Origin of the sequence: Ruegeria sp. HKCCA5839 (assembly GCF_013035585.1) — a bacterium.
In the GTDB taxonomy this organism is placed as follows: domain Bacteria; phylum Pseudomonadota; class Alphaproteobacteria; order Rhodobacterales; family Rhodobacteraceae; genus Ruegeria.
The window spans coordinates 171,418-229,088 of sequence record NZ_WQIE01000007.1; the positions used below are offsets into that span (position 1 = coordinate 171,418).

At 55.2% G+C, this 57,671-nt stretch carries 55 protein-coding genes, 1 tRNA gene and 1 pseudogene (2 of these 57 only partly in view); 30 read left to right on the forward strand and 27 right to left on the reverse strand.

The window, feature by feature from the left end; translation table 11 throughout:
• The 6 genes in view from GOV38_RS17845 to GOV38_RS17870 are tightly spaced (at most 5 nt apart) and all read left to right on the forward strand, a layout consistent with a single transcriptional unit that may run on beyond the window.
• On the forward strand, window positions 1–931 hold the 3' portion of the coding sequence (locus GOV38_RS17845; RefSeq protein ID WP_171208063.1) for a lipopolysaccharide biosynthesis protein. It extends 245 nt beyond the left edge of the window; the window shows 931 of its 1,176 coding nt (coding positions 246–1,176); its start codon lies off the left edge, out of view; its stop codon occupies window positions 929–931.
• Window positions 932–936: 5 nt separating this feature from the next.
• Window positions 937–2,166 carry a hypothetical protein gene (locus tag GOV38_RS17850; protein ID WP_171208064.1) on the forward strand — a complete coding sequence of 410 codons (1,230 nt, stop codon included), beginning with the start codon at window positions 937–939 and terminating at the stop codon, window positions 2,164–2,166.
• Window positions 2,160–2,900, forward strand: coding sequence for a hypothetical protein (locus GOV38_RS17855; protein WP_171208065.1), 741 nt, complete (start codon window positions 2,160–2,162; stop codon window positions 2,898–2,900). Before GOV38_RS17850 ends, GOV38_RS17855 begins: the two co-directional genes overlap by 7 nt.
• Complete coding sequence (locus GOV38_RS17860) at window positions 2,897–4,033, forward strand: glycosyltransferase (RefSeq protein WP_171208066.1); 1,137 nt, start codon at window positions 2,897–2,899, stop codon at window positions 4,031–4,033. Before GOV38_RS17855 ends, GOV38_RS17860 begins: the two co-directional genes overlap by 4 nt.
• Window positions 4,030–4,563: an acetyltransferase gene (locus GOV38_RS17865; protein WP_171208067.1), complete on the forward strand. Its 534-nt coding sequence runs from the start codon at window positions 4,030–4,032 to the stop codon at window positions 4,561–4,563. The genes GOV38_RS17860 and GOV38_RS17865 overlap by 4 nt, the downstream gene beginning before the upstream one ends.
• 2 nt (window positions 4,564–4,565) lie before the next feature.
• Window positions 4,566–5,450: a glycosyltransferase family 2 protein gene (locus GOV38_RS17870; protein WP_371808496.1), complete on the forward strand. Its 885-nt coding sequence runs from the start codon at window positions 4,566–4,568 to the stop codon at window positions 5,448–5,450.
• 6 nt (window positions 5,451–5,456) lie between these two features.
• On the opposite strand, the gene GOV38_RS17875 is transcribed toward GOV38_RS17870, so the two are convergent.
• The 8 genes from GOV38_RS17875 to GOV38_RS17910 all read right to left on the reverse strand — a co-directional run bounded on the left by GOV38_RS17875 (window position 5,457) and on the right by GOV38_RS17910 (window position 12,314).
• Window positions 5,457–6,014 (reverse strand): GNAT family N-acetyltransferase, encoded by a 558-nt coding sequence (locus tag GOV38_RS17875; protein ID WP_171208068.1) that lies wholly within the window; start codon window positions 6,012–6,014, stop codon window positions 5,457–5,459.
• Window positions 6,004–6,309: a DUF1778 domain-containing protein gene (locus tag GOV38_RS17880; protein ID WP_171208069.1), complete on the reverse strand. Its 306-nt coding sequence runs from the start codon at window positions 6,307–6,309 to the stop codon at window positions 6,004–6,006. The genes GOV38_RS17875 and GOV38_RS17880 overlap by 11 nt, the downstream gene beginning before the upstream one ends.
• Before the next feature lie 145 nt (window positions 6,310–6,454).
• Window positions 6,455–7,678 (reverse strand): NADH:ubiquinone reductase (Na(+)-transporting) subunit F, encoded by a 1,224-nt coding sequence (gene nqrF, locus GOV38_RS17885; RefSeq protein WP_171101940.1) that lies wholly within the window; start codon window positions 7,676–7,678, stop codon window positions 6,455–6,457.
• Between the two features lie 10 nt (window positions 7,679–7,688).
• Window positions 7,689–8,297, reverse strand: coding sequence for an NADH:ubiquinone reductase (Na(+)-transporting) subunit E (gene nqrE, locus GOV38_RS17890; RefSeq protein WP_050603817.1), 609 nt, complete (start codon window positions 8,295–8,297; stop codon window positions 7,689–7,691).
• Entirely contained in the window at window positions 8,297–8,950 is a 654-nt protein-coding gene (locus tag GOV38_RS17895; RefSeq protein ID WP_170356558.1) for an NADH:ubiquinone reductase (Na(+)-transporting) subunit D, read from the reverse strand. The genes nqrE and GOV38_RS17895 overlap by 1 nt, the downstream gene beginning before the upstream one ends.
• Window positions 8,950–9,765 (reverse strand): Na(+)-translocating NADH-quinone reductase subunit C, encoded by an 816-nt coding sequence (locus tag GOV38_RS17900; protein ID WP_171208070.1) that lies wholly within the window; start codon window positions 9,763–9,765, stop codon window positions 8,950–8,952. Before GOV38_RS17900 ends, GOV38_RS17895 begins: the two co-directional genes overlap by 1 nt.
• Window positions 9,758–10,966, reverse strand: a complete 1,209-nt coding sequence (locus GOV38_RS17905; protein WP_171101938.1) for an NADH:ubiquinone reductase (Na(+)-transporting) subunit B — start codon at window positions 10,964–10,966, stop codon at window positions 9,758–9,760. The genes GOV38_RS17900 and GOV38_RS17905 overlap by 8 nt, the downstream gene beginning before the upstream one ends.
• A 4-nt stretch (window positions 10,967–10,970) precedes the next feature.
• Complete coding sequence (locus GOV38_RS17910) at window positions 10,971–12,314, reverse strand: Na(+)-translocating NADH-quinone reductase subunit A (RefSeq protein WP_171208071.1); 1,344 nt, start codon at window positions 12,312–12,314, stop codon at window positions 10,971–10,973.
• A gap of 296 nt (window positions 12,315–12,610) precedes the next feature.
• On the opposite strand from GOV38_RS17910, the gene GOV38_RS17915 reads away from it, so the two are divergent.
• The 17 genes and pseudogenes from GOV38_RS17915 to GOV38_RS17995 all read left to right on the forward strand — a co-directional run bounded on the left by GOV38_RS17915 (window position 12,611) and on the right by GOV38_RS17995 (window position 31,485).
• Window positions 12,611–13,726 (forward strand): class I SAM-dependent RNA methyltransferase, encoded by a 1,116-nt coding sequence (locus GOV38_RS17915; RefSeq protein ID WP_171208072.1) that lies wholly within the window; start codon window positions 12,611–12,613, stop codon window positions 13,724–13,726.
• Between the two features lie 55 nt (window positions 13,727–13,781).
• Window positions 13,782–13,858, forward strand: a tRNA-Pro gene (locus tag GOV38_RS17920).
• 260 nt (window positions 13,859–14,118) lie between these two features.
• Window positions 14,119–14,424 (forward strand): annotated as a pseudogene (locus tag GOV38_RS17925) (integrase core domain-containing protein); the annotation flags it as partial.
• Window positions 14,425–14,917: 493 nt separating this feature from the next.
• The gene (locus tag GOV38_RS17930; RefSeq protein ID WP_171208073.1) at window positions 14,918–15,826 is read left to right on the forward strand and encodes a DUF6492 family protein; all 909 of its coding nucleotides are present in this window, start codon (window positions 14,918–14,920) and stop codon (window positions 15,824–15,826) included.
• Between the two features lie 39 nt (window positions 15,827–15,865).
• Window positions 15,866–16,834 (forward strand): glycosyltransferase family 2 protein, encoded by a 969-nt coding sequence (locus GOV38_RS17935; RefSeq protein ID WP_171208074.1) that lies wholly within the window; start codon window positions 15,866–15,868, stop codon window positions 16,832–16,834.
• Window positions 16,835–16,836: 2 nt separating this feature from the next.
• On the forward strand, window positions 16,837–17,892 hold the full coding sequence (locus tag GOV38_RS17940; protein ID WP_171208075.1) for a glycosyltransferase family 2 protein: 1,056 nt from the start codon (window positions 16,837–16,839) through the stop codon (window positions 17,890–17,892).
• Window positions 17,893–18,287: 395 nt separating this feature from the next.
• On the forward strand, window positions 18,288–18,965 hold the full coding sequence (locus GOV38_RS17945) for a sugar transferase (RefSeq protein WP_171208076.1): 678 nt from the start codon (window positions 18,288–18,290) through the stop codon (window positions 18,963–18,965).
• A gap of 280 nt (window positions 18,966–19,245) precedes the next feature.
• A complete protein-coding gene (locus tag GOV38_RS17950; protein ID WP_171208077.1) occupies window positions 19,246–20,418 on the forward strand; it encodes a glycosyltransferase in 1,173 nt (390 codons plus the stop codon).
• On the forward strand, window positions 20,411–22,276 hold the full coding sequence (locus GOV38_RS17955) for a Wzz/FepE/Etk N-terminal domain-containing protein (protein WP_171208078.1): 1,866 nt from the start codon (window positions 20,411–20,413) through the stop codon (window positions 22,274–22,276). Before GOV38_RS17950 ends, GOV38_RS17955 begins: the two co-directional genes overlap by 8 nt.
• Window positions 22,273–23,202 (forward strand): family 16 glycosylhydrolase, encoded by a 930-nt coding sequence (locus GOV38_RS17960; protein WP_171208079.1) that lies wholly within the window; start codon window positions 22,273–22,275, stop codon window positions 23,200–23,202. The genes GOV38_RS17955 and GOV38_RS17960 overlap by 4 nt, the downstream gene beginning before the upstream one ends.
• A gap of 24 nt (window positions 23,203–23,226) precedes the next feature.
• The gene (locus GOV38_RS17965; protein ID WP_171208080.1) at window positions 23,227–24,273 is read left to right on the forward strand and encodes a hypothetical protein; all 1,047 of its coding nucleotides are present in this window, start codon (window positions 23,227–23,229) and stop codon (window positions 24,271–24,273) included.
• Between the two features lie 22 nt (window positions 24,274–24,295).
• Window positions 24,296–24,979: a DapH/DapD/GlmU-related protein gene (locus GOV38_RS17970; protein ID WP_171208081.1), complete on the forward strand. Its 684-nt coding sequence runs from the start codon at window positions 24,296–24,298 to the stop codon at window positions 24,977–24,979.
• Between the two features lie 60 nt (window positions 24,980–25,039).
• Entirely contained in the window at window positions 25,040–26,260 is a 1,221-nt protein-coding gene (locus tag GOV38_RS17975) for a lipopolysaccharide biosynthesis protein (protein WP_171208082.1), read from the forward strand.
• A gap of 88 nt (window positions 26,261–26,348) precedes the next feature.
• A complete protein-coding gene (locus GOV38_RS17980) occupies window positions 26,349–27,611 on the forward strand; it encodes an O-antigen ligase (protein ID WP_171208083.1) in 1,263 nt (420 codons plus the stop codon).
• 99 nt (window positions 27,612–27,710) lie between these two features.
• Window positions 27,711–29,066 (forward strand): polysaccharide biosynthesis/export family protein, encoded by a 1,356-nt coding sequence (locus GOV38_RS17985; RefSeq protein ID WP_171208084.1) that lies wholly within the window; start codon window positions 27,711–27,713, stop codon window positions 29,064–29,066.
• Window positions 29,067–29,664: 598 nt separating this feature from the next.
• A complete protein-coding gene (locus tag GOV38_RS17990; protein ID WP_171208085.1) occupies window positions 29,665–30,090 on the forward strand; it encodes a hypothetical protein in 426 nt (141 codons plus the stop codon).
• A 339-nt stretch (window positions 30,091–30,429) separates the two neighbouring features.
• Window positions 30,430–31,485, forward strand: coding sequence for a serine hydrolase (locus GOV38_RS17995; RefSeq protein WP_171208086.1), 1,056 nt, complete (start codon window positions 30,430–30,432; stop codon window positions 31,483–31,485).
• 304 nt (window positions 31,486–31,789) lie between these two features.
• On the opposite strand, the gene GOV38_RS18000 is transcribed toward GOV38_RS17995, so the two are convergent.
• The 7 genes from GOV38_RS18000 to GOV38_RS18030 all read right to left on the reverse strand — a co-directional run bounded on the left by GOV38_RS18000 (window position 31,790) and on the right by GOV38_RS18030 (window position 38,641).
• Window positions 31,790–32,491 (reverse strand): hypothetical protein, encoded by a 702-nt coding sequence (locus tag GOV38_RS18000; protein ID WP_171208087.1) that lies wholly within the window; start codon window positions 32,489–32,491, stop codon window positions 31,790–31,792.
• A 355-nt stretch (window positions 32,492–32,846) separates the two neighbouring features.
• Window positions 32,847–34,154, reverse strand: coding sequence for a TRAP transporter large permease subunit (locus GOV38_RS18005; RefSeq protein WP_171208088.1), 1,308 nt, complete (start codon window positions 34,152–34,154; stop codon window positions 32,847–32,849).
• Complete coding sequence (locus GOV38_RS18010) at window positions 34,154–34,654, reverse strand: TRAP transporter small permease (protein ID WP_170523474.1); 501 nt, start codon at window positions 34,652–34,654, stop codon at window positions 34,154–34,156. Before GOV38_RS18010 ends, GOV38_RS18005 begins: the two co-directional genes overlap by 1 nt.
• Before the next feature lie 62 nt (window positions 34,655–34,716).
• Window positions 34,717–35,730 (reverse strand): TRAP transporter substrate-binding protein DctP, encoded by a 1,014-nt coding sequence (dctP, locus tag GOV38_RS18015; protein ID WP_171208089.1) that lies wholly within the window; start codon window positions 35,728–35,730, stop codon window positions 34,717–34,719.
• A gap of 93 nt (window positions 35,731–35,823) precedes the next feature.
• On the reverse strand, window positions 35,824–36,435 hold the full coding sequence (gene leuD, locus GOV38_RS18020) for a 3-isopropylmalate dehydratase small subunit (protein ID WP_171208090.1): 612 nt from the start codon (window positions 36,433–36,435) through the stop codon (window positions 35,824–35,826).
• Entirely contained in the window at window positions 36,435–37,841 is a 1,407-nt protein-coding gene (gene leuC / locus GOV38_RS18025; protein ID WP_171213026.1) for a 3-isopropylmalate dehydratase large subunit, read from the reverse strand. Before leuC ends, leuD begins: the two co-directional genes overlap by 1 nt.
• A complete protein-coding gene (locus tag GOV38_RS18030; RefSeq protein ID WP_171208092.1) occupies window positions 37,838–38,641 on the reverse strand; it encodes a GntR family transcriptional regulator in 804 nt (267 codons plus the stop codon). Before GOV38_RS18030 ends, leuC begins: the two co-directional genes overlap by 4 nt.
• 146 nt (window positions 38,642–38,787) lie before the next feature.
• On the opposite strand from GOV38_RS18030, the gene GOV38_RS18035 reads away from it, so the two are divergent.
• From GOV38_RS18035 to GOV38_RS18060, 6 genes are read left to right on the forward strand one after another with little or no spacing between them, the layout of a single operon-like run.
• Complete coding sequence (locus GOV38_RS18035; RefSeq protein WP_171208093.1) at window positions 38,788–39,354, forward strand: tautomerase family protein; 567 nt, start codon at window positions 38,788–38,790, stop codon at window positions 39,352–39,354.
• Window positions 39,351–41,045, forward strand: coding sequence for a hydantoinase B/oxoprolinase family protein (locus GOV38_RS18040; protein ID WP_171208094.1), 1,695 nt, complete (start codon window positions 39,351–39,353; stop codon window positions 41,043–41,045). The genes GOV38_RS18035 and GOV38_RS18040 overlap by 4 nt, the downstream gene beginning before the upstream one ends.
• Entirely contained in the window at window positions 41,042–43,102 is a 2,061-nt protein-coding gene (locus GOV38_RS18045) for a hydantoinase/oxoprolinase family protein (RefSeq protein WP_171208095.1), read from the forward strand. Before GOV38_RS18040 ends, GOV38_RS18045 begins: the two co-directional genes overlap by 4 nt.
• Window positions 43,103–43,723: a cysteine hydrolase family protein gene (locus GOV38_RS18050; protein WP_171208096.1), complete on the forward strand. Its 621-nt coding sequence runs from the start codon at window positions 43,103–43,105 to the stop codon at window positions 43,721–43,723. It begins immediately after the preceding gene.
• Complete coding sequence (locus GOV38_RS18055) at window positions 43,720–44,586, forward strand: oxaloacetate decarboxylase (protein ID WP_171208097.1); 867 nt, start codon at window positions 43,720–43,722, stop codon at window positions 44,584–44,586. The genes GOV38_RS18050 and GOV38_RS18055 overlap by 4 nt, the downstream gene beginning before the upstream one ends.
• On the forward strand, window positions 44,567–45,937 hold the full coding sequence (locus GOV38_RS18060) for an FAD-dependent oxidoreductase (protein ID WP_217352103.1): 1,371 nt from the start codon (window positions 44,567–44,569) through the stop codon (window positions 45,935–45,937). Before GOV38_RS18055 ends, GOV38_RS18060 begins: the two co-directional genes overlap by 20 nt.
• A gap of 864 nt (window positions 45,938–46,801) precedes the next feature.
• Here the strand turns inward: GOV38_RS18060 and GOV38_RS18065 are convergent.
• The 12 genes from GOV38_RS18065 to GOV38_RS18120 all read right to left on the reverse strand — a co-directional run bounded on the left by GOV38_RS18065 (window position 46,802) and on the right by GOV38_RS18120 (window position 56,103).
• Window positions 46,802–47,812 (reverse strand): HupE/UreJ family protein, encoded by a 1,011-nt coding sequence (locus GOV38_RS18065; protein ID WP_254430461.1) that lies wholly within the window; start codon window positions 47,810–47,812, stop codon window positions 46,802–46,804.
• On the reverse strand, window positions 47,809–48,654 hold the full coding sequence (locus GOV38_RS18070) for a peptidyl-prolyl cis-trans isomerase (protein WP_171208098.1): 846 nt from the start codon (window positions 48,652–48,654) through the stop codon (window positions 47,809–47,811). The genes GOV38_RS18065 and GOV38_RS18070 overlap by 4 nt, the downstream gene beginning before the upstream one ends.
• Before the next feature lie 347 nt (window positions 48,655–49,001).
• A complete protein-coding gene (locus GOV38_RS18075; protein WP_171208099.1) occupies window positions 49,002–50,417 on the reverse strand; it encodes a uracil-xanthine permease family protein in 1,416 nt (471 codons plus the stop codon).
• A 253-nt stretch (window positions 50,418–50,670) separates the two neighbouring features.
• A complete protein-coding gene (gene ureG / locus GOV38_RS18080) occupies window positions 50,671–51,309 on the reverse strand; it encodes an urease accessory protein UreG (RefSeq protein ID WP_171208100.1) in 639 nt (212 codons plus the stop codon).
• Complete coding sequence (locus GOV38_RS18085; protein WP_254430462.1) at window positions 51,306–51,977, reverse strand: urease accessory protein UreF; 672 nt, start codon at window positions 51,975–51,977, stop codon at window positions 51,306–51,308. The genes ureG and GOV38_RS18085 overlap by 4 nt, the downstream gene beginning before the upstream one ends.
• Window positions 51,943–52,395, reverse strand: coding sequence for an urease accessory protein UreE (locus tag GOV38_RS18090; RefSeq protein ID WP_171103098.1), 453 nt, complete (start codon window positions 52,393–52,395; stop codon window positions 51,943–51,945). Before GOV38_RS18090 ends, GOV38_RS18085 begins: the two co-directional genes overlap by 35 nt.
• A 28-nt stretch (window positions 52,396–52,423) precedes the next feature.
• Window positions 52,424–52,648, reverse strand: a complete 225-nt coding sequence (locus tag GOV38_RS18095; RefSeq protein ID WP_171103096.1) for a hypothetical protein — start codon at window positions 52,646–52,648, stop codon at window positions 52,424–52,426.
• Window positions 52,649–52,778: 130 nt separating this feature from the next.
• Window positions 52,779–54,539, reverse strand: a complete 1,761-nt coding sequence (ureC, locus tag GOV38_RS18100) for an urease subunit alpha (RefSeq protein WP_171208101.1) — start codon at window positions 54,537–54,539, stop codon at window positions 52,779–52,781.
• Window positions 54,539–54,844, reverse strand: a complete 306-nt coding sequence (locus tag GOV38_RS18105) for an urease subunit beta (protein WP_171208102.1) — start codon at window positions 54,842–54,844, stop codon at window positions 54,539–54,541. Before GOV38_RS18105 ends, ureC begins: the two co-directional genes overlap by 1 nt.
• Window positions 54,841–55,002, reverse strand: a complete 162-nt coding sequence (locus tag GOV38_RS18110) for a hypothetical protein (protein ID WP_171208103.1) — start codon at window positions 55,000–55,002, stop codon at window positions 54,841–54,843. Before GOV38_RS18110 ends, GOV38_RS18105 begins: the two co-directional genes overlap by 4 nt.
• Window positions 55,003–55,025: 23 nt before the next feature.
• Window positions 55,026–55,328: an urease subunit gamma gene (locus GOV38_RS18115; RefSeq protein ID WP_171103089.1), complete on the reverse strand. Its 303-nt coding sequence runs from the start codon at window positions 55,326–55,328 to the stop codon at window positions 55,026–55,028.
• 1 nt (window position 55,329) lies between these two features.
• Complete coding sequence (locus GOV38_RS18120; protein ID WP_171208369.1) at window positions 55,330–56,103, reverse strand: urease accessory protein UreD; 774 nt, start codon at window positions 56,101–56,103, stop codon at window positions 55,330–55,332.
• A 564-nt stretch (window positions 56,104–56,667) separates the two neighbouring features.
• On the opposite strand from GOV38_RS18120, the gene GOV38_RS18125 reads away from it, so the two are divergent.
• Window positions 56,668–57,671, forward strand: the 5' portion of a protein-coding gene (locus tag GOV38_RS18125) for a type I secretion system permease/ATPase (protein ID WP_371731820.1). 736 nt of this gene lie beyond the right edge of the window; only the first 1,004 of its 1,740 coding nucleotides appear in the window; its start codon is at window positions 56,668–56,670; its stop codon lies off the right edge, out of view.

Here is a 57,671-nt window from a genome sequence, read left to right on the forward strand (position 1 = left end):
GCAGAGTTTGGGACAGACAGAGGCCGCAATGTTGATCCTGATGGTCCTGCCCTATTCGGTGCTCAATGGCGGCCTCAGCGCCGTGATAGCCTATGGCAATGCGTCCCGTGCGCGTCGGGCCGTTGCGCTGCATCAGGGGCTGGATACCGGGCTCAAGATCACGATGCTTGTGCTACTGACAATGCCATTCACAGCTTCGGTACCCCTGATATTTGCAGCCTATGCGACGGCCAGTCTTCTAACGCTTGGCTCTCTGATCCTCTGGTTGAAACCATGGCGGTTGGATGCGCCGTCAGCGCCGGGTCAGATCGCACCCGTGTTTCGACAGTTTTCCGGGCCCATCTACCTGCTGGCTCCGTTCTCCTGGGGGCTCTTGGTGGCGGATCGCTGGGCCTTGCAGAGCTTTGCTGATCCCGCTGCATTGGCGTTCTATGCCGTTGCTGCGCAAATGACGCTTGGCCCCGCCCGCGTCAGCATGTCAGCCGTTCTGCGGTTTCTGGCCCCGCGCCTGTTCGACCAGATGGAATCCGACAAGTCCGCGGCGTTGCGCGATGTGCACAAGCTGACCCGGCTTGCCTTGCTGCTGACGCTGTTGGGATGGGCAGCAACGATGATCTTGCAAACCCCAATATCGCACCTGCTGCTGGCCCCCGCCTATTGGGACGCCTCGACCCTGCTGCCCTGGCTGGTTCTGGTCGCTGGCCTGAAGGCAAGCGCCGAGTTGGTGGTGCTGCGCCTTTTCGGGACGCTTGACAGCGCAGCCCTAATGCGGCCCCGGATCCTGACGGCTGTCTTGGGCATCACGCTGGTGTTCTGGGGCGCTTGGCAATTCGGGGTTACCGGCGTGATCGCAGCCCAGATCACACAATCCGGTATCTATCTTGTCTGGGCCATGGCCCGCGCCGGGTTTTGGAGCGCACAGCCCGCGTGATCACCATGCCCCTATACCAACTGCCGCTGATCGCTTTGTTGGCGGTCTTCACCCTGCGCAACGGCCTGAAACGCCGATTGGTTTCTTCGGCCATGTTGGGGACGTTGCTGGCCTATGCCAGCTATCTTCTGGCCATCGATGTGACGGGGCAGATCGAACAGGTACGGGTGTTCAACACCCTGCCACCCGAATTTGTCACCGCAAACTGTGCCATACTGGCCGCGTTCGCGACGGCCTTTCTAACGGGTGGTGCTGTGATCAATGCAATCGCGCAAAAGGCCCCCGCAATGCCTGCCCGAGCAAGGGGCGTTCTGGTCCCGCTCTTCACCGGTTTGGCGCTGGTGACGATCTCGGCGGATGGCTGGTGGCTTTTTGCGCCCTACCCACAGAACAAGGGGCAGTTTCAACTCGTCCCTCTGGGCGGAGCTAGCGCCATGGCCAATCTGCTGATCCTGATCGCAGTCAACCGCGCCCACAGTACCGGCCATCAACTGGGCATCGCGCGCGCGGTCTTCTGGTCTGTAATCGCGCATTATGTTCTGGCCGGAGATCGTGGAGCCCTGTTATTTCTGCTGGTCGGTGCCTATGGCTTTCAGCTGTCCAACCTGCCGCGCCTCACCTGGCGCCATCTCGTGAAAACAGGGGTTCTGGCCGCGATGCTGATGATCGGCCTCGAACAGATTTCAGCGCTCAGATCCTGGGGGGCACAGACCCCTTCGGCACAGGGGAGTTTCCTGGCCGAGATCGACCTGCTGCCGCAATCCGTGGCCCATATGTATCACGGCATAGCCCTCCGTCTATCGGGTTATCAGACCTTTGCCGGCAGCACAGTCGAACTGTTGGGCACGCTTTGGCTGCAAATCATCCCGTCGGGCATACTGAGCGCCGTCGGGGTCCAGCTGTACAACGGTCCCTTGATGCTGCATGAGTTTGTCGTGCATGGGGGCGGCTTTTTTGTGCCAGCCGAGCTTTACTTCGCCGCAGGCCCTTCCGCCGTCCTGACCATCGGCGCCTATTTCGGAGCCTTAGCCGCCGTCGCCGACAGGCTGGCAAAACGGCGCAATGACACGCTGATGGTGACGCTGGTTCTGCTGGTGGCGGCGTCCAGTTTTTACACCATGTTCTATGGCGTTCAGGCCGCGCACCGGATGCTGACCCTGCCGCTGGTGCTGCTGGCCACCCGCGCGCTGTTTCGCAATGTGATGCTGCAGATAGGACCACAGCGCGCATGGTGAACCAGTTGGCAGCTGACGCGCGCAAGACACGGTGGCAATGGCTGGCGCGGGGCGTGTCCAGCCATGTGACGCGCATCTATTGCGGATCACTCGCGCGCGATAAATCCGTTGCCATCTGCGGCTATCCCAGATCCGGCACGTCCTGGGTCAGCGCCGTGCTGGCCCGCTATTACTTCCTGCCGGTGCCGCGCCACTACCACCTGCCGCAGCTTTACCCCCAAGTCCTGCATGGCCATGATCTGAGATTGGGTGGTATGCACCGTGTATTCTATATGGCGCGCTCACCCTATCAGCTGTTTCCGTCACTATTCGTGAAACGCTATGGCATCACAAACCCCTCTGATACCGATCGCGCGCGCTTTGCGCGGTTCCTTGAGACCGAGCTTTCATCCCCCCATGAATCGCCGCTTTCATGGGTCAATCACATAGCGGCGGCGTATGAAGCCTTTGGGTCCGAGGCGGTGATGATTTATGACCCTGATCCTCACGCGATGGCCACAGTGCTGTCACGACGCATCGCAGATGTGAACGGAACTTGTGACCATGCGCGCTTGACGCGATGCATCGCCGATCACGCCACCAGCCAGAGCAAGCCAACCACCGTGACCTCGGGTACCGCCCGCGCGTTTGACTGGTTTAACAGCGAAACAGACGCGCTGCTGCAAGCTGAACTTGAAGATCTGCACCATCTTTGCCCACGACTGGACCTTTCACGCCTAAAGGCCCGATTGTGACCCGCGCTTTTCATCCAAACGGCACAGTAACCCGCATGATCTCGGTGCTGCACGCAATTCCCTCAGTCGCCGCGCATCATGGCGGCCCAAGTGTCAGTGTGGCCGGGTTGCTCAATGCACTTTCCGAGACTGGTCTGATCCGAACCTCCTTGATTTGCGGCCCCGATCAGGTTGAGCCTGCGCTGAGCGGGCTTTCCGCGCGCCATGACATGGCCTATGCGTCCTCACGGTTCTGGCTGCCTAAGGCCAAGTCATTGCGCGTGATGGCGCGGGCGATTGACCAAGCGGATCTGATCCATGTGCATTCCTATTGGAATGGGTTTGCAGCGCTTATGGTCGCGCTCGCCCATCGCGCCGGGAAGCCAATTGTTCTATCCCCACGTGGCTGTCTGCACGCTGACGCAATGGCGCAATCCTCGCAGGCGGCAAAACGAGTCTTTGCGGCGCTGGGTGGCAAACGACAGCTGAAACAGATCGCAGGGTTCCACTTTCAAACCGAGGATGAGGCCAAGGCCAGCATTGGACGCGCAGGGCGACCCTCGATCATCCTCGACAATGGTGTTGCACTGCCCGAACCAAACGGCTCGCGGTGCGCGTTGTTTGGCCAGACGCAAACTGACCCGAACCTGGTTTTTCTGGGCCGGATCGCGCGGATCAAAGGGATCGACCTGCAAGTGAAAGCCATCGCCTTGCTGCAGGGTCAGGGCATACGAGCCCATCTTCATCTGGTTGGCCCGGACGGCGGAGACCTGACGCGCCTGATCGCTTTGGCCAAAACCCTTGGCGTCTCGGATCAGCTTCACACCCATGGCCCAGTGTTTTCCGACACGAAATATCAATGGCTGCGCGCCGCAGATGCGGTGTTGATGTCGTCCGAGTTTGAAAACAATTCAAACGCCGCGCTTGAGGCGATGGCCGCGGGCGGTGTGCTGATCGGGACAGAGGGCTGTATCCCGGATGGTCCGGTCCAGGCACAGGCCGCACGGCGCGTGGCTCGCTCGGCCGAGGCTTTGGCAGAGGCCATCCGCCATCGCTCTGACACGCGGGATGCGGCCCGGTACTATGTACGGCTAAACCACGATTGGGCCAGCCGTGCGCACCTGATGCTGGCGTTCTATGAAAAGCTGCTATGACAGATGTAAGCGCAAACCGGCAGAGCCGGAAATACCCGCGCAAAATTCAACTTTGGCGCATCCTTTGGGCGCTGGCACAGCCGCTGTTTCGGCTCAGCCCTAGGCCGTTCTGGGCGTGGCGACGCTGGCTGTTGCGGGGCTTTGGGGCATGTGTTGGGCCTCAGGCGCATGTTTACCCCAGCGTACGCATCACCATGCCCTGGAACCTGTCGCTTGGGGCGCAATCCGCCATCGGTGACCGGGCCATCCTGTATGCATTGGGAGAGATCACCATCGGAGACCGGGCCACGGTTTCGCAAGGGGCCCATCTGTGCGCGGGGTCTCATGACCACCGGAGACCAGACCGCCCGTTGATCACATCCCCGATCCATATAGGCGCAGATGCCTGGGTCGCGGCGGACGCTTTCGTGGGTCCCGGCACCCATATCGGCGCGGGCGCGATTGTTGGTGCGCGCGCGGTTGTCATGCGCTCGGTCCCTGCCGGACGAACCGTTGTGGGCAACCCCGCACAGGTGATTGACCCATCCTGAGTGTGATCATCCTGACGCGGGATGAGGCGCTGCACATCGCACGCGCCATCGCATCGGTGCGCGACATTGCTGACCGTATCATGGTGGTCGACAGCGGCTCGGAAGATGACACCTGCCAGATCGCGCGCGCAGCGGGGGCCGAGGTTCTGCACCACCCCTGGCGCAACTATGCCGATCAGTTCAACTGGGCTCTGGATCAAATAGACGCTGGTTGGGTAATGCGTCTGGATGCAGATGAGGTTGTCAGCGCTGAACTGCGCGATGAGATCGGCCGCAGCTTGCCTAATATCGACCCGGACGTCGCCGGCATCTTTGTCCCGCGTTATATGAACTTCCTGCAGCAACCGGTAAAACGCGGCGGCCTGTTCCCCGTCTATGTTCTGCGCCTGTTTCGCGCGGGCAAGGGCCGGTGCGAGACGCGGTGGATGGACGAACATATCAAGGTTCAAGGCAATAGCCTGCGGTTGAAAGGCACGCTGCTGGATGACAACCTCAAACCCCTAAGCTGGTGGGTGGACAAGCATAATCACTATGCCAGCCGCGAGGTGGTTGACTTGCTGAACCTGAAATACCGGTTCCTGCCGCATGAAACGATTGGGGATGACACCACGTCTCAGGCCGGGCGCAAACGGTGGGTGAAAGAGGCGATCTATGCGCGCCTGCCCACGGGGCTGCGGGCCTTTGCCTATTTCCTGTGGCGCTTTGTGGTTCGGTTTGGGGTCTTTGACACCGTAAACGGGCGCAAATTTCACCTGTTGCAGGGGTTTTGGTACAGGTATCTGGTCGATCTTAAACTGCAAGAGGTTGAGGTCCATATGCGTGCATCAGGCAGCGATGCGCCCGCAGCGATCAAGCGGGTTCTGGGCATCGATGTGAGCCGCAACTAAAGGCCTTTACTCTGCGGCCTTGCGGGTCTCGACAACCCCGCGCACGTCTTTGAGCGTCATGAACATCCGGCATGTCTTGCTTGGCATGCGCCGAAAGCCGAACGCTTCATACCAGCTTATGCGCTTTTGGAACGCAGCCTCGCCATCATCGTCCACAGCGTCCAGAATGATCGCCCAACATCCGGCCTGATCGGCCAGTTGCACCGCTTTTTCAAAGACATGGTGCATAAGGATACCACCCAAACCAACGCCCATGGCTCCTTTGGTCACTGCGATCTGGCCCAAGAACAGCACCGGCAGTTGCATATGCGCCGGCGCCCCGCGAGGCACCTTTTCCAGCGCGCGCGCGTCAAGCTCGCCAAAGTTGATGGCATGATATCCCAATACCTCTGACTGGCCGGGCAAAACCGCCACATAGATGCGGGTAAAGTCACCCTTTTGCAGCTTGGTCGCGCTGGTCTTGAGATAGTTGTTCAGCCGCTCATGACCGCTATCAAACGCGCTGCGGTCATGGGTTTTACCGTCAAATTTCCGAATTTCAATCGGGCTGGCTTCAGTCAGCATGCACCACGCGCGCCGCAAAGGATTTCGCCGATTTCGCCGCGCGGTCAGAGACGACGACCGGTGCATCCAATGCCGCCGCAAAGGCCGACGCATCTTCCTCGGTCAGCCTGTGACGCTGCTGTTCTTCGATCACCTGTGCGCATTGGCGTTCCAGCGCCCAGCGGAGAAAGACAGACTTGTTGACACCGAGCACTGCCGCAGCCGTGTCGATCTTGTCCTTCATACTCTGCCCGTGACGAATTTGCGTCGTCATATCATTGGCTTCGTCTGTGTGTATGTCTCTCATCGAAAGCATGGGTCAACTCCGTTCTGACAGATATGTAGTGCAAATTGCATTACATTGCAAGATTTAACGGAAGCCAACCGCTCCGCCCCGGCACAAGAAAACGCCCCGCCAATCCACGGCAGGGCGTCTGCGGGGCAGTATCCACTGCCGGTTCTTAGCCGCCGAAATCATCCAGCATGATGTCTTCGCGGTCCACGCCCAGTTCCAGCAGCATGTTGATGACCGACTGGTTCATGATCGGCGGGCCACACATGTAATATTCGCAATCTTCGGGAGCGGGGTGGTTCTTGAGGTATTCTTCGAACAACACGTTATGGATAAAGCCGGTATAGCCTTTCCAGTCATCCTCGGGCTGCGCATCGGACAAGGCCACATGCCATTCGAAATTGTCGAACTCTTTCGCCAGAGTGTCGAAATCTTCGACAAAGAACATCTCTTTCTTGGACCGCGCACCGTACCAGAAGCTGATCTTGCGGTTGCGGTTTTCAAGCCGTTTGAGTTGATCAAAGATGTGGCTGCGCATGGGTGCCATACCGGCACCGCCACCGATGAACACCATCTCTTTCTCGGTCTCCCGGGCGAAAAATTCACCAAACGGACCCGAGATCGTAACCTTGTCACCCGGTTTCAGGTTGAAGATATAGGATGACATCTGACCCGGCGGGATGCCTTCGGCCCCCGGAGGTGGAGAGGCCACGCGGACGTTCAGCATGATCATGCCTTTTTCATCCGGGTAGTTTGCCATGGAATAGGCGCGCTCAATCGGTTCGCTCACGACCGATTCATATTGCCACAGATTGAAGCGATCCCAATCTTCGCGATATTCTTCCTCGACGTCGAAATCGGTGTATTTCAGCGCATGCGCGGGGGCTTCGATCTGGATATAGCCACCGGCGCGGAAATTCACGTCCTCGCCCTCGGGCAGATCCAGCGTCAGAGCCTTGATGAAGGTCGCGACGTTCTCGTTCGAACGCACTGTGCATTCCCACTTCTTGACGCCAAAGACCTCTTCCGGGACTTCGATATCCATATCCTGCTTGACCGCCACCTGACAGGACAGTCGGTCACCACAGGCAGCTTCACGCTTGGTGATGTGGCTTTCCTCGGTCGGCAGGATCGAGCCGCCACCGGAATGCACCCGCACCCGGCATTGTGCGCAGGTCCCGCCACCACCGCAAGCGGAGGGCACGAACAGTTTTTCGGCCGCCAGGGTTTGCAACAGCTTGCCACCGGCGGGAACAGAGACCGTTTTCTCACCATTGATGGTGATATTTACATTACCGGTCGACACCAGCCGCGACCGTGCCGCCATGATGATGGCGACAAGGCCCAGAACGATGACGGTGAAAAGGGCTACACCTAAGCCAAAGGTTTCCATTCCGCCCTCCTTACAGTTTCACGCCCGAGAAGGACATGAAGGCCATCGCCATCAGCCCAGCGGTGATGAAAGTGATACCCAAGCCTTGCAGACCGTCTGGAATGTCCGAGTATTTCAGCTTTTCGCGCACACCCGCCATTGCAGTGATCGCCAGCGCCCAGCCAAAGCCCGACGACAGACCATAGGTCGCCGCCTCGGCAAAGTTGTAGTCGCGTTCTACCATGAACAGCGAGCCACCCAAAATGGCGCAGTTTACCGTGATCAGCGGCAGGAAAATCCCCAGCGCGTTGTAAAGCGGCGGGAAGTATTTATCCAAGACCATCTCAAGGATCTGCACCATTGCCGCGATCACACCGATATACGAGATCAGACCAAGGAAAGTCAGATCCACATCCGGGAAACCCGCCCAGGCCAGCGCGCCCGGTTTCAGCAGATAGTTCAGCAGCAGGTTATTGGCAGGCACGGTGATGGCTTGCACCACCATGACCGAGATGCCCAGACCCAGCGCGGTGGAAATCTTTTTGGATACGGCGATGAAAGTACACATCCCCAGAAAGAAGCTGAGCGCGAGGTTTTCGACAAAGATGGCCTTTACGGCCAGTGAAATCAGACCTTCCATCAGTGGGCCTCTACCTGCTGGATTTTGTATTCACGTTCTTCCACTTGGTTCGGCTTCCATGTGCGGAAGGCCCAGATTATCAGACCGATGATAAAGAACGCCGAAGGTGGCAGCAGCAGCATGCCGTTGGGCACATACCAGCCACCATTGTTCACGGTTTGCAGGATGGTGATGCCAAACAGCGATCCTGCGCCGAACAGTTCACGGATGAACCCGACCAGCAGCAGGATCAGGCCATAGCCCATCCCGTTCCCCATGCCGTCGATAAAAGACGCGACCGGTGGGTTCTTCATCGCAAACGCCTCGGCCCGGCCCATCACGATACAGTTGGTGATGATCAGGCCCACAAAGACCGACAGGGTTTTCGAGATCTCGAAGGCATACGCTTTGAGGATCTGATCTACCAGGATCACCAGCGAGGCGATGATCACCATTTGTACGATGATCCGGATCGAGCCGGGGATCTGATTGCGCAGGCATGAGATGAAGAAGGACGAGAACGATGTCACGAAGATCACCGCCAGCGCCATCACCATCGACACTTGCAACGACGAGGTCACCGCCAGCGCCGAGCAGATGCCCAGGACCTGCAAGGTGATCGGGTTGTTGTCGACAAGCGGGTCGACCAGCATCTCTTTCTTGGTCTGGGACATCAGATCTCTCCTGCTTGCAGCTTGGCCAGGAACGGAGCATAGCCCGCGTCACCCATCCAGAATTTCACCAGGTTGTCGACACCGACCGAGGTCAGGGTCGCCCCGGCCAGCGCGTCGATGTAAAAGTCGGGGCCTGCGGCAGGCTGCGATTTCGCCACGGTGATCTGAAGATCACCCGCGTCGTCGCGCAGCTTTTTACCGTTCCACAGCGCTTTCCAGCGCGGGTTGTCCACCTCGGCCCCAAGACCTGGGGTTTCGCCGTGCTGATAGAATTGCAGCCCGAAGATATCGTTGCCGTTGTTTTCCAGCGCGATAAAGCCATAGAGCGTTGACCACAGCCCATAACCATGCAGCGGCAGGATCACCTTATCCAGCCCGCCCGCATCGTCGCGCAGCAGATAGATCACGCGGAATTTGGCCTTGCGGCCGATACCGGCCGGATCATCCTCCAACGCGACGCTGAGGTCAGGGTCGCTGGCGGCAGCGATGTCGTCAAACGTGGCCGGGTCGAACTGATCGTCGACGAAGTTGCCGGTGGCCAGATCCAGCACATGCGGTTCGAACGCTGCGAAAGCGTCGGTTACGTCGATGCCGGGCTCGTAGATACCTGCCACCTGCAGCACGTTGACCTGCTTGTCCTTCAGGGCGTTCGCCTCTTGCACCGGGCGCAGGCTGACGGCGGCGGCAGATACGACCATCGAAGCCACAAGGCAGACGGCCACGGCGATGACGATCGTTTTGCCAACTGAATCCGGCGAAGCCGCCAGAAACTTGGCAAAGGCGCCTTTGGGTTCTTGAGGTTGCGGATCAGACATGGCGACGCGCCCTCCGTTTGATATTGGCCTGAACAACAAAATAGTCGATCAGCGGTGCAAATACGTTCCCGAACAGAATTGCCAGCATCATGCCTTCGGGGAAAGCCGGATTGATCACCCGGATCATCACAACCATGACACCAATCAGTGCGCCATAGATATAGCGGCCCAGATTGGTGTGGCTGGCCGAGACCGGCTCGGTCACCATAAAGGCCAGCCCAAAGGCATAACCGCCGATCACGATATGCCAGTACCACGGCATGGCAAACATCGGGTTCGTGTCGGACCCGATCAGGTTCAACAGCAGGGTAAAGCCGATTGTTCCACCCAAACAGCCCAGGATCAGGCGATAATTCGCAATCCGCGTGGTCAGCAAGAAGGCCAGGCCGATCATGCATGCCAGCGTCGATGTCTCACCAAAGCTGCCCTGAATGGTGCCAAAGAAGGCGTTCCACCAGGTGATGCCATCCGCGGCCAGCGCCTGATAGCCTTGCGAGGCCGACACTGACAGGGCGGTCGCGCCCGAGAAGCCATCCACCGGTGTCCAGACGGTGTCGCCCGACATGCTGGCAGGATAGGCGAAATACAGGAAAGCCCGCCCAACAAGTGCCGGGTTGAGGAAGTTCTTGCCGGTACCACCAAACACTTCTTTGCCGATGACCACACCAAAGATGATCCCCAGCGCCACCTGCCATAGCGGGGCCGAAGCGGGCATAATGAGGGTGTAAAGCATCGAAGTAACAAGAAAGCCCTCGTTCACTTCGTGCCCACGCACGGTGGCAAAGATGACCTCGAATATGCCGCCCGCGACCAAAGTGACGATGTAAATCGGCAGGAAATACATCATCCCGTGCATCACGTTTGCAAAGATGCTGTCGGGGTTCAGTGAAATGCCGAATGCTTGCAGGATGGCGATCCGCCAGCCGGTGGCCGCGTCCGCGCCCAGCATGGCAATGGCCGAGTTCGCCTGATAGCCGGTATTGTACATCCCCCACAAAATACATGGGATCGTCGCGATCACGACATAGGTCATGATGCGTTTCATATCGATATATGACCGCGCATGTGGCGCAACGGTGGTGACGGTTTTCGGCGTGTAGATAAAGCTTTCGACCATCTCGTAGATGGGGAAATACTTCTCGTACTTGCCGCCCTTGGTAAAGTTCGGCTCGATCCGATCAAAGAAGCTGCGCAAACCCATCGGCTCAGCCCTCCTTTTCAATCTTGTTCAGACAGTCGCGCAGCGCCAGCCCGTATTCATATTTCGCCGGGCAGGCAAAGCCTACAAGGCCCAGATCTTCTTCATCCAGCTCCAGCGCACCCAGCGCCTGAGCCGTATCGGTGTCCATCACCAGGAGCGCGCGCAACAGCTGGGTCGGCAGGTAATCCTGCGGCATCAGCTCTTCGAACACGCCAGTCGGAACCATGGCGCGCCGTCCACCGTTCAAATTCGATGTCAAAGCATAGAGCTTTTTCGAAAACGCCGAGCCCAGCACCGGCTGGAATGAAAACTTAGACGGCATCGGACGGATCCAACCCATCGGGATCTGGTCATGATCCTCACGGATGATGGTTACCTGTCGGGCGAACCGACCCAAAAAGGCAGTTGGCCCCTCAGCATGCTGGCCTGACAGGATCGAGCCCGAGATGATCCGGGCGGTGCCGTTGATATTGACCTCATCGCGGGTCAGATCGTCGGTCGAAGCTCCCATAACAGTTCGGATCAGGCGCGGCTGGCGCGCACCGGGCCCGGACAGGGCGATCACGATATTGGGGTCCAGATGGCCCGTCAGCATCAGCCGACCGATGGCGATGACATCCTGGTATCCTATCGTCCAGACCTGCTTGTCACCGATCAGGGGTTCGAGAAAATGAATATGCGTTCCGGCCAGGCCCGAAGGGTGTGGGCCAGAGAATGCCGCAAGCTCTACCCCGGCCACGTCAGCGCCCGGCACGGTATCTCCATCCTTGTGGCAGACATAGGTCACGCCTTCGGTCAGCTTGGCAACCGCCGCAAGACCCGCCGCAAAGGCTTCTGTCACCTCGGAGATGATCAAGCCCGCATCCGGTGCCAGCGGGTCGCTGTCCATGGCGGTAACAAAGATCGCTGCAGGCGCAGTTCCCGGTTGCGGCATTTTGGAATAGGGGCGCGTACGAAACGACGTCCACAGACCCGCCGCGCAGAGTTTGGTTGTCACGCCTTCGGCCGTATCGGCATCACCGACGTCCGAAAAATCTATGCCGGTGTCATTGGCGTCAGACACTTCGATGACCACGCTTTGCAACACACGTCGCGCACCGCGGTTGATGGCAACCACCTTGCCGCCAAGCGGGGCCACCATCATAGCCTCAGGAGCGTCCTTATGACAAAAGAGCGGCGCGCCCCGCTGCACGATGTCACCTTCCTGCACCAGCATCTTGGGCTTCAGACCGATATAGTCGCCCCCAAGAACCGCAACACGGCTGTATTCCGGCCCCGGTTGGATCTTTTGGTCCGGGGCGCCTTCGACCGGCAGGTCCAGCCCCTTTTTCAGATTGAAAGTTTGCATCTTGCTACGGTCTTCCAAGCCTTTTCTCTGCGCCAGCTTAGCCTACACCCAATCGGGGTTTTGCGTCAGCGCGGATACTCTGGGTTCGCTTTGCAATCGCATCGTAAACACTCCAGAATCCGCAGGCGTATTTCTGATCATGGACCCTTTACGCGCGGTTGGTCACAAACGCAAACCCGTTACCGCGAAAAGTCATGGCTCAAACCCGCAATCTCAGGATTTTTGGCGTTTCATTCATCAGATTTTCCTCAAATTAGCCGGTCGCGCCCCTGTTGCATCCAGTGTAAGCAACCAAAATGACAAAACACACGAAATTCGAGATTTTTCTGGTCGCCACCCCAGGGCTTGAATCGCCCCTGTGTGCCGAAGCGCAGAAAAACGGATTCGCAGACGCGAGAAAAGTTCCGGGCGGTGTCGTCTGCCAGGGATCATGGCCCGAGGTCTGGCGCGCCAATCTCTGCCTGCGGGGGGCCAACAAGGTTCTGGCGCGTATCGGCAGTTTCCCGGCAGTGCATCTGGCGCAACTCGACAAACGGTGCCGCAAATTTCCTTGGGCTGACTTTCTGCGCCCGGATATCCCTGTCAGGGTTGAGGCCACCAGCCGCAAGTCGCGCATCTATCACGCAGGTGCCGCGCGGCAGAGGGTCGAACGAGCGATCAACGAAACGCTTGGCGCACCCATCTCGTCCGAGGCCGACTTGCGCGTGCTGCTGCGCATCGAAAAAGACCTCTGCACCTTTTCGATCGACAGTTCCGGAGAGCTTTTGCACAAGCGCGGGCACAAGGAAGCCATCGCCAAGGCCCCGATGCGAGAGACCATGGCCGCGATGTTCCTGCGCGCGTGTGGTTTCGACGGGTCAGAGCCCGTTCTGGACCCGATGTGCGGATCGGGCACATTCGTGATCGAGGCCGCAGAGATCGCTAGGGGCCTGCTGCCCGGTCGGTCGCGATCGTTTGCATTCGAGCAACTGGCTGGTTTTGACGCAGATGCCTGGTCTCAGATGCGGTCTTCGTACACACCGACCCACAGCAAATTGATCCATTTCGGATCTGATCGCAATTCCGGTGCGGTTGAGGCAGCAGGCGCAAATGCCGCGCGCGCAGGCGTGGCGGACAATACCCGGTTCAGCCAGCGCGCCGTCAGCGATATCAAACCCCCGCCGGGTCCGACTGGGTTGGTGATCGTCAATCCCCCCTATGGCGCGCGTATCGGAGACGAAAAACGCCTGCGGTCACTCTACGGAAGCCTGGGCAAAACGCTTATGTCCAGATTTCAAGGCTGGCGCATAGGCATTGTAACGAGCGCACCCGCACTGGCCCGCGCAACGCGCCTGCCTCTGCTGGCCCCCGGCCCGGTCGTGGATCATGGCGGCACCAAGGTGCGCCTCTACCAAACCGACCCGCTGCCTTAGCCTCAGAATCCCCCTTGCGCATCCCGCCCCCCTTCTGTAGATCACCCGCCACGGTCGGAGCGTAGCTCAGCCTGGTAGAGCACTGTCTTCGGGAGGCAGGGGCCGGAGGTTCGAATCCTCTCGCTCCGACCAATTTACACAATAATTACAAATATTTATCCACCCTCTATTGGATTGCTAGCATGGTGTTGTCTATTTGGGCAGCACCTGGGCAGCACCGAAATCTGGGGCTTCTGACTGAGCAAACTAGTATATGTATTCAATCAAACTACCCGAGGCTTGCGCGCCGACTGTAAAATGGCTTCATCTAAACGTAGCTTCCTCACCAAGCCGATTCCACCTATCCCGCTCAGTTTAGCGGCCTCTGGCTATTTAAGCTCGCGAGTGATTACCCGTGCATGGTGGTCTCGGACAACGGCACGGAGCTGACGTCGAACGCCATGCTGAAATCACAGGAGGATCGCCAGGTAGAATGGCACTACATCGCACCAGGCAAGCCCATGCAGAAAGGCTTGGTCGAAAGCTTCAACGGGCGGATGCGGGAGGAGTGCCTGAACGAACACCTGTTCCCGTCTCTGCGCCATGCCTGCCGCATGATTGCGGCATGGTGCGCCGACTACAATCACCACCGCCCGCATTCGAGCCTCGCTGGCCTGACGCCATGCGAATATGCTAACCGGTCAAAGGAAGACCAAAACCTGAACAGAGCTAACCTCAATTCGAGGACTCTCAGGGGAGCAGGTCATTGCCAGCGCAGGGGGGGTAAGTCGATCGTATGCGTCAGCGAAGCAGAACTTGCGGCCATTTGCTTCGCGATCGCGGATCGCGTGCGCATAATCCACGGCTACGCATAGAATGGCGAGGCACCACAAGCATAACGGAGAGAGTGTCAACGGGCATACTGAGGATGGCTCGAATAGGTCTCACAGCACCTCTTATTTAACGAAAGTCTAGCTTGCTGATCAAATTTTGAGCAGCTGAGGCTATTTTTGGGGGTCCAGCTTTTCCGATGACCGGTGAAAGGGTTGATTGTCGCGAAACAATGGGAACAGCCTAGACTGACAGGAGCTGACCCAAATCTGTGAAGTATCACTTGGGCTATAAGCGCATGAAAAGTCGTTCCTAATGATCGGGTTGCGAAAGCCTCCCGGACCATTCTTATAAGGCTAGTTTTTTGGGTTTTGTTTCGCCATGACCACGAACACTTCCGATATTCAGTTTTTAACCTGCTCTTTCAGAGGTGACTTAGAGCTTTGCGAGGTCATGTGTGAAAGCACAGACCGCCAGGCGCCGGAAATTCGCCACTTGGTTGCCGTTCCGCATCGAGATGTCGCAATGTTCCGTCATCTTAACAATAACCGACGCGAGGTAGTAGCATCAGAGGAGCTACTTCCATCTGGGCTACTTACATTACCGATTCCAAGAGGACGTTGGCGAAAGTGGTTGGGGCTATCTAACCATGATCAATTTCTTCTTCCTGATGGGAAGATGACCAATGGCTGGATTGTGCAACAAGTATTAAAACTTAGCGCGTCCGCTTCCAGCAGCGCCGAAATAGTCGTCCACCTCGACAGTGACGCGGCCTTAATAAAGCAGTTTTCTAGAAGCCATGTCGCGTCGGATGACGGTGCCGTACGGCTTTTTGCTAACCCGCATCTCGGTGAGCGCGAACCGCAAGGGTCCTGGCATCTTGCCGCGTCACAATTACTTGATCTTCCGCCCACCCGTTACTTTGGTGCTGGTTACATTGATCAAGTAGTGGTCTGGCGAAAGGATCGGGTACGCGAACTCGTAAAACACATTGAAGAAGTGGCTGGACAGTCTTGGCAAAACTTATTGATGAGAACGCCACAGTTTTCAGAGTATATCCTTTACGGCGTTTTCTGCGAGCATATCCTTGGCAAGGCTTCAGGACATTACCCAACGGATGAGTCGCTCAGCCTGACTTGCTGGACTGCGGGTGAAAACAACGAAACGATGCTCGAGCGCATAAAGCCTCACCACATCGGCATGGCAATTCAGTCGACAATTCCAATTTCGATCAAAGACAGGCGTAACTTAGTTGAACAAACCAGTATGCTGTCGAAGCGCTATGCCTAGTGCTTCAGTACGATCGCATAACAGGGAGTTATTATTTGAATGAACCGTTCGGCACCTAACATCGGTATTGGCATCTGTACGTTCAAAAGGCCACAGGGATTGCAACGACTGCTTCGGTCACTGCCGCTTGGATTGATAGGTGTTGAACCGGAACCAATCGTTTTTGTGGTCGACAACGATGGCTCCGATCCGTCCGTTTCAGCCGTTGTTGCTCGCGTAAGCGCGGAGACATCTCTGGATCTACGTATTTTTGTCGAAAAGTCCCCGGGTATCTCAGCGGCAAGGAATCGATGCATTGAAGAAGCGCAGGAAGCGGGATGCACCAGTCTTGCAATGTTGGACGATGACGAATGGCCTTCGGAAGGGTGGCTCAAAGCACTTGTTGAAACACAGCGCGACACGGGCGCCTGTGTGGTTGGAGGAATAGTGCATCCCGTATTTCCTAAGCAAAATGATGAACTGAACAAATACTCCCATTTCTGGGCAGTGGCCCCTCAAAAAAGAAGCGGTAGAGATTTCGTGCATGCGACCAGTAACTTTATCATTGACCTGGCTCAGATTGCAGATGTCGAAGCACCTTATTTTGACGATGCCTATGGTCTCACAGGCGGTGGCGATCTGGTCTTTTTTTCGCGTCTTTTTGGTCTGGGCAAAAGGATGCACTGGGAAGAACATGCACTTGCTTTCGAGGAAATTCCAGAGAAACGCGCAAATTGGAAATGGATGAGAAAACGACGCTTTAGAGTAGGCAACCATATGGTAATGGAGGAAGAGATTGCCAAGGGTCGCTTCAAAACGCTTATCAAGACAGCGGGTCTCACAGTCAGACTACTTTTTTATCCTGTACTGCGTCGAGAGCCGACCGGAGCAATGATCGGCTGGTGGCTCGAGACGGTCAAGGTGCAGGGGCGGTACTTTGCCCACCTTGGAATGCGATCAGTAGAATACGCGCGGGACGGAACAAATCTGCGACGAGTATCCGGTGCCAAGCCGTCGATCGGATCTTAGGTATGATGCAATCGTCTGAAAACTGTGCAGAGGTTGAGGCGTTGGCGCCGCCAGCTAATGACGTGTTTGTCGCGATACCGACTCTGAACGAAGAGCAGAACATTGAAAATTGTATCCGGCAACTCCTCGATGGCGATCCATGGATGGCGGGCGTCTGCCTAATTGTTGCAGATGGTGGTAGTACAGATAGAACATGCACCATCGTTGATCGACTGAGAGACGAATATCCTAATTTGCGGCTTGTGAATAATTCCCGCAGGCTGCAGTCGTCAGCTGTAAACCTTGTTGCTGAATTTGCCGAAGCTGAAGGCGCTCGTTTTCTGGTTCGCTGTGATGCACATGCAATATATCCCTCTGGTTTTGTGCGTCGTGTCGTTTCAAAACTGGCTTTGATGCCCGAAGATACGGCGGCGATAGCTGTCGTAATGGATGCCGTTGGCGAAAATGCTTTTCAGCGCTCATTGTCCACGATCGTTGACACTCGCATTGGTTCGGGAGGTGCACACCACAGAGGTGGAAATTTCAGTGGGTATGTCGATCACGGACATCATGCTGGCTTCGCTTTGCGATGGTTCCGGGCTGTCGGAGGTTATGATGATACCTTCTCACACAATGAAGACGCGGAACTGGATGCGCGCTTTGCGAAGGCAAACGGATTGATATGGATGGAGTCGAGCATTCGACTGAAATATGTGGTCCGAAATAGCTTAAACAAGCTGGCACGGCAGTATTTTAACTACGGAGCTGGACGCGCACGCAATATAATGAAGCACGGAACGAGACTTAAGGTTAGGCAAGTGTTACCGCTGCTGTGCGCGACACTGTTGCTGGCTTGTATTCTTGTGTCCGCTTTTTGGAGTGTCGCGATTGCTCCCGTAATTGCGTACTTGGGCGTGTTGTTGGCTTTGAGTCTGATATTCGCCTGCAAACTTAAATCGCCCGCAGGTCTGTGGACGGGGCCAATTGTCTTCATCATCCACAATGCCTGGGCCGTCGGATATATATACGCGTTTGTCTGCGCGCAAATTCACAAAAGCGGGCAGGTTGCGACTCAGTAAATTGCCCAAGGCCGATACTGGTTCTGGCCGTAGGCACAGCTCGCTATGATCTTCAGCTTCGTTTCGCAAAAATTGTGATTTTCTACCTGGTCATGTGCGACGATTTATTATTTCGATTCGCGCAAAGAGTTGAGACGTTTTGGCCGCAGAAAGCTTGCGAAAATATCCGTCAGGGAATTCTCTATCTGATTATATTTTTAGCAGTAGCGCCTGCATTCAGGCAACAACTTCACACCTCGGATGCTTCGACCGAAAAATCTATTTCTATCGGCAACGACACGAAATATCCGTTTACACCTATCCTAAGCGATTGATCCGGCATTAAAGGACTTGCGTTACCGAACTGCACCGACTGAGGTTTCTGTTTTCGTGTTTAAATTTGGAGTCGCATTGCAATGACCATTTCGGAAGAGTTAGAAATTCGATCCGAACCGAGCCTTTTCAACCCGACCATTCCGATCGGAGGCACTTCGAAACGAACGTTTGATACCGTTATGGCGTTATTCGCTCTGGCCTCCACCGCAATTATTTTTTTGATAGTAGCTTCTGTAATTCCTCTCTTGACTCGTAGTAGCCCGATTTACAGACATGAACGAATTGGCTTTTCAGGCCGTAGATTTAGCTGCCTAAAGTTTCGCACAATGCACATTGATGCGGACGAAAAATTGGCCAAACACTTGGCCGAAGACGCATCCGCCGCCGCTGAATTTGCCAAGTATCGAAAGCTTTCAAAGGACCCAAGAATAATTCCCGTGGTCGGGAATTTTTTGCGAAAAACCAGTCTTGACGAACTACCTCAACTTTTCAACGTGCTATTCGGAGATATGAGTATTGTTGGTCCGAGGCCCATTACCGAGCCTGAATTCGAGATGTACGGAAAGGGCCAGCTGTTTTACGTACAGGCACGGCCAGGAATTACCGGGCTGTGGCAAGTCTCGGGGCGCAATGAGCGGACGTTCAAAGAACGCGTTGAGATCGATTGCCAGTATGTCGGTAATTGGTCGTTTAAGCGCGACTTGGCTATCTTCTTTAAAACTCCATTCGTCGTTCTGACTGGACGTGGTGCGATGTAAAGAACTGGTTTTAGCGCGCAATGCCTAAGGATGTTTCAGGTGGTTACAGAGTGATGAGATTTATTAGTTTTAGACAATCAAGCGGTAGCGCGCGAACGGAGTTCACTATTGTTCATATCCGATCAAACAAGTCTCTGAACACGTTATTCTACAGGACTCCATCTGGTGGTTGGTTACCGAAAATTACGAGTTTGCAAAGTACATTCTGGCATCGAGCGCTTTCATCAGACAGAATCGTCCCCTTTCGAATTTTCGTTACTGAAAAGATTGTTAGGCTGTCATGAAACTGGCGGTTAACGTAATTGACCCCTCGCTCTTCACGCTTCCTTACGACGAGCATTTCGTCAGCGCTTTGCAGGAAGTGGGCCTGGATGCTGTGCTGATTGGTCGACCACTTCGGAAGCAGGAGCAAGCGCCGGAGATTCCGTATGCGGATCATTATTACAAAACCTCCGACGGTATTCCAAAAAAGAGACATAGATTCCGGGTGCTTGCCAAAGGTATTGAACACTGCCGGGACACTGTGAACTTGTCAGGCTTAAAGAGGGGCGTCCCCACCATTTCTCATTTTCAGTGGTTACCGTTTCCTTTGGTGGATGTTTACGGAATGCGCATAGCCAGACGATATGGTCCGGTGATCGCGACGGTTCATGACACAAGTCCATTTAATGGGACACCGACATCGAGACTCCAGTTAACGGGTTTCATTCGTGCGTTGAAATTAGCTGACAAGATTGTGGTTCATACGCCTTCTGGACTAGAAAAACTTGCGGCCAGCGGGATCCACAAGCGAAAGATGGTCTGTATTCCGCATGGGCCAATGGGTGACTTCGGAACGTTGCCAAGACCCTCGAAAAACAAAACCGCGAAAATCGTGTTGTTTGGAAAGCTGCGACCCTACAAGGGCGTCGACGTATTGATAAACGCACTTGCGCGCCTGAGCGTTCAGGAACGCCAAGGCTTGAAAGTTATAATCGCTGGCGAGCCGCTTATGGATTTGGGCGCAATAGAGCAAGAGATTGAAGTAAATAATTTACATGACACCGTAGATCTGCGTCTTTCTTTCCTTGATTTTCCAGAGATGCGTACGCTTTTCGCCAGCGCAGACGCTTTTGTATTCCCCTACCGCGAGATCGAAGCCAGTGGGGTTTTGTATATGGTGCACAGTCTTAAGCGCTGGATTATCGCCTCGGACATTGGTGCATTTAGTGAAACTATCGCTGACGGACTATCTGGTCGGCTTGTACCGCCTGAAAATCCAGACGCGCTTGCGCAGGCTCTTCGGGAATTTGCTAAACTAAGACCACAACCGGTCGAACCTGTCTCGTTAACAGGCTGGAACGAAATCGCGAGGAAAACCGCCGGTATCTATAAAGAGGCGCTGGACGGCTGGTATGCTGATGTTGGCAAGTCTTCGGCCATGACCGGCGCGGGAGCGCTCAAAGATGGGTGAAGACAACATAAGGTTCGACCGAGACCCAAAGTCGAGAATCAGGCTGGAATCGGCCGCAACTGGATTTACGGCCAAAGACAGTCATTCTGGCAGAAGAATAACTGCCGAAAAGCTTCGTGTGTCCGAAGCCAACGATCGCGGCAAATTCCGCTCTCACCTCGAAGACCAAACGGATCGCTTTAGGCCTCTTGATCTGAGGTCGCTTGTCTTGCCTTTTGTTCAACGTTGGATGGTAATACTAGCAGCAGTTTTTCTACCCGCCGCCGCCGCCTGGTACTACTCTTATCAGTTGCCGCCGTCATACGAGGCTTCGGCGACGCTGCTACTTGACCGAGAACGTGTACTTCTTGGTGACATTGCGGACGTTTCCGCAACTGCCAATCTGGCCGATTCTGTCCATGTATCGAACGAAATTGCAGTTTTGCTTTCACTTCCTGTCTTGGAAGATGCCGCCATGCGCATCGCGTCCGCTGGCGCCGACAGGTCTATCGATGGCACAACCAAAGCGGTGGTAGAACTGCGCGAACAGATAGATGTTAAGCGCGATCTCAACTCAATGGCTGTTGTCATCACGGCCACCGCTGGTTCTGCTGTCGAGGCTGCAAATTTGGCGAACGTTGTGACCAGCGCATATCTCGATCACAAGGTGCAAGTAGCGAGCGAAACAACCGAAAGGACTTTGCAGTGGATCGATCGAGAGATTGAAAGACTTCGAAAACTGACCGACGAACTCAATCGAAACATTCAGCAGCAAAGGGAGCGCTTGCTAAAAGAGGGCCTAAGTGATGCTGAACTGGTAAATCGACAAATCAGATCTGTGGCTGATGCCAGCGTTTCTGCACGTCTGAGAAAGTCGAAGATTTCCTCCGCGATTGATGACTTGAAACGACAGGAGGCAGCGGGCGTTCTCTCAACTGCGGATCGGCGCGATTTGCGCGACCTTGAGGCCCAAAATCGCATCGCCGCCGACGAGATAAGCGCTTTCGAAGTTGAAACCGAGCGACTTAAGAAGACTGCTCTCGATGGTGCTGAGGCAAACAGGTTGTTGGAAAACATGCTTCGTGAAACAAATGCATCACAACAACTTTTGACAAACCTTCTAATCCGCAGAAACGAAATTTTCGTTAGGCGCGAGGGGATTTCGCCCGGAGCTCGTATTATCAATACAGCGATAGCGCCTGAGCATCCGGCCGGACCGCGGCGAAAGCTTTTTGTTGGCGTGGCCGCTTTTGCTGGTCTTATGAGTATCGTCGGCGCGATCCTTCTGTGGGACATCATCGTACAAAGGTTCCAGACCTTGGGGGCAATGCAGAAGGCGCTTCGACTTCCTTTGCTCGGAGCTGTTTATTCGCGTCTGCCACTCAACCGAACGCGACAATTCCAAGATTATGATATCGGCGCGGTGGGCGGTTTGAATAGCATTGAGTACAGCCTGCTGGAAGGTGCAGCAGAACCCATGATCGTCGCACTTTTCCCCACAGAAGAAACACTGAGCGCGACCGTTGTTGCTCATGCAATGTTGGGAAGTGAAGCGACTGTCCTGCGAGATGCTTCGGTCGTGATCGTCGCACCTCACGAATCCGGTGATGACATCAAAAGCAACATGATTCCAGACACAAGCCTAATTGAAGCCGGAGGTGAGGTTATGCGGCAGCGCTTGCTAACAGCGTGTCACACCACGTTGCTTGTGCTTCCGACACCAGACAGGTCTGACCTGTCATATGCATGGGCGTCAATTGCAGACCGTGTCATTGTTGTCACCAAGGGGAAAAAGCCAAAGATACGACCTACCACACAGATAGTGGATGTGCTCTTGGGCAATAAAGCCAAAGCGATTGGTTTGGTGACTGTGCTATGACCATTCAAGATTTCTGGCAAATCCGACATATTGCTTTTGGAGCAGTTCTGTTTTCAGTATTACCCTTGCTTGTTGCTGGTGCAGCTCACAGCAAGGAAACCCTTCAGCTGGCTTTTTTGCCGACGGATCGTCCCCCGAACGCATGCGAACCGGTTGTTAGCACGCCAAATGCGACTGTCACTCTCTTCCCAACCTTCCGAGACAATTTTGATGAATTCGGCCTAACGGATACGGTTTGGCAGCCGCACTACGCGCACAACGAATACTCTGACTGGCGCGCCAGAACTCTGGAGAACAACAAGGAGTTGCAGATCTACGTCGATCCCGGATTTAGTGGCTCAAGCGACTTACCACTTGGCCTAAACCCATTCCAAGTCACTGATGGTGCTCTAAGCATTTGTGCCCGGGAAACGCCTGAGGGAGTTATCGAATATCTAAATCAGTATCCATACATCTCAGGAATGATATCGTCCCGCCGGAGTTTTTTACAAAGATACGGCTACTTTGAAATTGAAGCTAAGTTGCCTCGCGGACAGGGCCTTTGGCCTGCATTTTGGTTGCTCGCACCTGGTCAGTGGCCGCCGGAAATCGACGTTATGGAGTATCTAGGTGGAAGACCTGGAAACATAGAACTGCATGTTCATTGGGAGGAAAATGGCTTCAATTCGGATGGGTGCCAGTTCGCAGTGGTAAACGAAAATGAAAGCTTCAAACGTTATGGTGTCCTATGGCAACGTGATCTGATAACTTGGTACATTGACAGGAAGCCTGTGGCCCATATTGCGGCTAAACCCGATATGGACCAGCCAATGTATATGCTTGCCAACCTCGCAGTTGGAGGCTCCTGGGGTGGACCGCCCGACTCGGATACCAAGTTCCCAGCCTGTTACTCAATCAGAGAGATCACTGCCTGGCAGTTCCACTAAAGGAATGCTTTTGCGGAGGGAAATGTGAAACGTGTTTTGATGTCAGAGAACCCTTTGAGAAAGGACATTAATCCATTTTTTCGCATCGTTTTTGGTGAGCCTGGTTTTTTGTCCGAAGTCGAAGTCAAACCGTTCAGGCCTGGTTCATTTCGACCGGATGCCGGAAACATCCACCTTCATTGGCTAGACTGGCTTTTGCATTCGCGGTTTGCGAGACGGTTTGAAACGATCGCAGATCTTAAATATGCCGACCTCGTTAGGCAGATAGATGTAGTAAAACGCTCTGGTGGCCGGCTCATATGGACGGCGCATAACGTCAGCCCGCATGATTTTGCGTCAAGGAAATCGGAAAAAGTTTTTGGTAGGTGGAAAGACGAGATCTGTTCGAGAATTGATACTGTCGTTATTATGTATCCGGGAGCCAAGCAGGAGATTTTGAGAACGACACCCTCTTTAGTTGCAGCCAGTTTCAAAGTCGTGCCCCATCCTCACTACCGCGACTTCTTTGAGCCGAGTAATGAGGTTTTGTCCCCGCGCCGCGAACTTGGGATTCCAGAGAATGCTTTCCTGGTTGCATCCGTAGGTCATATGCGACCATACAAACAATTGCCTAGTCTTTTGCGGTCATTTTTGGCGATCGCCAAAGAAGATGAATACCTCCTTTTGGCTGGAAACTGCGGGGAGGAACTGAAACAGCAGCTTTTGACCATCGCGGCAAACAGAAAGAACATTATCTTCAAGTTCGGTCATTTGTCTGACAGTGATTACGCTTGCATTGTCCGCGACGCGGACTTGTCAGCAATGAACTTCGGAAGAGTTTTGAACTCGGGTTCGGTAATAGCATCCCTGTCGTTGAATACCCCCGTGCTTGCACCTGCCAAAGGCGCATTGCCACATTTGCAAAGCCAAGTCGGGCCGGGATGGCTTGCTCTCTTCGATGACGATCTGGACGAAAAGAGCTTACGTCAAAGCGTTGACGAGATTCGGTCCGCCGAGGCGAAGGGTCCCCTCGATCTGTCGTTTGCATCTCCAGCTAAGGTTTCGCAAGGCTACGTCGATGCGTATGCATAGAGTCAGGAATTGGGTTAAATAGTTGAGTTTATCGTTCCATCATCGCGGCATCAGACGCGCCATGCTTCTTGTGGCGATTTTTGTTTCCGCGATTCCGTTGAATGCTCTCAGACTGGGGCTTTTCCGCCGAGTGTTTGGATACAAGATAGGCAAAAACTGCAAGATTGGAATGTTCACAGTCATCCTTTGCCGAAGCTTCACGCTGGGTGATGGCTCTACCATTAGAGCAAGAAACAGTTTCAAAGGAGACTTTGATTTCCGAGCAGGCCCTAAGTTTTTCGCTGGAATAGGAAATACTTTCATATGCCCCTGGGTTCTACGCGATGAAATGGAATACACCGCAAGTATTGCCTTTGGTAAAGACTGTCTTGTCAACGAAAGCCACTACATAGATGTCCACGGACAAATTCTGGTCGGAGATGGGACATGGCTAGCAGGCCGAGCCAGTCAGTTTTACACCCACGGTATCGGCACAATGGACCGAAACATCTCGATCGGTAACCGGTGCTTTATAGGGTCCGCTGTACGATTTGCACCGGGTACCCGGGTTGGAAACCGTAATATCATCGGAATCGGATCCGTTCTTTTGAATGAGATAGACGAGGATGAGAAGCTGATTTCAGGTTCACCAGCCCGCGTTATTCGATCCATAAAAGCCGACCTTGAAAATGGTCGATACCGCTTCAGCAAATCGGACTGGACCTGATCTATATGGCGAATTCGCTCTCCAACAAGCACTTAAAAATTTCGCGAGCGCGTTGAATTGATGTCTGTCAGCGTCGATTTGAGAAAATTCATTCTCTCAGTTGGCCCAACTGGTGCGTCGGCAGTTCTACAACTTTTTGTTTTTGCCCTTACTGCAAGATCACTTGGACCAGAGCAGTTTGGTTTGCTCGCTGTTCTTTATGCGGTTTCAGTCGTTTCCGCTGAAGTAGCTGGATTGGGTGCAGACAGCGCTTTGCTCAAGTCAGTTTCCGTCCAACCGACCATGTTCCGCCGCGCATGGGGACAGTTTCTTTTGGTTTTTGGAGTTTCCGTCGTTCCTTTGGCCTTAGTTGCGGCTAGCTTGAGTTATTTTTTTGCAAACTCCTCCGTTATGTGGATTGTCGCCTTGGCCCTTATCTTAGGGGAGATAACGATAGGTCGAGTCACTGCCGCTACCGAATTGGTCTTTGTCTCCCAGGACAGACCGGTTCAGGCCAGTCTGATCCGTCTGTTTGTAGTAAGTTGCCGGGCACTTGCAGCAATCATCGCCTTTGTCCTATTGGGTTGGAATACAGTGGGAGGCTGGTCATTAGTAACGCTTTTGCAATCATTGGTTTGCAGTTGCCTTCTCATAGGTATTGTAACTCGGACATTCGGTAGACCTCAGATTTACCTTATCCGGGGTGACATCGTTTTCGGTTGCCTGATGATGTTGAACCAGCTTGCGCGCTCTTTAAACACCAACTTGGACCGGATAGTACTGTCCGCCTTTCTATCGTCGGCACAGATTGGTGTTTACGCGTCGGGTACGCGCCTTCTGCAAGTGAACGGGATCCTTAATCAAGCGGCGACACGAATTTTTTATGCGCGCTTTTTCAGGGCTGGTGAGCAGGGAAGTGACGCATTGTCAGAATACACCCTCGCCACGGGAAAGAAGATGGCCTGGGTCGGAGTGTTGGGTGCGGTGATAATGATTGTTCTCGCGCCATTCCTGCCTTTTGTACTCGGAGAAGGCTATGAGCAAAGTAAGTGGGTTGCGGTTTGCCTTGCATTGATCAGCCCGGTTATTTCTTTACAGTATCCGCCCGCAGATGCGCTCACCGCCAGCAATCGACAATTGCTACGGACGATCATCTATTTCTCCATGGCTCTAGTTTCCGGCGGATTGATCGCGATCGGAGCGTTCGTTGGTGGTATTTTCGGAGCACTTGCGGGAATGGCTCTATCCCAATTCGTTCTCTGTATAACGCTATGGTACATGGTGAGGTTTGTGAAAACATGAATTACTTCGCGACCGCGACAGATAGATTGAGGGGAACTTCACTACTGAATTGGCAAGACAGATGTCGAGCTACTCATCGGATGCTCGAATGAACGTGGTAGAGTCTCTTGTCTTCCATAGCAGACTCTTGCTGCTTCCGGTTTTGCTGATGTGCCTGATCGAATTCGGTCAAATCTGGTACTTCTCCCCTAACGACTATGGTGACGTGATCCGAAGTGGCGGAGACGGCATTTTCAGAAAAATTCTTTGGTTACTGGCTCTTATCGTCATCTTGGGCCACTTTTTGCGGTGCGGCTTCTTAATGGTCGCGAGAGTGCTGTTGCCGCTGCTACCTTTTGTATTGTGGTGTTGCCTGTCGACGATTTTGTGGTCTGTTGACCCGTTGTTCAGCCTTAAAAGTGTTGTTTTCTGGGCCATCGCTTCTTTGGTCGCTGCATCGGCGGCAATTGAGGTTGATAGCAAATTGTTGTTGCATACACTCGGCACGTTTTTTGTGGTCGTCGTGCTATGTTCTTTTGCGCTCGCAGTCGTGGTCCCTCAATCAGGTTTCACTCGATACGGAAACGAATTGGTCTTGCGAGGTTTTTTTCCCCACAAGAACGTGTTCGGTTGGTTCTGCGCGATTGGCGGTATTCTAATAATTGCGAACTGCCAATACATTTCGACACGCACCAGCCTGTTTTTCATTCTCATAATTGCCGTTGCGATTTTAGCGGCTCAATCTCAGACGTCGATTGTTGCTGTGACAGCAGGCCTACTATATATTTTCGCCATTCGGCTACTTAAGCGGTGCTTTGGGGACGGTGCGCGGGCCTTCTATGCGATGATGATCTCGCTCACTCTGGCGGCAAGCGTGGTCTTTTACTTATACCCTTTCCTTTTGGACTTGGTAGGTAGAGATACAACTCTCACGGGACGGACAGCTGTCTGGGAGCACTATTTTTCCTATCTTATTCACAGACCAGTGACTGGACTTGGCGTCGGTATCTTTTCTTCAGACACAGATATCAATCTGGCTATCGGCGGTAGCGTACCTGGATTTGAATACCAAAAACTCCATTCGCCACACAGTCTGTACGTTGGACTGTTCGGGGAAGTTGGTTTTGTCGGCCTGCTATTGTTTCTGGGCGGACACGCTTACATCGCCATCATCGCCTCATTCAAAAGCAACAATTCCTGGGTACATTGCGCAGGCGCGCTATCTTTCCTGATCATTTTGGCGGGCACGGCGGAGATGCGAGATGGCATTATTCCGGGAATCGCAACGATCATGCTTATCGTTGCGCGCGGCGCAAGTTTAAGATCGCAGTTTCCCAATGCAGGTCAGTATATGAAAAATGAGGTCGCATGATGGTTGATTCAACTTCGGAGACCGTGTTGTCTCGATCAAAGTTTTGGATGAGCGATGCATGCGCAAGCCTCGCTTAATCTTTATACACGAACAATGGACATGGATTTGATTTCCAGAATTTTTTCAATACGTTCAAAACGGAATGCAAAGGAACTATGGGTGGTGCCTGAAAAATTTTCGCATGGACCGCAATCGAAAAGAACCGTGAAATCAGATTGCGAAACCAAACCGTTGCAATTCGATCTTAGTCGGAAAGGACCGTTGCCGGTCTTTTTCGCTCTGGTGGTTGCCATACTCTGTGCGAACCTCGCTCTGGCGAATTCAGCTGACAATTACAGGCTGGTCTCGGGCGACGTAGTAACGTTGGATTCTGTTTTTTCAGACCGGCAGTTGGAAGTTCAGATCGATCTGAACGGGCAAATACGTTTGCCAGATTTTGGCAGCGTCAAAGTTGCTGGTCTAACTCTCGATGAGGCAGAGGATGCGACCGAAGAGAAAATTCGGGAAGGTGGGCTATCTGAAGAACCGCGGGTCTCGATGGCGGTGTTGCGTTACGCTCCCATTATTGTGTCAGGCAATGTTGAAAGGCCAGGGAGATACGACTTTTTCCCGGGACTGACAGTTTCATCTGCGATCGGCCTGGCTGGCGGGTTGCGTTTGACCGGGATGTCCCGTGTGGAATTTGACCAACGGCGAGTCAGTTTGGCGTCTCAACTCGCCGAAAGCCGATACCGGATAGCTTCCCTCGTTGCGACAATGAGACGTCTCGAGGCAATTGCCCGCGATGATTCAGAGTTCGAAGTGAAAATTGAAGAAGGTACTGGAATTCCTGGTCTCGAGCCCAAGCTCTTTTCAAGACTGATCGAGAAGGAAGCGCTACTGTTCAACATAGACCGGCAGGTTCAGGAGGAATTGATAGCTGGTTGGAACAATGAGCTTGAGGTGCTTGGTGAGCGGCAACGACTTTTCAAGGAGCGCCTGGAAGTACTAGATCTCCGGGCTGCTCAGACTAGGGCTGATCTGGAAGACGTCTTAACGTTGAAAGAACGCGGTCTCCAAACGTCTGCAAGACTTGCAAATGCAGAGCGCGCTGCAGCGGATTCGCGCAGTCGGTTTCTTGAGATCAACAGTCTGTTGGTCGAAGTTACTGGAAAAATCGCTGAAGTCGAACGTGAAGCAACGCGTCAGCTAAGCAGGCGGCGGGCGGACAACTTAGAAAACCTTAGCCGAGTTGGAAGCGAGCTTGAACTGGAGCAGATAAATTATGGGCGTCTTGTTGAAGAGCGGCTCTTGGTTGAAAACATCGGTTTCCAAGCGATTGACGCCTGGCCGGAAGACATGCAAAGCATTTCCATATTCAGCTTACGGGAGGGAAGGACAGCCATATCACCGGCTGCGTCCACTCCGTTGCTTCCCGGCGATCAGATCGAAGTGCGGATTGTAGGTGAAGATTGACCCGGAATACCGCAAAGAGCAGCTAGTGAAGTGATTAGACAGCCGGATGCGGCTTCACTTGTCACGCAGCAAGGGCAAGGAAATCATTGAAGTGTTTTTTGTCTCCGAGTGACTGCGCGCCGTAGAGTCAAAGAACTGAGCGAAATCGAACTGAGATGTGGTTTGCAGGTATTTCTTTCATTTGTCTTTCAGCGCTGCGACGATCGCAATCAGTATCGCAGCCACAAGCGGACCAATGACAAACAGGGTTAGTGCAAACGCAAACCAAGTCTTAAAGATAACTGCGGCAAGAGCAGCTAGTAACAAAGCAATGAGAGGTACTATGATGACGGAAGCGCGCATTTGAAAACTTTATGACCTCGATTGGATAGACAAAAAAAGCACTTTTCGGAGCACATGTCGATCAGTCTTGTTAGAAGAACTTAGATTGAGGCTAGCAGGGTACTCTCGTGGCATTGGCGCATGACCAAACAATCGCCATTAATTACTTCAAGACTAATCCAGAGATCACTCGAATTGCTGGGGCTCGCAGGCCGTAAGAATTTGGTTCGAGCTCGCAACCAAGTATGAACTTCAGGGCTTTCGGCGCGCATACGCGATGAGCACCGAGCGTGTAACAGGGGCCATCAGAAAGGCTCAGGGCGATTATTTCGTCGAAGCTGTTTCAGCTAATCATGACGCTCGCCACACTTTCGTGATTACGCACAAGCCCGCTTGGGAAGCAGAGAACACTGAGTTTCACCGCATCGAAGAGGCTCTGTCCGATATGCCATACACCGTATTCAACGGTCATGAACACTTCTATGAGTATCGGGAGCAATTCGGGCGCGTTTACATCCAGCTTGCGACAACGTCGGGTGAACAGTTTCCGGACAAAGGGCTGTCGGAAGATCACATCATGCTCATTTCCGTTCGAGGCGATGACGTCGAGTTGGTCAACTTGATGCTTGAAGGCATCAGAGATCGGAAAGCCAAAAACCCCGGTGCTGAGCAAGAACCTTGTTTCGCCATCGAAAGGTGCTGACAGTCTGCTTTGGGCTCGAAGTAGACATTCGCTGCACTCGACCTGGAAGACTGCTATGCGTACAAAGCCGCCTAATGCTCATCGCTTTCTTATGACTGGTCTCACACCGAAGCGGACCTTCGTTTCGAACTTTACGTCCTCCGAGATGCGTTCGAAGCGGGCATTGCTCTAGGCGACCAACGCACAGTATCTGCCATCTGCCGCTTGCGGATCTAAACTGTCCTAACAGCAATTCACAGTCGTCTGACAGCCTCTAGCCCAAACACAAGGGGCTAGACACCAGAACTGAAGCATGTCTGGATTGCTTAGAGATTGTCTAGTCGGACGGAGATCCCCAAAATGAAAAGAAATGCAAACAAGCTGTTAGTGACCTCCGCTATTGCTATCGTTCTTTTGGCCTCCGGTGCGGCGCTTACTGCGTCCACGCAATCAGCAAGCGCAGAGGCTGGTTATTTCTGGGATGAATCCGTTGAATCTGTAGACAGAAGCCCATGGATATTTGAAGGCACAAATGTTTTTGGCGAATTGGCACGAGTTCCACCGTCAGATTGGGTACGTACTTTGGAAAAAGCGGCGTACCCAACTGAGCTTGAGACTTTTGTTTTCACAGCTAGCAATAATGAAGAACAAAACACCAGCGATTGGTTGCATCAAACTCATACCGATAGCTTTTTAATTTATCACAATGGCAAATTGGTCGCGGAAAAGTACTTCAATGGCATGAGGGCTGATACGCCTCACCGCATTCACTCGATCACCAAGACAGTGTTGGGTATGGCCGCAGGGCTGGCGGTTGAGGCGGGAGAATTAGATCCTAAAAAGCTGATCACCGAATACCTGCCAGAGTTGGAAGGCCCAGCATTCAAAAATACAACGGTCAGACATCTACTTGATATGACCGCTGCTGTTGATTGGAAAGATGCTTCTAGCGGCTATTTAGACGATGCCGGTGATCTGTTCTGTGCGTTTGGTCAGGACCTCTCAGAAAAAGTAGAAGTTTGTGATACAGAGTCTGGCGTTAAGAAGTACATGATTTCTCTGAGTGATCGCGAGACCTTGGTAGAAGACGGTGAAGTTTATAGTTACCGTTCAGTGCTATCTGCACTGCTGGGTATGGTTATCGAGTCGGCAACTGGAGAAAGCTATCTGGATGTACTGGCCGAGTTGTGGCAGGGCATCGGTGCTCAGGACCCTGCATATAGCGAACTAGGGCCCAATAGGATTGTGCAAACGAGTGGTGGGTTATTTACGAGCTCTCGTGACCTTTTGCGATTTGGCATAATGATGCTGGACGACGGAAAGGTTAACGACACTCAAGTTATTCCTCCGGATTGGATAGCTGACACGATTCAAGCAAATGACGATGTGATCGCAGCTTATGAGAAAAGCGCATAAGCGGAGGTGTTTTAAGGCTTCCACTACCGTAATCAAGTTTGGGTGAAAGATAGAGAAAAAGGTGCGTTCTACGGTATCGGTGTCTATGGGCAGCTATTGTACGTGAACCAGGAAGACAATGTGGTTATGGTGAAGCTATCAAGCCAACCAGAAGTTCAGAACACACCTATGTATCTGGACTCTATGGTTGCGATGAAAGGCATTGCAGAGACTTTGAGTAAATGAATTTCAGATTATCTTAATCTAGTAGGCTGAGCCAAATCGCTCGGCTTATACTACGGAAAGACTTAACGGTGTCGTCGGGTTAGTACCGGGTGACCTCGACTGCGACCGCAGCAAACACCACACCAATCAACAGTGCTTTTGTATTCACCGCCGACAAGCTGGGGAGTTTAACCCGAAGTGACAGAGCTATTATCACACCCCCTGTTAACCCAGTCGCAATTGAATAGATCATGCTACTTTTGTCTGCGTTGAGACCGATCAATATGCCGACTGCAAGCGACACGACAAAGTATGCGCGTAGCCATCCAGACATGTGTCCGGGGTGGGTCTTGTAGAGAAAGATATTTACCCCAAACAAATGCAATGAATAGGCCAACGTTCCAAAAGCGTACAGCTCAGGTGATGTTCCCGTGGTTTGCATGACGGTAATGGCAAGCAAACAGTTATAGGTGCCAAGTGCCACTGTGTCCAAGCCAAGCGACAACCTGTTATCGGCCCCCGTGTCGCGACTGGCTTCCAGCAAATAGTAAATGAGAAATCCTAGGAGCGAATAACCGAACAGCGAGTTTTCCCATTTCCCATTTGCAGCCAAATCGGCCGACAATTCACCGATTTTTGGCAGTAAGAAAAGGAAAGCATAGCCAAGTCCGATCCCAGATGAAAAATCAGAAAGCCAGCCTGCTAGGGCGGGGAATCTCCGGTAAAAAGACACGCAGAAGACGTGAACAGTGCCGATGACTGCAATCGATGTGATCGCGAGGTATGACGACGCGTCGAACACGGCTAAGATCCAATTGTAACATTACAATTTGTATGAGACACCCCTTGGGAGCAAAAGCACAACCCAAAAAGTGAAGAAGGTGCGATTTGAATTGAACACTCAACGTCAGCTTTCTTATGCACTTCCGGCATTGATGCACGGTGCAGAAAATTGAACTTAGGGCTCAATGCAGTCATTCGGTGTGCAATGTATGAAAGACCGCTCTGCGGACAAAGCTGCCGATTGAATTTATTCAAAGCGAGTTCAGCGCGGATTGCTTACTGAGTCTTGCCTGTGCGCCGTCGCAAAAAACGTCCGCACTGTCGATTTGTGGCCTTCGCAAGGGCATTCATCCATCTTCCACAAAAGAACAGCCTTACAAGGACGGCAGGAACAAAGCCAGGTTTGGGAAAATGATCAGTAGAACGACCAGCAGGATTGAGCAGAAAATAAACGGGAATGCGGACGTGTAGATTTCGCGCATCGTTGTGCCGGGCGGTGCGACACCTTTCATCACAAACAGCAGCAACCCAAATGGTGGTGTGGTGAAGCTGATCTCGAGCGAGAGCAACATGATCAGACCGAACCAGATCGGATCAAACCCGAGTGTCTGCGCCAGTGGAAAGAAGATTGGCACGGTCAGCAACATGATCGAAATCTGTTCCATGAACATGCCAAGTAACAACAAGACAGCGAACATCACCGTCAGCATGGCCAATGGAGCAAGTTCAAACGCGATGGCCCAATTCACCAGTCCTCGCGATGCTCCGGAAAATGCCAAAAGCTGGCTGAACGTGGCCGAGCCGAAGACGATCAAATAGGCCATCAGCGTGACCTTGAGAGCGCCGATGACCGACTTTTTGATCGCCTCCCACGAAAGGCAGCGAAAAATCGCGGCCAGGATCAATACGCCCAATGCGCCAAACGCTGCTGCCTCGGATGGGGTGACAAAGCCACGGATCATCAAGACAATAATCACGACCATGACACCAACCATCGGCACGACCTCAGTCATGAGCAGTTTCAGGCGGTACGCCAACGACATAGGCTCGACGTCGTACGCAGGAGCCGCCTCGGGATCCAACCGAGTTTGGAGCCAGATCGTACCGATGTAGAACAAGGCGAGTATCAGACCGGGAATGACTCCGGCTATCAACAAGGCTGCGACGTCTATCTGTGCCAGCGTGGCCAGAAGAACCGCCAGCGCCGAGGGCGGGATGATGATCGCCAAACCGCCGGTTCCCAAAATTGGTCCAATGCTCATACATGATTTGTATCCGCGGCGGTTCATTTCGGGCACCATGAGCGATCCTAAAAGCGCGGTTGAGCCCATCGACGACCCTGACAAGGTTGAAAACGCGGTGCCGCCCAGAACCGTCACATAACTCAGCCGCCCCGGCAGACGGCCAAGCAGCTTGTCTATTGCACTGAACATGCGCCCACCTAACCCCGTGTGGAAGAAAATCTCGCCCATCAACAGGAATAGCGGGATTGGCATCAGCGCGTATTTGGTTAATGCGCCCAACCCGTTGTTAAGGAGTTGCGTGACGCCTCGCTCACCCCCCATAAAAATCCAGGCGCCCAGAATATTGGCTGCGAGAAAAGCCAGGGCCACGGGCATTCCGATGGCCATCAGGAACACAATTGATCCAAGCAGCAGGGCAAGCGCTTCGTACCACTCCATTATTCGTGTATCCCTGCTTCTCCGCTGTGCATCAGCTCGGGTCCGAAGACAAAGCGCGAAAACTCGATCACCATCATTCCAAACGATAGCGGAAAGGCGATAGTCAGCATCCATCGGGGGAAATAGTAAGCACGGGTGTCATAGTCCCCGCGCTCGATATTCGTCAGGACCAGATCAGCCCCTTGCCAGGCGAGGATCAGGCAGACCAGCACGCAGGCACCTGCCACCGTTCGGCTGACAATCCGGCGCAAACCAACTGGCAGCGCAGCCGTCACCAATTCGATGTGGACGTGGCCCTTTTCCCGAACCAGCCAGGGCGCACCCAGCATGGTCATGTACAAAAGCCCATATTCGGCAGATGTAAATAGCCATGCAAAGGGTTGCAGCCCGGCATTTCGCATCAGAACTGACGTGATGACGGACAGCATTAGCCAAACCAGCAAAAGGCCAGCGATGATGGCCATGCCAAACAGCACTCCGTCATAGATCCTTTTCATCATCCCGCTTGCTCTGCCCCGAAAAGTGATAGGCCCGCCAGTATGGAACGGGCCTGTCTGTGGTCTTAGTTAGCAGCGTCGAGATTGTAGAACAGCTCGATCAGGCGATCATAATTGTCGGTGCCACCGGGTTGTTCAGCCATCAGGCCTTTCATACGTTCCCATGTCTTTTCTCGGGCCGCCGCAAGGTAATTTGCCTTTGCCTCACCTTCCAGGCTGACAACCGTCATGCCTGCAGCGTCAAGGGCCGCAAAGTCTTCGTCGCGTTTGCTGCGCAGGGCTTCGACACTGTCTTTTTCGTGTTGTATTGCAACGTCTTGCAGGATCGTGCGCGCCTCTTCAGAAAGCGAATTCCACCGGTCTAGGTTCACGATGACGCCGAGATCGGTTGAAAAGAAGCATGGCTCAATGCGGTAGTTCAGGAACTCGTTCCATTTCAGGTCGATCAGGCCAATCTGGGTCCAGCCTGTCGCATCAACAACACCACGTTGTAGGGCCGAATATACTTCGCCCGTGGGCAGGTCGATCACTTGCGCACCAAGATAGTTGGTGAAGAAAGCGTTATAGACGTTGTTGCCGCGCAATTTCAGCCCTTCGACTTCCAGATTACCGTCAGCATCGAAACTGGGCTCGTTGCGTGTCCAAAGGTTGTAGCAAACGCCACTGTCGAACCAGCCGAGGTATTTCAGGCCCATTTTGTCTTGGTGAATCTGATCGATCAGTTCCGTTCCGCCATTTTCGCGGGTTTCAATTGCGGTCAGATTCGACGCGACCATCGCGTCTTTCTCGGGCAGCGCACCACCGTAGAACGAGCCCGGAGTGTAAACCATGTCAACGATCCCATCGCGCACCGCATCGGGCTGCTGAAACATGCCAATGGCTTCCGGTCCGCCGCGTACGTCTATCTGAATGACCCCTTTGCCCGCTTCGTTAACCTTGCCGACAAAGTCCAGAAAGCTTTGAGTATAGATCAGCGTTTCGGGAAAGGCGTGAACCGCCGAGATCGTTTCTTCGGCTTTGGCCGTTCCGGCGACGATCACGGCCCCTGCCAAAAGGCCAGCCAATGCGTTCATCTTCATAGTTATTCCTCCACGTGTTTCAGGGGCATTTTCCTGGTTTCCCCTAATTTCAGGTCTCTTGACCCGTATTGCGTCGTCTTTGCGCGACTTGTCCTATTCCGGTTTGTTCGGCCAGGCCCAAGGGGCGGCCTTGTTGCGGTTATCCCTATGAGCATTGATCGCCTGCGTATGTTGCTGGGTCAGATCGATGTCGTCCCAGCCGTTGATCAGCTTCACACGCCATCCTTCGTCCAGCTCAAAGGTCGCTGTTATGTCCCCGAGGGTCAGGCGGTTCTCGGTCAGATCAATCGACGCAAGGTATGGGGCATCTTTCAGCGCCTGCTGCAGTTGCGCCACCTTCTCAGCGTCGACACGAGCGGGCAGTAGGCCGTTGTTGATGGCGTTGTTGGCGAAGATGTCGCCGAAACTGGGTGCGATGACCGCGCGAATGCCTGCGTCGACCAGCGCATAAACTGCTGCCTCGCGCGACGAGCCGCTGCCAAAGTTATGCCCGGCGACCAGAATGCTGATCCCCTCGTGGCGGTTCAGCGGAAAATCCGCAGAAAGCTGTTCATTGTGGTCGCGCCGCATGTCGTGCAGCAGATAGCAGCCATACCCCTCACTACGCGGGACTGACATGAAACGCGCCGGGATCAGCTGGTCCGTGTCGATATTATCGAACGCCAGTGCCAGGGCCTGCCCCTGTTGAGTGCTCCACCCCGCCATCACGCCGCCCTGCCCTGCAAAAGCGGCCTTACGTCCGTAATTGTACCCGTTACGGCCGCTGCGGCGACCATCGCCGGGGACATCAAATGCGTTCGCGCGCCGCGCCCCTGACGTCCGCGGAAATTGCGGTTGGTTGAGGATGCGCAGCGCTTGCCCTCGGCCACAACGTCGCCATTCATGCCAACGCACATAGAGCAACCTGACGCGGCCCACTCTAACCCGGCATCTTGGAATATCCTGTCCAACCCTTCGGCTTCGGCCTGCGCCTTTACCCGCGCTGAACCGGGCGCGACAAGCCCCGGCACACGCGCCTGGCGCCCAGACAACACCAAAGCGGCCTCGCGAAGATCTTCAATCCGCCCATTCGTGCAGGAGCCGATAAACACCTGATCCACCGTGATACCGTCCAAAGGCTGCCCCGGCCTCAACGCCATGTACTCCAAAGCTTCTTGTGCTGAATTTGACTTTGCTGGATCAGTGGCGTCTGGACTGGGGATGTTGGCTGTTATGGGCAGGGCCTGTTCCGGGCTGGTGCCCCACGTCACGGTTGGTGCGATGTCAGCTGCGCTCAGCTTAACCTCGTGTTCGAAAACGGCCCCCTCGTCCGTGATCAGGCCCCGCCACGCCTGTTGCGCTCTTTGCAGATCTGCGCACGAAGGCGCGTATTCGCGTCCTTCAAGATAGGCAAACGTGACCTCATCCGGCGCAACCATGCCAAACCGCGCCCCGCCTTCGATTGAGAGGTTGCACAGTGTCATGCGCCCCTCCATCGACAGATTCCGAATTGTCTGTCCTGCATACTCAATCGCGTGGCCCTGCGCACCGCCGCTGCCCAATTGCGCTATCCAGTTCAGGGCGATGTCCTTGGCAGTGACGCCAAATCCCAAGCGACCTTCGACGCTTATTCGCATGGCCTTGGGTTTTCGCTGCCAGACCGTCTGCGTCGCCAACACATGCGCAACCTCTGTAGCCCCGATCCCGAAAGCCAATGCGCCAAATGCCCCGTGAGTGGATGTGTGGCTGTCCCCGCAATTGATAAGCAGCCCGGGCAATGTCAGACCCAACTCGGGCCCGATTACGTGAACGATGCCTTGCGACGGGTCGCTGAGATCGAAAAGTCTGATGTTGTGGTCCGACGCGTTGTTCCGCAAGGTTTCGATCATCCGGGCGATCTTTGGATCGGCAATCCGGTCTCGGTTTCTTGTGGGCGCGTAATGATCTGCAACCGCAAAGGTGAGAGCAGGTTCAGCCACGGATAAGCCGCGCTCTGCCAGCTTGGCAAAGGCATGATGCGACCCTTCATGCACTAAGTGGCGGTCAACCCAAAGCAGCGACACACCATCCTCGCGCCTCAGAACCTCGTGCGAGGCCCAGAGTTTGTCGAGCATGGTGCGCGGTGCGCTCATTTCCCGGTCTCCTCGCTGCGTCCGATCGCGGGCTCCCAATGCCGGGATGAACCGGTTCCCACACGCGCCAAAGGCATCTCGAGCCGAAACATGTCAGAACGATAGAGGCCAGAAAGATACTCGACCCCATTTCCTTCGACATCGCGAACGATGCGCTTAAGCGATAGCAGAGCTGAGCCGACAGCAACGCCCAATGCCTCAGCCACGTCAGGCCCCGCCAACGTTGCGGAAACGGTCTGATGCGCCTGCTCAATCTGCACGCCACTGCGTTCCAGAAGTTTGAACAGCGGTGTCGTGGCGAGGTCGCTTTCCGAGTAGTTCTGCGCAATCACAGCCGGCACATAGGTCGTCAGATGCGAAAACGGGACGTCATCAGTCAGACGCACCCGCGTTGCGATCTGCACCTGATGGTCGCTCGGAAGCCCCATGGCCTTCGCCACCACCTCTGGAGCTTTGCCGTAAGAAAAGGACAATAGCCGCGCGGTTGTGCTCTGCCCCATTTCGACCAGCTGCGGCATGAGCGTATTGAAATCCATCGCTGCGGGTGCACCGAGGGTGGACTGGCCTGAAACCCGGGTACCACTACCCGCCTGACGCTCGATCAGGCCATTGCGTGAAAGCGCGTCCAGCGCCCGTCGTATTGTCACTCGCGATACACTGAATTTCTTGGCCAGCCGCTGCTCACCGGGCAGGGTTTCCCCCGCCGAAAGCCGTCCTTCGGTGATTTGATCGTGCAGATGCAGGTAGACGCGTTGCGCCTTGGTCCCGTCCGGTAGATTGACCGCGTTGATCCTGTTCACCCGTTGATTCCCCCTTCACAGCACCTTCAATCGTAAAACCGGAACTTGGAAAATCAAGCTTTAGTATTATTGCTTCTCGAAAAATAGTCTTACAATTATTTATCAACCTGTATTACAGATAATACAATAATCGGAGGAGCTTTTGCATGCCGATCGTCGAATTGCATGTGATCGAGGGCTATAGCGCGAAAGAAAAACAACGACTTGGCGTGGCGCTGACCAATGCTGTGCGATTCGTAGTGCCTGCTGCGACAGAGCTTGTGACCGTCGTGATCCACGATATTTCAGACCAGAACTACTATCGCGGCGGCAAGAGCAGACATCCTGCTCGGGCCAAACAAGACCCCGAGCACATCGTGCGCGCCTTCCTGGCCGAAACGAGTGATCGCGCGTTTGAAAGCGCCCGGAAAAGGCTCAGCTCGGACTTCGTGATGCAGTTTCCCGGAACCGCGCCCATGCGAGATCTTGAGGACCTCAGGAGTTGGGCGGCAAACCGGTATCGCCGTATCGCGAAAACCTACGAGGGGTTCGACGCAATGCAAAGCGATGGCGACGCTGCGATCGTTTACTGCCGGGGAACGTTGTCCGGTGAATGGACCGATGGTTCAGCATTCGAAGGCATTCGCTTCATTGACCGGTTCGAGATTCAGAACGATCTGATCACACGTCAGGATGTCTGGAATGACATTGCAGAAACAAGGGCGCAGGCATGAGCGAGATTGACCCAATTACCCTTTCTGTACTTGCAGGCCGCATGGAACAGATCGCCGACGAAATGGACGCAACCCTATTTCGAGCGGCCTTTAATCCGATCATTGCCGAGGCGCATGACGCCAGCCATGGTCTGTATTCTGCAACAACGGGCGACACTCTTGTTCAGGGTAAGTCCGGGCTGCCGATCTTCGTGGGTGTGATGTCTTTTGCCGTGAAAGCGGTGATTGAAAAGGCCGCGGCTGACGGGGATCTGGAAGACGGCGACATCTATATCTTCAACGATGCACATATCGGCGGAACACATTTGTCTGATATGCGTTTGGTGCGTCCCTATTTCCGTGATGGCAAGTTGTTCTGCTATCTCGCGTCGGTTGGGCACTGGCATGACGTAGGCGGTGCGGTGCCGGGAAACTACAACCCCGCTGCGACCGAAGTTTTCCAGGAAGCCTTTGTTCTGCCGCCGGTAAAACTGGCGCGCAAAGGAGAGGTTAGCCAGGACATTATTGACATTCTGCTGCGTAATACCCGCCTACCTCAATCAGCGACGGGGGATTTGAACGGACAACTGGGTGCACTGGATCTTGGGGTCCGTAGGATGGACGAGTTACTGGACGAATATGATGCCGAAACAGTCTCAGCCGCTCTTGAGGCGCTCAGCGATCGGGCCGAGGTGCTTATGCGATCTGAGCTGCAGGACTTGCCGGACGGTCGGTGGGAAGCCGAAGACTTCCTGGACAATGACGGTATCACAGACGATCCGCTTCGCATCAAACTGGCTCTTGAGATCAAACGCGATCAAATGGTGCTTGATTTCACGGGTTCGTCTCCGCAATGCGCCGGGCCTGTGAACATCGCCCTCCCCACGACCGTTGCAACCGCCTATGTGGCTGTTAAACACGTTTTTCCGGCGCTGCCTGCCAACGCCGGCGTGATGCGTCCCATCGAAGTTATCGTGCCCGAAGACAGTCTATTGGCGGCAGAGTTCCCTGCCCCGACAGGTGGATACACAGAAACCATTCTGCGAATGATCGATGTTGTATTCTCTGCCTTCGCCAACGCCGCACCGGATCGGGTTGTCGCCAACGCTTATGGGACAATCAATGCGCTTTCTATCGCCGGAAAACGCTCAAACGGACAGCCATGGGTGATGTTCAGCTTTTATGGTGGGGGGCACGGCGGCTCGGTCGAGAGCGACGGGCTGAACCACGGTAACGCTCCGATCTCGACGGCGACGATCCCGCCGATGGAAATTCTTGAAGCCGCCTATCCGGTCATGTTCCGCCAGTGGGCTCTGCGCCCCGACAGCGCAGGTACAGGTGCGCATCGCGGGGGGCTTGGGGCTGTCTATGAAATTGAAGTTCTGGAGGAAAACGGCGCTCAGGCGTTTCTGTTCGGCGAACGCGGCAAGTTCGCGCCGAAAGGTATCGCCGACGGTGGAGACGGGGCCATGAATATCTTCACGTATGAACAAGACGATGGGTGGAAGGCACCGCCACTGGTTTCAAAAATGAGAGGGATCGAATTGAAACAAGGACAAGCGGTTCGCCTTCAAACACCCGGCGGTGGCGGCTATGGCGCTGCGGGCCACCGCGCTCCTGCAGCGATCGCCAAAGATGTGGCTCGGGGTCTTGTGAGTGCAGAACAGGCGGATCAGGTCTACGGCACCACATGGCGGGAGGTTGCGCCATGACCGGACGTATGATCGGCGTGGATGTGGGGGGCACGTTCACGGATGTTTTTGTTCTGAACGAAGCAGACGGGAGCGCAACCGTCGCCAAGGTTCCAACCACACGCCCGGATCAATCAGGTGGTTTCCTGGACGGGATCGGGCGCGAGGTCGACGATCTGTCCGAGATCTCAGTAGTGGTACACGGCACCACGGCGGGCACAAATGCTCTGCTGGAACGCAAAGGGGCCAAGACAGGTGTGATCTGTACTGCAGGTCTGCGGGACGTCTTGGAGATGCGCCGAAGGGACCGGCCGCGCACTTGGGGATTGCGCGGCGATTTCGAACCCGTTGTGGATCGCCGCGACCGTCTGGAGGTGCCGGAACGTACACTGGCGGATGGCACCATTCGCACACCTGTCGATCTGGTTGCCGTGCGCAAAGCGGCGGAGCAATTGCAAGAGCAAGGATGCGAAGCCATCGCAATCCTGTTCGCCAATGCCTATGCCAACCCTGAAAACGAAGCCGCCGCTGTCGCCGCCGTACGCGAGATTTGGCCGAACCCGCATGTGTCAGCCTCGTCAGAAATCCTACCGGAAATTCGTGAATTCGAACGGTTCTCTACCACGGCGCTGAATGCCTATCTGCAACCCGAAGTCTCAGGCTATCTTACCCGCCTGGAAAACGCTCTGCAATCCGGCGGGTTCGATGGCGAGTTCATGATCGTGCAATCCAATGGCGGGGTCATGTGGGTCAACACCGCGTCCCGCCTTCCGGTGCGTACGGCACTGTCGGGTCCGGCGGCGGGTGTGATTGCTGCAGGCTACATTGCACACTCTGCTGGCTTCGACAATGTGATCACGGGGGATATGGGTGGCACCAGTTTTGATGTCTCGCTGATATCACAGGGGCAGACGATGTTGTCAGCCCAGACCTCCATCGATTTTGGGATGGTTGTGCGCAGCCCGATGATCGAAATAACAACAATCGGAGCAGGCGGAGGGTCAATCGCCTGGGTTGATAAGGGTGGATTGTTAAATATCGGCCCTGAAAGCGCTGGATCAAATCCCGGTCCTGTTGCCTACGGTCTGGGAAATGATCGCCCGACGGTGACAGATGCCAATGTCGTGTTGGGTCGCATCGATCCGGACAACCCAATCGGTGGCAAACTGGAAAGGTTGGATGTGGAGGCCGCTGGCAAAGCAATCGACATCCACGTCGGCGAACCGCTCGGTTTGTCCAGGCTTGAGGCCGCCGAGGCTATCCTGCGCGTCGCCAATTCCCGTATGGCCGGAGCGATCCGTCTTGTAAGCATCGAGCGCGGCTTTGACCCCAAACGTTTTGCCTTTATGCCGTTCGGCGGTGGCGGAGCTTTGCACGCAGGAGCTATGCTGGCCGAAGTGGGGATCGCCCGCGCAATCGTTCCGCGTTATCCGGGTGTCACCTCGGCACTAGGTTGTGTGATCGCCGACATGCGGCAAGATTTTGTACAGACGATCAACACACTGGTCACGCAGTTGAACAAAGCTGCTTTGGGCGCGTTCATGCAAGAGCACGTGGACCAGGGTATGGCGCTGCTTGACGCATCGCGGACCACCTTCGACAAGCGTGAGATCTCATTCGAGCTGGACATGGCCTATGTCGGTCAAACGCATACCGTGCCGGTGGCGCTGACTGTTACGATGACAGATGGCAAGGTTACACCACCCAGCAAAGCCGAAATCGAAGAGGCCTTCGATACGGCCTATCAAGCCACCTATGGAAGACTGCTGAAAAACGGCGTGCGGCGCATATTGAATCTGCGTAGTGCTGTAACGGGCAAGCGACCGAAATTCGATCTTTCTTCACTTGCTCCGGCAACAGAAGGCAGTGCCACGCCCTCGTCGACGCGGAAAGTTCACTTCGGAGATGCCTGGCATGACACAGCCATCTATGATCGCTTGTCGCTTCCGGTTGGCACGTTAGTAAAAGGTCCAGCCATTCTGACCCAACCGGACACAACCGTCCTGATCGAACCGGATTTTCAAGGGCGCGTGGACTCCTTTGGCAACACGACTATCGAACCACGGGAGGACGACTGAATGAGCGAACCAGAAACCTGGAATCCGCGCCAGACAGCGCTGCTGACCATCGATCTTCAGAACGACTTTATTCATCCTGACGGAGCTTATGGCCGGGCTGGCCAGTCGGCGCAAGAAATCGCGGCCCTTCCCGCACGCATCGCGCCCTTAGCGCGAAAGTTGCAAGCCGCGGGCGGACGCTATTTTTCGGCGCAGTTCACACTTGTACCCGACCAGGACGGTGAGCCATTGATTGCGCCACACCTGAAGAAATTGCGTCCGTTCCTGACCAAGGGCGACTTCGCGCCGGGCGGGTTTGGTCACAGATTGGTCGATACGTTGCAACCCTGCGATTTCGTCATCGAAAAGGTTACCTACTCTGCCTTCTATCAGACTCGGCTGGAATATCTGATGCGCGCTTTGGGTATCGAGAACCTGATCGTTGGGGGCATCGTGACCAATGGCGGCGTTGCCTCAACTCTGCGCGATGCGCATTTGCGGGATATCGACACCGTTATGCTGACAGACGGATGTGCCGCCTTTCGGCAAGAGGTTCATGACGCAACACTCCTCTCACTGGGCACCGTCACGCATCAGCGAAGTTGCGATCAAATATTGAACTGGTTGGAGGGAGTCAAATGAGCCTTAAATCCCGACTGGCAAAGAAAGAAATTCTGGTTGCACCGGGCGTGTATGACGGTTTGACGGCTTCGCTGGCTGAAAAAGCTGGCTTCGAGGCGCTATATCTGAGCGGCGCGGCTGTTGCCTACACGCGACTTGGCCGTCCCGATATCGGGCTATCCACGGCGTCTGAGATGGCGGACACGATGACGCTGATTGCCGATCGGGTCTCGTTACCCGTTATCATCGACGCCGATACCGGCTTTGGAAACGCATTGAACGCTCAGCGTACCATGCGACTATATGAGCGAGCCGGTGCGTCCGCACTGCAAGTCGAAGATCAAACCTTTCCGAAGCGCTGCGGTCATCTGTCGGACAAATCCCTTATCCCGAAGCAGGAAATGGCTGGAAAGATAGCAGCGATGGCCGACGCGCGCGCCAGAAGTGACATGCTAATCATTGCCCGCACGGACGCCATCGCCGTTGAGGGTTTCAGCGCAGCTATCGAGCGCGCAGAAACATATCTTGAAGCTGGTGCGGATGTACTCTTCCTCGAAGCTCCGCAAAGCCGCGAACAGCTGACGTCCATCGCTGACCAGTTTGCCCCACGCGTTCCCCTGTTGGCGAACATGGTCGAAGGCGGCGCGACCCCGATACTTGGTGCTAACGATCTAGAGGCTCAGGGTTATTCCATCGTCATTTTCCCCGGCGGGATCGTCCGGGCTTTGGCCAAAACCGCTCAGGCCTATTATCAGAGCCTGGCAGAGAATGGCTCGAACAAGCCCTTCGCACAGAACATGTTCGACTTCGGCGGTCTGAACGAAGTCATCGGAACCGCCGAGATGCTCGATGCCGGGGCCCGCTATGATGACGCCAAAGGTTGAGAGTGTTGCACCCGATCGGTTTGATCTGAAGACCGGTACCCTGATCATCGGCGCAGGGGCTTGCGGTCTGGTCGCGGCCCTGTCGGCGTCCGAGGCGGGACAGGACGTGCTGGTGATCGAAGCCGATCCGGTTCCAAGCGGTTCAACCGCGTTGTCCGCCGGGTTGATCCCTGCTTCTGGCACAAAAGTTCAACAAGCCGCGGGGATCATGGACGATGCGGTACTCTTTGCCAGCGACATTCAGTCGAAGGCCCACAGCGAAAACGATCAAGCGCTGGTCGATTTGTTGACCAGCAATGCCGCGGAAGTAATCGACTGGCTGTCTGAACGCCACGCCCTGCCCTTCTCGGTTGTCGCGGATTTTGACTACCCCGGTCACTCGCGCCGTCGGATGCACGGGCTGCCGACACGCTCGGGACAAGAGTTGATCGACGCGCTTCGCAACGCCTGCGAGCGAGAAGGTTTGGACATCATCTGCAATCGCCGCGCGACAACGCTCTATCGGGATCAGGGCCAGATTTCAGGTGTTGCCGTAACAGGCCCGGACGCAACAGTGGAAACCATTGCCTGCGACCGGCTTATCCTTGCCTGCAACGGTTTTGGTGGCAACCCCGCCCTCGTTTCCGAGCATATGCCGCAAATCGAAGATGCATTGTGGTTCGGGCATAGCGGTAACCGAGGCGAGGCTGTTCTGTGGGCAGAGGGGCTGGGTGCCGGGCTGCAAAACCTGGGGGCATACCAAGGCCATGGTAATGTCGCGCACCCAAATGGAATCCTGATAACCTGGGCGGTGATTACCGAAGGCGGCATACAGGTGAACCGCGACGGTCATCGTTTCTGGGACGAGTCACAAGGCTATTCTGAGGCCGCCCGCGCGGTGCTGGCGCAGCCCGACGGAGAAGCCTTCGCCATCTTTGACGGCCGCATTGCTGCCGTTGCGCGCCAGTTCGAGGATTTCAAGCGCGCGGAGGAGACAGGTGCGATCCGATCCGCTGATACAATCGAACACCTATCGAAGGCGCTAGGCCTACCATCTTTGGCTTTGGAGCAAACAATACGAGAAATCCCCATTGGCGGCACGGATCAATTCGGCCGGTCTTTCAAACCGCCACCTTTGGCGCCACCTTACATGGGCGTCCGCGTCACAGGGGCCCTATTCCACACCCAAGGCGGTTTGCGCGTTGATTCCTCTGCGCGCGTCCTCAAAGAGGACGGTTCCGCATTCACCAATCTTTATGCAGGCGGCGGCGCGGCTGTTGGTGTGTCGGGCAAAGGGGACAGCGGGTATCTTTCCGGAAATGGCTTGCTGAGTGCCGTTGTGTTGGGTCGCATAGCTGGGTTGAGTGCGTGATGCCAAATTTGTGCATTCTAACTATCGGAACCGGTGGTGTCGTTCTGTCTGGGAGCTAAACGTTCGAAGGCGGTTTGATGGTGTTCGGAAGAATAGGTTGGTCTGAAGGCAATGACATGGTTGCAGAACGCGAAGCAACTGCCAGCCTTGCTCGGCGGTCGAGTTTTCACGAAGACTTGCACACAGTGTCCGCGACTTGGGCGGAACCCGCCGCCGATGGATCAGAAGGCCGGACGACGTAAGATGCGTTCTACCCACTGTGTATATCTGATCACCCAACTTTGACCGTTGACGTTTAGTGACTTTAGAACCCCGGCTCCCAAGCATATCATGCGCTTGTGTTTGGTGTAAGATTGCGGCTCAATCTGTGTCGACCGAAACGCCAAAAAAACCCAATCGAATTCCCCATCTAGGCTGCTTCTCGCTAACTCAAAGGTAATGCGGGAAGGTCACCTTTGGGCTCAAAGCAGCCGTTCGCTGCGGTCGGTAGCCAAGACACTCTTCTCAAAGTATACGCCCATCATCATCCAGCACATCAAAAGAACGCGGTTCTCGCTGCTTCGGCAGGGGGACGGAAACTGTGAGAACGCACACTAACAATCGAAAAAGATCAAAAGTTATGAGAACAAAACATGGGAAAAACAAGAATATTACAAAAACAAAGCGGCTAAATCTGTCTTCGGGAGGCAGGGGCCGGAGGTTCGAATCCTCTCGCTCCGACCAAAGATCTAAACGTCGACAAATGCTTAGAATATTCTCGCCACATCGAGCACTTGTCGCTTTCAATTTGGGTGACCTCGGTTATCGAGAGTATTGAAAATCCTAAGCGCGATAAGTTCAGAAGATATTTTACGACACCAGAGCTCAAAATCCAGCTAGGCGTTCGGCCAGCCAAAATGTGGCGATGCATCCGATTGGGTAGCCAAGAAACCGTCGCCATGTGCCTTGCACCAGCGACCAGCCCCAAATCGTCTGGACGATCTTCTGCAACGTCAAAAACACACTCAAAACGGCAAAAATAAAGGTAAGTTGTCCCGCCTCGACACCGAGATTGAAGGCCAACAGAGCGGCCGGGATATCTTGCTCTGGCAAGCCGATCTCGTTCAGCGCGCCGGCAAACCCCAATCCGTGCAGTAGACCAAAACCAAAAGATATCACCCAGGGGAATCGGCTGGTGAGCGTCTTCTGCCTATTGTTCGAACGCAGCACCTCGGTTGCCAGAAAGACAATCGAAAGCGCAATGACCGCCTCAACCGGAGGACCGGGTACGTTCAACACACCAAAGGTCGCAAGGCCCAGTGTGATCGAATGAGCGAGGGTGAAGGCTGTCACGGCCCAGATCAATTGGCGCAGGTTTCGGATCAGCACAAGCAGAGCAAATACAAACAGGAGGTGATCCCAACCCTCCAGAATATGTTCGAACCCTAACACTCCATATTGCCACAGCGTCTGCAGCAAGCCCTGTTGCGCGGGCAGCGTTACGGCAGGTGCGTCCGGGGTCAGACGAAACGTGGCTGTCGTCTGGGCGCCAAGATATCCGACCCTGAACAAAACATCTGTTCTTTGCTCGTCGAGGCCGTCGATCAGAATGGTATTGCCCCGCAGATCCTCGGCGCAGGTTATCCGCCATGCCTGAGTCCAGGCGCGTCCGTCAAAAACCGGCGCGTCGAGGGTCGGTGATTGACAGTTTCCCGGAAGCTTGACGTGAATGTCCATCGGTGCGCCTCGGACATCGGGCTTGCGCCAGAAAACGTACCAATCTGCCTCGGTCTCTTGCGATATCTCGAGATAGCCGGGCTCCAATGCGTGCGCATTTCCCGTCACCGGGAACAAAAGCGCCGATAGCATCGTTATGAGTACCAGAAGGTGTCTCATTGGTCATCCGAGTGCGAGTCGACGGCTTGAGGTTCCCGTATCGTATATGCTGATCTTAGGGTGTCGAGGTATGTTTGCGTGGCAAGCTCGGCCTGACCGGCTTGCCATTCGGCCAGAACTTTGGCACGCACATCATCCAATGAGGGCAGTACCGCTTCGGAACGCGCGCCCAATCTCACCAAATGGTACCCGAAGGATGATCGAACCGGGCCACTCCATTGCTCAAGAGGCAGCGTGTCCAGCTGATCGAAAAAGCCGTTTCCGAAACTTCCGTCGATCGCTGTTCTGACACTCAGACCAAAATCAGACGGAAGAAGGGACGCTTGACCAAGCTGACTGTGATCAGCTCCGCTCTTCAACTCGTCCAGGATTTGCTCAACATAATCCTCGCTGGGGTTTTGGCCCAAATGGACGAGGCTGGCAGCGACTTGAACCGGGATCGTAAAGCGTTCGGAATTCTCAGAAAGATACGTTGTGAGAGCTTCATCCGTGGGCCGCAATGCCCGCGCCTCTGAGACCAGCAAGAAATTCATCTTCTGCACCAGCCGATTGCGGATGATCTCGTCATTGCCATCCAACCCCAGCGCCAGTGCCTCGCGGTAAAGAATTTCGCGGTTTAGCCAATCTTCTTTGAGGTTGTACAATTCCTCTTCGCTCGGAGGACGACGCCAAGTTTCTTCGAATTGAAGCGCAAGCAAGTCGAGCTGGCGCTGATCCAGCACAATCACACGCGACTCGGGATCTACGGTCCACTCGTCCGTTTGAACAAGATTGAACCAAAAGAAAATCAGAACACCAAGAACCGCAAATTGAAAAAAGGGTTCGGTTAAAACGCGTCGCATCGTACTTTTTTGCAAGGGAACACTCATGCAATATCTATCCAGTTTCGCGGCCTGCCCTTTGGGACAGTCAACTTAACATCTATGCGAACCCTGCCTATTACCAAAATAGAGTTGTCGAAAAAGTTGTGTTCATGGGACACAACCGATTGCCTTGCTGGCCCGCCACCGCTGACCCACGATGAGGCTTTAGGCCAAGCGGCCGAGGTCTTGGATCACTGGTAAATCCAGTATGAACGCCTTTGACCTGGGGCAAAAAGAGGCACCTCGCACCGATCTGTGTTTGCGGCGGGCCGAGAGACATAAGGTCTGCCCGACCCGGCCCTGAGGTGGCGAATACCCGACAGTGGTCAGGTATTGGTGTCAGTGTGCGCCATCCCACCGGAAATCTCTTCGGTAGCTTCGGGACCCAAGGGGTTTGGCAGGATCAGGTTCAAGACAATGGCGATAAGCGCGGCAGGCAGCAATCCGGATGTCACCAGAATACGCGGGGTGTCCGGCAGATGCTGTACCGCCCCGGGTTCCAACTGCAATCCCAAGCCAACCGAAAGAGCGATGGCAAAGATCACCATGTTGCGCTTGTTCCAATCGACATCCGACAGCATCGACACACCGGCGGCGACCACCATTCCGAACATGACGATGACACCACCGCCCAATACCTCGATCGGAACAGTTCGGATCACCGCACCGACCTTGGGGACCAAACCGCAGAGGATCAGAAACAGCGCCCCAATCGTCACAACATGACGGCTCATCACTCCGGTCATCGCAATAAGTCCAACGTTCTGGCTGAAGGATGTGTTGGGCATACCCCCAAAGATACCCGCAATGGCGCTACCGACCCCATCTGCATAGGTTGCACCGGTGATTTCCTGTTCGGTGGCTTCCCGCCCGGCCCCACCGCGCGTAATCCCGGACACATCACCGACGGTTTCGACCGCCGAGACAAATGCCATCAGACAAAACCCGATGATGGCGGCTGCTGAGAACTCGAACCCGTATTTGAAAGGTTGAGGCAGCGCGAATGCGGCTGCGTTGTTCCACGAACCGGAGATCGCGCCAAATGACAGCATTCCTGTTGCCAGGGCAAAGACATAGCCCGCAAGAATGCCGATCAGGACCGCAGAAACCGATAGCATCCCGTGGGTGTAGAACTTTAGCCCGAGCGTGACAAAAATCACGACCAATGCGGCAGCCCAATTGTGCAGGCTTCCATAGTCCTGAGTGCCGATCGCGGGCACGCCACCCGCCGCATATTGGATGCCCACCTTAACCAAGGCCAAACCGATCATCGTGACCACAAGCCCAGTGACCAAAGGGGGCAAAGCAAACCGGATCTTGCCAATAACGGTGCCAAGCGCTGCATGAAAAAGTCCACCAATCAGGACCCCACCAAACAGCGCCGCAAGACCATCCACGCCTTTGCCCGCAACAAGCGGGATCATGATGGGAATAAAGGCAAAGCTAGTGCCTTGCACGATGGGCAAGCGCGCACCAACGGGCCCAACTCCGATCGATTGGAAAAGCGTTGCGATGCCCGCGAACAACATGGACATCTGAATCATGTAGAGCAGTTCCGGAAAATCCGGTGAGTTCGACCCGAACCCAAAACCTGCGGCCCCGGCAACAATAATCGCAGGTGTGACATTCGACACGAACATCGCGAGGACATGTTGTATTCCCAGAGGAACTGCCTTGACCAATGGCGGTGTATAGTTCGGGTCGCGAAGTTGCTCGGCCGAGCCGATCGAGTCCATGTTCATATCAGTGTCCCGTGTTTTCTCTTTTGATATCATACTGAGATCTAAACGGCGCGCGCACAAGCCTGTGGCAGCGCGACAGCAAAATCATCCGAACCTGCCGCATTCCACAGCGAGGGACACGTCAGATGCTCAAGATTTGGCGTTCTTTAGAAAGCCCGTCGGGGCACCAGCGGCAGGGGTCACTTGATAACGATGCGGGCTACAAAGCCAATGATCGTTTGCGCCGATGGCTGCAATCAGAATGAGATTGAAATCACTGGGACATTTCAGGTGATGCCAGTTTCAACCCGCCGATCTGGACCAGGTGATCGACAATCGCGTCGACGCCTTTTCGCTGACGCAGTGATGTAAACACAAAGGGGCGTCCGTTTCGCATGCGGGTTGCGTCGCGCTCCATCACCTCAAGTGAAGCGCCGACATAGGGCGCAAGATCGGTCTTATTGATGATCAGCACGTCCGATTTGGTGATTGCCGGACCACCCTTGCGCGGGATTTCTTCGCCTGCAGCAACGTCGATCACGTAAAGCGTCACATCCGCCAGCTCCGGGCTGAAGGTGGCCGACAGATTGTCTCCGCCGCTTTCGATCAGCACCAGATCAAGATCGGGATGACGCGTGCGCATCTCGGCAACGGCGGCCAGATTGATCGAGGCATCTTCGCGGATCGCCGTATGAGGGCAGCCGCCCGTCTCGACCCCGATGATCCGATCTTGCGGCAGGATTTGCAGCCGCATCAGGGCTTCGGCATCTTCCTGCGTGTAGATGTCATTGGTGATCACGCCCAGCGAACAGCGGTCGCGCAATGCCTCGGACAGGGCTGCGGTCAGTGTTGTTTTGCCTGCGCCCACCGGGCCACCGATACCAACGCGCAGGGGGCCGTTCATCGTGCTCATGTGCGGAAGATCCTTGAATATTGGGTTTCATGCTGCATCGACGCAATATCGGACAAAAACCCGGTCGATGCCAGATCTTCCAACCCGGCCTGTTGCGCCGCTTGGGCGATACGCGAACAAAGCGGTGTCAGGTCTCGGATAATCCTTTGCGCATCTGTCTGACCCAAGGGCACCAACCGTGTCGCACAGGCGACAAGGTTCGACAGGAACGCTTGCAGGAACATCTGGGTTGTAAGAGGTAACGGCAGGGCCTGTAGCCGCGCCGCGCGCCCTACGGCAACCGGATAGCTTAGCCCGCTCAGATCCGCGCCCCAGACATCCGAAGTAATCTCACCAAAGGCCTGACCCAGAAGATCGGTTTCTTTCAACCGCTCGGAGGAGGCACAAAAAGCCCGCGCCGCCGCATCGGTGGCCGCCAGTTGTTCAGGATCATCGGCCTTATACCCCGCCACCAGAAACACCGCATCATTCCAGCCGGAGCCGAACTCCAGCACATCCGCGATCCAGGCCTGGGTGTCAGTCGCAGTATTGATCCGACCTGCCTCGATCGCGGCCTCAAGCCCGTGCGAATAGGCAAATCCACCCACCGGATAGGCAGGCGAGAACCATTGGGTCAGTGTCAGGATATCGGCGTCAGTGGGAATGGCCATGGGTCCTGCCGTGGCCATAGGCACCGCCTTCGGGCGTGAAGGGTTCGTGCACTTCGCGCACTGTTGCGCCGATCTTCAACAGCATGTCGCGGATGACATGGTCGATCTGGATCAGCAAGCGACCCGGTTCGATCTGACATGGGGTGTGGCGATTGCCGATATGCCAAGCGATGCGGGTCAGATCCGGCGCGGTGACCTCCAGCAAAGCCTCGGGCGCCGCAAGGATTTCGACTTCCCGCCCATCGTCAAGGATCAGGGCACCGCCGTGGTCCAACGAGGTGGTTTGCGCCAGATCGATCAGGATCTGTTCACCGCTTTCGCAGGTCAGCACCTTGCGACGCAGAAACCTGTCCTCGTAGGTCAGCGACAGGTTATCAGCGGGATCGCCATGGGTATGGTTTGCATATTTACGCGCGGTGCAGAAGAGGGCGTTCATGAGCGCCCCCCATCTGCAATGGTTTTGCTTAGCGCCAGATGGACCCGGCAAAGACGTGCTGCACGATCCCATCGCGTGTCAGGCCACGCTCTTTCAGCTCTTCGTCGCTGAGCGAGGCGTAGAAATTCAGCTGCCGGCTGCGCGACCGCGCTTCGCCCATCGCGCAAAGACCGGCAAACAGGCTTTCGCCGACGGTGCGGAACAGTCCGGAAAGAGAAATGCCGGAGCGGGTGTTGAGTGTTGTATCTGCCATCAGGACCCCCAGAATCATGGGTTAAGTTGGTCCTCCCCTGGCGTTGAGTTTTTTTCATTTCGACCTCGATGAGTAGAGGGTTAATTGTCATGGCCGGATTGCACATGCTGCAATGCAGCACAAATTTTGGTCAGAATAAAAAGTAGCGTTGCGCCATGGGTAGAACTTCGGCGGGCTGACAGGTCAGCAGCTCACCATCGGCGCGTACCTCATAGGTTTCAGGATTGACCTCGATCACCGGGGTTGCATCGTTGAGTTTAAGATCGCGCTTGCCAATGCTGCGGGTGTTCTGGACTGCGACCGTCTGCTTTGCCAGACCCAGCTGGCCAGCAATTCCATCGGCCTGAGCGGCCTCGGACACGAAGGTCACCGCCGAGTGTTCGACCGAGCGCCCGTAGGCACCAAACATCGGGCGGCTATAGACCGGTTGCGGCGTCGGGATCGAGGCGTTGGGGTCACCCATCTGCGCACAGGCGATGGTGCCACCCAGCAAAACCATTTCCGGTTTCACCCCGAAAAACGCCGGGTTCCACAGGACCAGATCAGCGCGTTTGCCTTCTTCGATGCTGCCGATCTCATGGCTCAGACCATGGGCGATGGCCGGGTTGATGGTGTATTTGGCGATATAGCGGCGGACACGCAGGTTGTCGTTTTCGCCTGTTTCCTCGGCCAAACGGCCCCGCTGTTTCTTCATCTTGTCTGCGGTCTGCCAGGTGCGGATCAGAACCTCTCCGACCCGGCCCATGGCCTGACTGTCCGACGCAATGATCGAAAACGCGCCCATGTCGTGCAGAATATCCTCGGCTGCGATGGTTTCGCGCCGGATGCGGCTTTCGGCAAAAGCCACGTCCTCGGGGATGGATTTGTCGAGGTGGTGGCAGACCATGAGCATGTCCAGATGCTCCTCGACCGTGTTCACCGTGAAGGGCCGCGTCGGGTTGGTGGATGAGGGCAGAACGTTGTTTTCGCCGCAGATCTTGATGATATCGGGGGCATGACCGCCCCCCGCGCCTTCGGTGTGGAAAGCATGGATCGTCCGGCCTTTCATCGCCCCCACGGTGTTTTCCACGAAACCGGATTCGTTCAGCGTATCGGTGTGGATCATCACCTGCACGTCCATCGCATCCGCCACCGTCAGGCAGCAATCGATGGCAGCAGGCGTGGTGCCCCAATCCTCGTGCAGTTTCAGCGCGCAAGCGCCTGCTTTGATCTGTTCCTCCAACGCGGCAGGCAGCGAGGCGTTGCCCTTGCCCGCGAAGGCCAGGTTCATCGGAAAGGCGTCCGCCGCTTGCATCATCCGTCCAATATGCCATGGGCCGGGCGTGCAGGTGGTGGCCAGCGTACCATGGGCCGGGCCCGTGCCGCCACCCAGCATGGTGGTCAGCCCCGAATGTAGCGCGTCTTCGATCTGTTGCGGGCAGATAAAGTGGATATGGCTGTCAAACCCGCCAGCGGTCAGGATGCGCCCTTCGCCCGCAATGGCCTCGGTGCCCGGACCAACAATGATGTCCACACCCGGCTGCGTGTCAGGGTTTCCAGCCTTGCCGATCTTGGCGATGCGCCCGTCTTTCAAACCCACGTCAGCCTTGTAAATCCCTGAGTGATCCACGATCAGAGCATTGGTGATCACCGTATCCACCGCTCCGTCCGCGCGGGTGACCTGAGATTGCCCCATCCCGTCGCGGATCACCTTGCCACCCCCGAACTTGACCTCTTCGCCATAGTGCAGAGCGTTCGTTCCGCTACCGCCTGTCGCATCAGCTCCGGCGCGTTCGGCGGTCAGATCATGCTCGACCTCGATGATCAGATCGGTATCGGCCAAGCGCAGCTTGTCACCGATGGTGGGGCCGAACATAGCGGCATAGTCAGAGCGGTTTATAGTTGCTGGCATTAAAGCGCCCCCATGACCTTTTGATTGAATCCATACACGTGCCGTGCGCCGCCGATGGGGATCAGCGAGACCTCGCGGCTTTGTCCGGGCTCGAACCGCACCGCTGTGCCCGGCGCGATGTCGAGGCGCAGGCCGTGGGCCGCTGCGCGGTCAAACTCTAGTGCCGGGTTGGTCTCGGCAAAATGATAGTGGGATCCGACCTGAACCGGGCGGTCACCCGTATTGGCCACCATCAGGGTGGTCACCTCGGCGCCGGGGTTGAGGGTGATCCCACCTTCGGCCGGGAAGAGCTCTCCGGGGATCATTTGTTCTGTCTGATCATCACGATCACAGCAGCCGCTGCGACAAGGGCCAACCCGACGCCCAATGCAGCATAGTCGGTGCCATGCGCATGGATATGCGTATCAGTATGTGCTGCGGCAGGGCCGGCAAGGATCAGTGCGGGAAACAACATGCGCGTCATTTTTTGGGCTCCGTTCATTTGGGTTATCGAATGGGATTGTGGACGGTCACAAGCTTGGTGCCGTCAGGAAAGGTGGCTTCGACCTGTACCTCGTGGATCATCTCGGCCACGCCTTCCATGCATTGGTCGCGGGTGATGACCTCGGCCCCCGCCTGCATCATGTCGGCCACCGAGCGCCCGTCACGCGCGCCTTCGACCACCGCATCGGTAATCAGGGCAATCGCCTCAGGGTGGTTCAGTTTGACGCCGCGCGCCAGTCGTTTGCGTGCAACCTCGGCGGCCATGGCGACCAGCAGTTTGTCTTTTTCACGCGGTGTCAGGTTCATATCAGATCGTCCAGCATCGAGGGAGTGTGTCAGAGTTCAGCTGCCGCAGGATCGGCAGCAAAGAGCGGCGCAGCGCAAAGCTGTTTTCGGCCAGCAGTCGAACGGTCAGCAGATCATCGCGGATCAGGCTGACCCCTGCGGTTTCGGGCAGCAGATCGCGGATCGTTGTCAGATGAGCCGCCGCGGTATCAGCAGCAAACACAACCAGCGCCATGGCCCCTGCCCCATCGGCAATCGCGGGCCGCGCCAGATGGTCGTGCAGGTTGCCGTCAAACGCCATGGCATCCAGAAACGCGGGTTTTTGGTCGCGCCGGATCTCGATCCGGTCTCTCAAGCGCACATCGGTCAGCCGCTCGCCCATCGCGGGGCGACCAAAGACGAAAGGCTCGACCATCAGCGCCGACGCACCGAGGGCCAGATCAATCTCCAACCGGCGGTCCAAAGCGCAGCCATCGAACAGGATCGTCTCTTGCGGCAACCAGTTGAGCCGTGCCCCTGCCTCTACCTGCACTCTGTTGCGGATCTTGCCTGTCTGCTCGGGCTGCGCGCGGTAAGCGCGCTCGCAGGCTTGGGTGGTCAGGGTCAGAGTGGTGCCCGCCGCGACCTCACCTGCGAACCGAAACTGATCTCCGCCTGTGACGCCCCCGGCTGTGTTGAGTAAAACCGCATCCAGATGTACGGCATTCTGCCTTGGAAACAGACACTTGAACGAGCCTGACTGCCGAAACCGGTCAATCACGCTGCGATTGCCCAAAGGTTTCGTCCGCAAGACCACCTGCCCCTCAGCCCGCGGCTGCCGAAGCTTCTGTGCAGGAGCTATGGGAAAATGTTGGGTGATGCCGTCCACCTTCGGATCCTTGATACCGAAAGTGTTGTCGCCACTTTGCCCGGGAATCTCTATTGCGGCGCGGCCTGGCAATGCCGACAGGGTTCTTTCTGCCTATTTCTTGGGCGATTATTCATACCCGTGATGAAAAAGTAATCTGACTGCGCCTCCAACCAACAACGCCTTCACAAGGCGTACGCGGCGGCCCTGACAACAGCTCATGATTTGGCAAAAGGCTCTGAGCCCGTGTCGGGAATCAAAATCAGAACAAAGGTATTATTCACCTTGGCCAGACTTTTTCTTTACGCAAAGGAAAATAGGCCCGGATATGTAAAGTTTAACTTTGCGTATTTGGAAATTCGCAATAATTTAAATCTACTACGGCAAGGCATCAGGTGCGGGTGGGGTTTTTCGCCAATTTACAATTCTTCCGTTTTCACCAGTGTTGCGAAACATTAGGATGCGCGGCGCGAGCAGTCGCCCTCAAAAACAGAACAGCCAAAGGCGAGCATAGTGAATTCGATTTCTCCTCCTTCTGCCCCCGCTCGGCATGAACTGGAAAAAGTACGCAATCAGGGCATCACGTTTCTGGCCATTGCCTTTTTGTTCAGCGTATTCGTCAACCTGTTGATGCTGACGGGCCCTTTGTTCATGCTGCAGGTCTATGACCGGGTGTTGGGCTCTCGTGCAGTTGAGACGTTGACGGCTTTGTTCTTGCTCGTTGCACTGCTTTACGGCCTCATGGCGTTGCTGGACTATGCGCGTGGGCGGATTGTGGCGCGATTTGGTGCGCGGTTCCAGTCACAGCTGGATGAACGCGTCTTTGACGCCACGATGCAACATGCGCTGCATCCCAAGATGCGCGCTGCCCCGGCAACGGCCCTGCGGGATCTGGAAACCATTCAGAACCTGTGTTCTTCGCCCATCCTGCTGGCAGTCATGGATATACCTTGGACGCCCGTCTTTCTGGCTGCGATCTTCCTGTTCCATCCGCTGCTTGGCTGGCTCGCGGTTGCAGGCGGGACGCTTTTGGTCGTGATCGCGATTGTGAACCAGGCGCTGACACGTCGCCGTGTTGCAGGTGCACAGATCGCATCCGCCAAGGCCAACGCGTTTTCCGAGCAGGCCCGCCAAGCGGCTGAGGTCGTCCGCTCGCAAGGGATGCAAGAGGACGTGACCCGCCGCTGGTTGCAACAACGTACTGATGCGCTGGCGCAAACGATCAAAGCCAGCGACTGGACGGGCAGCTTTACCTCATTGACAAAATCTCTGCGTCTGTTTCTGCAATCGGCCATGCTGGCCCTTGGCGCCTGGCTGGTTTTGCGCAATGAACTCACGGCGGGTGCAATGATTGCGGGTTCCATCTTGTTGGGTCGAGCGTTGGCGCCGATCGAACAGTCAATCGGGCAATGGGGCACAATCGAACGGGCGCGCGCGGGCTGGTATTCGCTTAACCGGTTTCTGGACAATACCCCGCCCGAAGCACCACGCACAAAACTCCCCACACCACCGGCTGA

Bases quoted from the DNA above. Each gene is read 5' to 3' on its own strand.
- leuC (WP_171213026.1), bottom strand. From the start codon at position 37,841: ATGAGCGCACCGCGCACCATGCTCGACAAACTCTGGGCCTCGCACGAG.
- GOV38_RS18010 (WP_170523474.1), bottom strand. From the start codon at position 34,654: ATGATGAAAAGGATCTATGACGGAGTGCTGTTTGGCATGGCCATCATC.
- GOV38_RS18090 (WP_171103098.1), bottom strand. From the start codon at position 52,395: ATGAACGCCCTCTTCTGCACCGCGCGTAAATATGCAAACCATACCCAT.
- GOV38_RS17990 (WP_171208085.1), top strand. From the start codon at position 29,665: ATGAGCACCGAGCGTGTAACAGGGGCCATCAGAAAGGCTCAGGGCGAT.
- GOV38_RS17930 (WP_171208073.1), top strand. From the start codon at position 14,918: ATGACCACGAACACTTCCGATATTCAGTTTTTAACCTGCTCTTTCAGA.
- ureC (WP_171208101.1), bottom strand. From the start codon at position 54,539: ATGCCAGCAACTATAAACCGCTCTGACTATGCCGCTATGTTCGGCCCC.
- GOV38_RS17940 (WP_171208075.1), top strand. From the start codon at position 16,837: ATGATGCAATCGTCTGAAAACTGTGCAGAGGTTGAGGCGTTGGCGCCG.
- GOV38_RS18055 (WP_171208097.1), top strand. From the start codon at position 43,720: ATGAGCCTTAAATCCCGACTGGCAAAGAAAGAAATTCTGGTTGCACCG.
- GOV38_RS17945 (WP_171208076.1), top strand. From the start codon at position 18,288: ATGACCATTTCGGAAGAGTTAGAAATTCGATCCGAACCGAGCCTTTTC.
- GOV38_RS18050 (WP_171208096.1), top strand. From the start codon at position 43,103: ATGAGCGAACCAGAAACCTGGAATCCGCGCCAGACAGCGCTGCTGACC.
- GOV38_RS17985 (WP_171208084.1), top strand. From the start codon at position 27,711: ATGGATTTGATTTCCAGAATTTTTTCAATACGTTCAAAACGGAATGCA.
- GOV38_RS17950 (WP_171208077.1), top strand. From the start codon at position 19,246: ATGAAACTGGCGGTTAACGTAATTGACCCCTCGCTCTTCACGCTTCCT.
- GOV38_RS18105 (WP_171208102.1), bottom strand. From the start codon at position 54,844: ATGATCCCCGGAGAGCTCTTCCCGGCCGAAGGTGGGATCACCCTCAAC.
- GOV38_RS18060 (WP_217352103.1), top strand. From the start codon at position 44,567: ATGATGACGCCAAAGGTTGAGAGTGTTGCACCCGATCGGTTTGATCTG.
- GOV38_RS17895 (WP_170356558.1), bottom strand. From the start codon at position 8,950: ATGTCCCAGACCAAGAAAGAGATGCTGGTCGACCCGCTTGTCGACAAC.
- GOV38_RS17900 (WP_171208070.1), bottom strand. From the start codon at position 9,765: ATGTCTGATCCGCAACCTCAAGAACCCAAAGGCGCCTTTGCCAAGTTT.
- GOV38_RS18065 (WP_254430461.1), bottom strand. From the start codon at position 47,812: ATGAGACACCTTCTGGTACTCATAACGATGCTATCGGCGCTTTTGTTC.
- GOV38_RS17905 (WP_171101938.1), bottom strand. From the start codon at position 10,966: ATGGGTTTGCGCAGCTTCTTTGATCGGATCGAGCCGAACTTTACCAAG.
- GOV38_RS17915 (WP_171208072.1), top strand. From the start codon at position 12,611: ATGACAAAACACACGAAATTCGAGATTTTTCTGGTCGCCACCCCAGGG.
- GOV38_RS17995 (WP_171208086.1), top strand. From the start codon at position 30,430: ATGAAAAGAAATGCAAACAAGCTGTTAGTGACCTCCGCTATTGCTATC.
- GOV38_RS18005 (WP_171208088.1), bottom strand. From the start codon at position 34,154: ATGGAGTGGTACGAAGCGCTTGCCCTGCTGCTTGGATCAATTGTGTTC.
- nqrE (WP_050603817.1), bottom strand. From the start codon at position 8,297: ATGGAAGGTCTGATTTCACTGGCCGTAAAGGCCATCTTTGTCGAAAAC.
- GOV38_RS17975 (WP_171208082.1), top strand. From the start codon at position 25,040: ATGTCTGTCAGCGTCGATTTGAGAAAATTCATTCTCTCAGTTGGCCCA.
- nqrF (WP_171101940.1), bottom strand. From the start codon at position 7,678: ATGGAAACCTTTGGCTTAGGTGTAGCCCTTTTCACCGTCATCGTTCTG.
- GOV38_RS17850 (WP_171208064.1), top strand. From the start codon at position 937: ATGCCCCTATACCAACTGCCGCTGATCGCTTTGTTGGCGGTCTTCACC.
- GOV38_RS18045 (WP_171208095.1), top strand. From the start codon at position 41,042: ATGACCGGACGTATGATCGGCGTGGATGTGGGGGGCACGTTCACGGAT.
- GOV38_RS17960 (WP_171208079.1), top strand. From the start codon at position 22,273: ATGACCATTCAAGATTTCTGGCAAATCCGACATATTGCTTTTGGAGCA.
- leuD (WP_171208090.1), bottom strand. From the start codon at position 36,435: ATGGCGGGGTGGAGCACTCAACAGGGGCAGGCCCTGGCACTGGCGTTC.
- GOV38_RS17980 (WP_171208083.1), top strand. From the start codon at position 26,349: ATGAACGTGGTAGAGTCTCTTGTCTTCCATAGCAGACTCTTGCTGCTT.
- GOV38_RS17880 (WP_171208069.1), bottom strand. From the start codon at position 6,309: ATGCTTTCGATGAGAGACATACACACAGACGAAGCCAATGATATGACG.
- GOV38_RS18075 (WP_171208099.1), bottom strand. From the start codon at position 50,417: ATGAACATGGACTCGATCGGCTCGGCCGAGCAACTTCGCGACCCGAAC.
- GOV38_RS17935 (WP_171208074.1), top strand. From the start codon at position 15,866: ATGAACCGTTCGGCACCTAACATCGGTATTGGCATCTGTACGTTCAAA.
- GOV38_RS18095 (WP_171103096.1), bottom strand. From the start codon at position 52,648: ATGGCAGATACAACACTCAACACCCGCTCCGGCATTTCTCTTTCCGGA.
- GOV38_RS18085 (WP_254430462.1), bottom strand. From the start codon at position 51,977: ATGGCCACGGCAGGACCCATGGCCATTCCCACTGACGCCGATATCCTG.
- GOV38_RS17910 (WP_171208071.1), bottom strand. From the start codon at position 12,314: ATGCAAACTTTCAATCTGAAAAAGGGGCTGGACCTGCCGGTCGAAGGC.
- GOV38_RS17865 (WP_171208067.1), top strand. From the start codon at position 4,030: ATGACAGATGTAAGCGCAAACCGGCAGAGCCGGAAATACCCGCGCAAA.
- GOV38_RS18110 (WP_171208103.1), bottom strand. From the start codon at position 55,002: ATGACGCGCATGTTGTTTCCCGCACTGATCCTTGCCGGCCCTGCCGCA.
- GOV38_RS17875 (WP_171208068.1), bottom strand. From the start codon at position 6,014: ATGCTGACTGAAGCCAGCCCGATTGAAATTCGGAAATTTGACGGTAAA.
- GOV38_RS18040 (WP_171208094.1), top strand. From the start codon at position 39,351: ATGAGCGAGATTGACCCAATTACCCTTTCTGTACTTGCAGGCCGCATG.
- GOV38_RS18035 (WP_171208093.1), top strand. From the start codon at position 38,788: ATGCCGATCGTCGAATTGCATGTGATCGAGGGCTATAGCGCGAAAGAA.
- GOV38_RS17955 (WP_171208078.1), top strand. From the start codon at position 20,411: ATGGGTGAAGACAACATAAGGTTCGACCGAGACCCAAAGTCGAGAATC.
- ureG (WP_171208100.1), bottom strand. From the start codon at position 51,309: ATGAGCACGATGAACGGCCCCCTGCGCGTTGGTATCGGTGGCCCGGTG.
- GOV38_RS17855 (WP_171208065.1), top strand. From the start codon at position 2,160: ATGGTGAACCAGTTGGCAGCTGACGCGCGCAAGACACGGTGGCAATGG.
- GOV38_RS18115 (WP_171103089.1), bottom strand. From the start codon at position 55,328: ATGAACCTGACACCGCGTGAAAAAGACAAACTGCTGGTCGCCATGGCC.
- GOV38_RS18070 (WP_171208098.1), bottom strand. From the start codon at position 48,654: ATGCGACGCGTTTTAACCGAACCCTTTTTTCAATTTGCGGTTCTTGGT.
- dctP (WP_171208089.1), bottom strand. From the start codon at position 35,730: ATGAAGATGAACGCATTGGCTGGCCTTTTGGCAGGGGCCGTGATCGTC.